Consider the following 51,583-nt stretch of genomic DNA (forward strand, 5'->3'; position numbering starts at 1 on the left):
ACGCTGGGGGCATTGCGCTGGCGTTGCCAGCCGCAGAAGGCGCTGCCGTCGTACTGGAGGCAGAGGGCGATCCGGCGCAGGGAACGGTTGGGGGGGAGGGCAGAGTCCATTAAAAAACCGCGGTGGATGGTCTCCACCGCGGCGCTGTCAACGAGCCCTGGAGGGACTCAGACCAGCTCGATGATGGCCATCTCGGCATTGTCGCCACGGCGGGGCACGGTGCGGATGATCCGGGTGTAACCGCCCTGGCGCTCGCCATAGCGTTCCTGGGCCTTGTCAAACAGGGCGTGGACCAGCTGCTTGTCATAGATGTAGCCAATGGCGCGGCGTCGGGCCGCCAGGCTGCCGTCCTTGGCGAGGCTGATCATGCGCTCGGCCTCATCGCGGAGGGCCTTCGCCCGAGCCTTGGTGGTGGTGACCCGGCCTTCGCGAATCAACTGGGTGGTGAGACCACGCAGCATGGCTTTGCGTTGGTCGGCGGGGCGTCCCAACATGGGGACTCGGCACTGGTGTCGCATGGGACTGGGGCTGGTGAGATGGCGTGTCGGGAAACGGGGCCGCCGGTCAGGCGCTGGTGCGGCTCTGGGGCAGGGTGATGCCGATGCGCTCCAGCGCTTCGATCACCTCATCGGCTGACTTGGAGCCGAAGTTCTTGATCTCCAGGAGATCTTCGTAGCTGAAGCCCATCAGGTCGGACACGGAGTTGACCTGGGCGCGCTTCAGGCAGTTGTAGGCCCGCACGGAGAGGTTGAGCTCTTCGAGGGGAATCTGCGCCTCGGCGGAGGGCTCCGGCTCGAGGCCAGGCTCCTCAACCATGGTGAGGCTTGCCAGGGGCTGGAACAGGGCGATCAGTTGGTTCGCGGCTTGGGCCATGGCGTCGTCGGGGGTGACGCTGCCATTGGTCTCAATTTCCAGGCGGAGCCGTTCGCGGGCGGAGCCGCCCTCACCCACGGCGGTTTCATCCACCGTGTAGTTGACCCGGCGCACGGGCTTGAACACCGCATCGATCTGGAGCAGGTCGATGGCACTGGTGTCTTCGCTGTGGCGATCGACGGGCCGATAGCCCACGCCGCGCTCCACATGCACTTCCATCTCCAGGCTGTGGCCGTCGGCCACGGTGGCGATCAGCCGGTCGCCGTCGATCACCTGCACCTGGGACGAGAACTGCAGATCGGCAGCGGTCACGGTGGCGGGACCGTTGACCACCAGGCGGCCGATCTCCAGCTCGCGGTTGCGGCTGTTGACGGAGATCTGCTTGCAGTTCAGCAGGATGTCGAGCACGTCTTCACGCACACCGGGCACGGTGGCGTATTCGTGGTTGACACCGGAAATGCGCACGGCGGTGATGGCGCTGCCTTCCAGGCTGCCGATCAGGACGCGCCGCAGGGCGTTACCGAGCGTGGTGGCCTGGCCGCGATCGAGCGGGCCGATCAGGAAGGTGCCGGTCTGGGACCGGTCTTCGGCGACCTGGTGCTCAATCCGATCAATTTGGTAGTGCAGCACGGTCTGAAGGGTCGAAAGGGTGAAGGAAGCCCCGGGGGCAAGCACGAGACGACGGGTCAGACGCGACGGCGCTTGGAGCGACGGCAGCCGTTGTGGGGCAGCGGCGTCACGTCGCGGATCAGGGTGATTTCCAGGCCGGCGACCTGCAGGGCGCGGATGGCGGTTTCGCGGCCGGAGCCGGGGCCACGCACCAGCACTTCGATCTGGCGCATGCCCTGCTCAAGGGCACGGCGGGCGGCGGCCTCGGCGGCGGTCTGGGCGGCGAAGGGGGTTCCCTTGCGGGCTCCCTTGAAGCCGCTGGCGCCAGCGGAGCTCCAGGAAATCACCTCACCGGCCGTATCGGTGATCGACACGATGGTGTTGTTGAAGGTGCTCTGGATGTGCGCCACGCCGTTGGGCACGTTGCGCTTCGTCTTCTTGGCGCCGGATTTCTTGGCTGGCTTTGCCATGGCGGAAAGGCCTGCTGGTGCAGGAGGTGATCAGAGAACGTGAAGGGGGGTCGCTCTGGTGACGCCGGTGGCTCGAACGGGTGGACTGACCGGAAGGGCAGAACCTGAACAGCGGTTGGCGGCAGGGCGAGGGGCAGTGAGAAGGGGGCGAAATGCCTTACTTCTTCTTGCCGGCCACGGTTTTACGGGCACCACGGCGGGTGCGGGCGTTGGTGCGGGTGCGCTGGCCACGCACGGGCAGGCCCATGCGGTGACGCCGGCCGCGGAGGCAGCCGATGTCCTGGAGGCGCTTGAGGGCCATGCCCTCCTGGCGGCGCAGGTCGCCTTCGAGCGTGAAGCTCTCGGCGGCGCCCCGCAGCTTCTGGACGTCGGCGTCGCTGAGGTCCTTCACCCGGATGTCCGGGTTGACCCCGGACTTGGCCAGGATCTTCTGGGCACGGGTGAGACCGATGCCATACACATAGGTGAGGGCGATCTCAACGCGCTTTTCGCGAGGGATATCAACGCCGGCAATCCGAGCCACGTGGGAAATCGATAAGGGGCAGGAGGCTCCGCCGAGGCGGAGCGGGAATGAAGTGTTGGGCAGCTGGCCCCCAGGCGGGGCTGGCCGGGGCTGGTCAGCCCTGGCGCTGCTTGTGCTTGGGGTTGGTGCAGATCACCATCACCCGGCCGTGGCGACGGATCACCCGGCACTTGTCGCACATCTTCTTGACTGAGGCACGCACCTTCATGGGCGTTGTGCTCTCCGAATTTGCAAACCGACAACCTACCACACGGGTCAACGCCCCAGGAGGCTCAGCCGAGCAGGCCGGTGATGCGCGCGGCGATCTCATCCACCAGGCCATTGGCCTCGACGGCCTGGAGCAGGCCCTGTTCCTCGTAGTAGCGGATCAGGGGGGCCGTCTGCTCGCGGTAGACCTCCAGGCGGTGGCGGATCACGGTTTCGTTGTCGTCGGCGCGGCCCCGGGCCAGCAGGCGCTGGATCAGCACAGCGTCATCGAGCTCCATCAGCACCACCAGTTCGATCGGTTGCTGCAGTTCGTCGAGCAGCGCGCCCAGGGCTTCGGCCTGGGCCCGGTTGCGCGGGAAGCCGTCGAGCAGCCAGCCGCCGCCGCCACTGGCCGCTTGCGCCTCCAGGCGGCTCCGCACGATCGCCAGCACCAGGGCATCGCTCACCAGTTCCCCGCGGGCCATCACCGCCTCGGCTTCCTGGCCGAGGGCGCTGCCGGCGGCCACTTCAGCCCGCAGCAGATCGCCGGTGGAGAGGTGCAGCAGGTTGTGGCCTGCGGCCAGTTGCTGGGCCTGGGTGCCCTTGCCGGCTCCGGGGGGGCCGAGGAACAGGAGACGTTGCTTCATGGCTGGAGAGGAAGCGGGGATGGAGACGGAGGAACGAGGACCGGTGCGCGGCGCATCACTGCCGCACCATGCCTTCGTAGCGCTGGGAGATGACGTAGGTCTGCACCTGCTTGGCGGTGTCGATCGCCACGCCCACCAGGATCAGCAGGGAGGTGGCGCCCAGGCCCTGGAAGGTGCGCACCTGGGTGGCTCCCTCCACGGCGGAGGGAATGATCGCCACGGCACCGAGAAACACGCCGCCTAGCAAGGTGAGCCTGTTCTGCACGCCGCTGAGATAGTTCGCCGTAGCCGAGCCCGGGCGCACTCCGGGGATCGCCACGCCACTCCGCTTGAGGTTGGTGGCGATGTCCACCGGATTGACGGTGAGCGAGGCGTAGAAGAAGCCGAAGCCGCAGATCAGGGCAAAGAACACCAGGGCGTAGAGCCAGGGGGTGCTGCTGTTGGGGTTGAGGTAGCCCGCCAGCTGGATCAGCCAGGGGCTGCGGGTGAGGTTGGCGATGGTGAGGGGCAGGAACACCACGGCCGAGGCGAAGATGATCGGCATGACGCCGCCGGCATTGAGCTTGAGCGGCAGGTAGCTCTGGCGTGCGGAGAGCATGCCCGCCCCGCCCACCTGGCGCTTGGCACTCACGATCGGGATGCGGCGGTTGCCCTCCTGAACGAAGATGATCCCCACGATCGTCAGCAGGAACACCAGCACCAGCACCACGATGCCGCCGACGGTGCTGCGGTCTCCGCTCTGGGCCAGCTCGATGGTGGAGCCCAGCGCTTTGGGCAGGGTGGCCACGATGTTCACGAAGATCACCAGGGAGGCCCCTTGGCCGATGCCCCGCTCGGTGATCACCTCGCTGATCCACATCACCACCATGGAGCCTGTGACCAGGGCCAGGGCCGTCTGGATCACGAACACCGGTTCGGAGAGGCCTTCGGTGGCGTACTGCCGCAGGATCAGGGCAAACACCAGGCTCTGCAGAATGCCCCAGCCCAGGGCGACATAGCGGGTGATCTGGGCGATCTTGCGGCGGCCGGCCTCGCCCTCGTTCTTCTGGAGGTCTTCCAGCTGGGGCAGGGCTGCGGTGAGCAGCTGGATGATGATCGAGGCGTTGATGAAGGGCAGGATCCCCAGGGCGAAGATGCCCAGGGTGGAGAGGCCGCCCCCGGTGAAGATGTCGAGGAAGCCGATCAGCTGGCCGCCGCGGGAGAGGAACTCCTGGAAGGCCACCCGGTCGATGCCCGGCATCGGGATGTAGATGCCAAGCCGCACCAGCAGCAGCAGGCCGAGGGTGGTGAGCACCCGGTCGCGCAGGCCCTTCGACTGGATCAGTTGGCTGAGAATTTCCCCAGCACTGGGGTTGCGACCCCGGCTAACAAGCATGGCGGCGTGTGGTGGGCATGAAAAAACCGCCCGCAAGACTCTGGGAACGATCCCCGAATCCGCTGGACGGCTCAGACCTTAGGGCGGAGGGCCCCAAGGGGATCAGATGACTTCGCAGCTGCCACCGGCAGCTTCGATCTTGGTGCGGGCGCTGGCGGTGAAGGCGGCAGCCTGCACGGTCAGCTTGACCTTGAGGTCGCCATTGCCCAGCACCTTCAGGGGGTGCTTGGGGCTCGTGACCAGGCCGTCCTTGACCAGGGAATCGAGGCTCACGGTGCTGCCGGCTTTGCAGTCGGCCAGCTTGGCCACGTTGATGATCGTGAATTCCTTCTGGTTGACCAGCTCAAAGTGCTTGAGCTTGGGGATGCGCCGGTAGAGGGGCATCTGGCCGCCCTCGAAGCCCGGCCTGGTGGGGCGACCGGAACGGGACTTCTGGCCGCGCATGCCGAAACCGCAGCTGGCGCCCTGGCCGGCGGCGATGCCGCGGCCCTTGCGGAGCTTGCGACGACGGGCGCCGGCGTTGGGTTTCAGCGACTGGAGATTGATGCTCATGGCGAGGCCTCAGGAGTAGATCTGCTCAAGGGAGATGCCCCGCTCCTTGGCGGTCTCCTTGTGGGTGCGCAGGGCGGCCAGGGCCTCCATCGCAGCGCGGGCGTTGTTCAGGGGGGTCTTGGAGCCGAGGCGCTTGGCCAGGACGTTCTTGATGCCGGCCAGTTCGAGCACCGTGCGGATCGAGCCCCCCGCGATCACACCGGTACCAGGGGCGGCCGGGCGGATCAGCACGCTGGCGGCGCCATCGCGGCCGTTGCTGAGGGTCGGGATGGAGCTGTGGCGGGTGAGGGGCACCTTCACCAGATGCTTCTTGCCATCGGCCACGCCCTTGCGGACGGCTCCGATCACATCGCCGGCCTTGCCGACGCCCACGCCCACCTGGCCTTTCTCGTTGCCGACGACAACGATGGCCCGGAAGCTCATCTTCTTGCCGCCCTTCACGGTCTTGGACACGCGGCGGATTTGGACCACCCGCTCCTGCCATTCGGAGTCGCGCTCCTGACCGCCGCGACGGTTGTCGCGTCCGCGGCCACCACCGCGGCGGCTGTCGCCACCTCGGCCCTCACCGCGGCCACCCCGGCGCTCCTGCTGGCCTTCGGCCGCTGCAGGCACATCCGATGCGGCCGGAATGTCGTTGGACTGAACTTGATCGTTGGTTTCGGTCATGGTGAGAGCAGGGATCAGAACTGAAGGCCCGCTTCCCGGGCGGCGTCAGCCAGGGCCTTGACCCGGCCGTGGTACAGGTTGCCGCCGCGATCGAAGACCACCTGCTGGATGCCCTTGGCGAGGGCCCGTTTGGCAACCAGCTCACCCACGGCCACGGAGGCATCGCAGGTGGCGCTGGTGGTGAGGCTGGTGCGCAGGTCCTTGTCGAGGGTCGAAGCCGCACAGAGGGTGTTCTGGGCGTCGTCGTCGATGACCTGGGCGTAGATGTGGTTGTTGGAGCGGAACACGGCCAGCCGGGGACGGGCAGCCGTGCCAGTGAGCTGGCGACGCAGGCGGCGGTGACGCTTCTGGGTCTGCTGTTTGCGGGAGATGGAAGACATGGCGATACAGGGTAACGACGCTCAGGCAGACCTCATTTCTTACCGGTCTTACCGGCCTTGCGCAGGATGCGCTCACCCTCGTACTTGATGCCCTTGCCCTTGTAGGGCTCGGGAGGACGAATGGCGCGCACCTTGGCAGCTTCGTTGCCCACCAGTTCCTTGTTGGCCCCGGAGACCAGCACGGTGGTGTTGCCCTCGACGGCGAAGGTGACGCCCTCGGGGGGCACCATCTCCACCTGGTGGCTGTAGCCGGCAGAAACCACCAGCTTTGTGCCCTGCAAGGCGGCGCGGTAGCCCACGCCGACGATTTCCAGCTTGCGGGTGTAGCCCTGGCTGACGCCTTCCACCATGTTGGCGACGAGCGTTCGGCAGAGACCATGGCGCTCACGGGAGCGTCGGGTTTCGCTGCTGGGGCTCACCACCAGGGTGTTGCCGTCCTGGGAGATCTGCACCCCATCGGGCAGGGTGCGGCTGAGTTCGCCCTTCGGACCCTTCACGGTGACGGCCAGGCCATTGAGGCTGACGCTCACCTTGTCGGGGAGGGGAATCGGCGCTTTACCAATACGAGACATGGATCAACCTCCCAGGATCAGTAGACGTAGCAGAGCACTTCGCCACCGACGCCCTGCTTGCGGGCGTCGCGGTCGCTCATCACTCCCTTGGAGGTGGAGATGATGGCCACTCCCAGGCCGCCCAAGACTTTGGGCAGCTGGCGATTGTTCTTGTAGATGCGCAGGCCTGGCTTGCTGACCCGCTGCACGGAGCGGATCGTTGGCTGGCGGTGCTTGCCGCTGTACTTGAGCTCGACAACCAAGTGCTTCTGCACGCCTTCACCTTCTTCGGTGATGGCGGCAATGAAGCCCTCCTGCTGCAACACGTTGGCGATGTTGCGCACCAGACGGGAAGCAGGGATTTTGGTGGTCTCGTGACGCTTCTCACTCGCATTGCGGATGCGGGTGAGCATGTCGGAAATCGGGTCGTGATTGGCCATGGTCGGGTCCGAAGAGGGCTCAGTTGCTGCGGAACGGCATTCCCATCTCGCGGAGGAGGGCCCGGCCCTCTTCGTCGTTACGGGCGTTGGTCACGATCGTGACGTCCATACCCCGGATCGCATCGATTTTGTCGAAGGAGATCTCGGGGAAGATGATCTGCTCGCGGATTCCCAGGGTGTAGTTGCCCCGACCGTCAAAGCTCTTGGGGCTCACGCCGCGGAAGTCGCGGATGCGCGGTAGAGCCAGATTGATCAAGCGCTCCAGGAAGGCGTACATCCGCTCGCCCCGGAGGGTGACGGCCACGCCGATCGGCATGCCCTGGCGGATCTTGAAGCCGGCGATGGCCTTTTTGGCCCGGGTCACCACCACCTTCTGGCCGGTGATCGTGGCCAGCTCGGTGATCGAGGCCTCAAGGGCCTTGGCGTTCTGGGCGGCCTCGCCGAGGCCCCGGTTGACGGTGACTTTCATCACCTTCGGGACTTCGTGGATGTTGGAGAGATTCAGCTCCTTGAGGAGTTTCGGTTGAATCGTCTCCCGGTAGCGCTGTTTCAGTGACATGACGGGGGAGGGGTTGCGCTTCTGGTCGGGGTCAGAAGGCGGACAGGGAACGGGAGAAAGGGGAAGGCAGGAGGATGGAGGGGATCAATCCAGAACTTCGCCGGTTTTTTTGAGCCGACGCTTCTTGGTGCCATCCTTTTCCACCACGATCTCCACCCGGCTGGCCACCTGTTTGGTGGTGGAGTAGAGCATCACGTTGGAGGCATGCACGGAGGCCTCCTCCGTGACGATCCGGCCGGTTTCGCCTTCCTGGGTGGGTTTGACGTGGCGGGTGCGGAGGTTGATGCCCTGCACCACTACCCGGTTGTCGTAGGGCAGGGTGCGGAGCACTTCGCCGGTCTTGCCCTTGTCCTTGCCAGCGATCACCTGAACGGTGTCGCCTTTCTTGAGACGCATTTTGATGCGCTCAGGGGACTTGGCTTTGGGGGTTGCGGTGGCCATCTCAGATCACCTCCGGGGCGAGGGACACAATCTTGGTGAAGTTGCGCTCGCGCAGCTCCCGGGCGACGGGTCCGAAGACGCGGGTGCCCTTGGGGTTGTTGTCGTTGCCCAGGATCACGGCGGCGTTGTCGTCGAACCGGATCGAGTTGCCCGTGTCGCGGCGCAGGGTGGCCTTGGTGCGGACCACCACGGCCTTGACCACGTCGGACTTCTTGACGCCCATGTTGGGCATGGCGTCTTTCACGGCAGCCACGATCACATCGCCCACGTGGGCGTAGCGACGGTTGGTGCCGAGCACCCGGATGCACTGGATGCGCTTGGCGCCGCTGTTGTCAGCGACGTTCAGAAAGGTTTCCTGTTGGATCATTGGGGGTTCTCCTCAACCGACGGTGCTGTTGGTGAGAACTTCAGCCACGGTCCAGCGCTTGGTGCGGCTGAGCGGGCGGGTCTCGGTGATGCGAACCCGGTCGCCCACTTTGCAGCTGTTCGCTTCGTCGTGGGCTTTGTAACGGGTGGTACGGCTGACCGTCTTTTGATAGATGGGGTGGGGGAAGCGGTTTTCCACCGCCACCACCACCGTTTTGTCCATCTTGTCGCTGACGACGGTGCCGACCCTTTCCTTGAGTGCCATGGGATCGAGGGGGGTATCAGGAGGCTGAATCAGCCGTGGCGGCGGAGCGCAGTTGCTCCTTCTGCACCGTCAGCAGGTGGGCCAGCTTGATGCGGGCTTCCTTGAAACGGTGCGGATTTTCCAGGCGGCGGGTGGCCTGCTGGAAGCGCAGCTCGAACAGCTCACGCCGGGTGGCGTTGACCTGTTCGTTGATTTGGTCACCGCTGAGCTTGCGCACGTCGGCGATGTTGGGTCGTGCCATTGGATCAGGCCTCCACAGGGGCTGCAGTGTCCTGATCCGCCAGGCTCAGGAATTTGGTCTTCAGAGGGAGCTTGTATTGCGCCAGGCGCATGGCTTCCTTGGCGATCTCGGGGGTGATTTCGGCACCCCCCATCTCGAACAGAATCCGACCCGGCTTGATCACAGCCACCCAGAATTCCGGGTTGCCCTTACCGGAACCCATACGGGTTTCGGCGGGGCGCATGGTGACGGGCTTGTCGGGGAAGATCCGGATCCAGATCTTGCCGCCCCGCTTGACGTGGCGGGTCATGGCTCGGCGGCTGGCCTCAATCTGGCGGGAGGTGATCCAGCCACATTCCTGGGCCTGCAGGGCAAACTCACCGAAGGCAATGGTGTTGCCCCGGGTGGCGACGCCGCGCATGCGGCCTCGCTGTTGCTTGCGGAATTTGACGCGTCGTGGACTCAGCATGGTTCAGGGCTCCTGATCACTCTTTGTTAGAGCGGTCTTCAAACTGTTGCGGCTGCCGGCTGGTCCGGCGGCGGGGTGCAGCACCCACGGGCAGCTGCTCTTTCTGGCCAGGCAGCACCTCGCCCTTGAACACCCACACCTTGATGCCGAGCACCCCATAGGTGGTGCTGGCCAGCTTGGTGGCGTAGTCGATGTCAGCGCGCAGGGTGTGCAGGGGCACACGACCTTCGCGGGTCCATTCGGTACGGGCGATTTCGGCGCCGTTGAGGCGGCCGGCCACCATGATCTTCAGACCGAGCACGCCAGCCCGCTGGGCCCGTTGCACGGCCATGCGCATCACCCGGCGAAAGGCCACGCGCTTTTCCAGCTGCTGGGCGATGTATTCGGCCAGCAGGAAGGCGTCGGCGTCGACCCGCTCGACTTCCACCACGTTGATGCGCACCTGACGGTTGGCATCGCCGAGGGTTTTTTGGATGCCGGCACGCAGCTCTTCAATGCCGCTGCCCTGGCGGCCGACGAGAACGCCCGGACGGGCGGTCTTGAGTTCGACTTCCAGTTGGTCGGCCTTGCGGGCGATCAGCACATCGCTGATGCCGGCAGCGCCGTACTTCTTGTGCACGAACTTGCGGATCCGATCGTCCTCCTGGAGGAGGGTTGGATAGGTCTTGCTGGGGGCGTACCAACGCGAGCGGTGATCCTGGGTAATCCCCAGGCGCAGGCCGGTTGGATGGATCTTGTGTCCCATCGGTCGGTGTCCTCGGGGTCAGGCGGAAGGAGCCACAGCAATGCTGATGTGGCAGGTCTGTTTTTTGATCGCGTAGGCACGACCCTGGGCGCGGGGGCGGAACCGCTTCAGGGAGGGGCCCATGTCGGCGTTCGCCGCAGCGATCACCAGGGTGGAGGGGTCCAGGCCGAGGTTGTGCTCGGCGTTGGCCACCGCCGACCGCAGCACCTTGGTGATGGGGCCGGTGGAGCGGTAGGGCATGAACTCGAGCATGATCAGGGCCTCGCGATAGCTGCGGCCACGGATCTGATCGAGAACCCGCCGCACCTTGGACACGGAGCCGCGGATGTAGCGACCGTGGGCGAGGGCCTGGTTGGAAGGGGTGTTTGCCATGGTTTTAGCGGCCTCCTTTCTTGTCCTTGATGTGGCCCCGGAAGGTGCGGGTGGGGGCGAATTCCCCGAGTTTGTGGCCCACCATCTGTTCCGTCACGTAGACGGGAACATGGGATTTGCCGTTGTGAACGGCAATGGTGTGGCCAATCATCATCGGCAGGATGGTGGAAGCCCGTGACCAGGTCTTGATCACAGACTTGTCATCGGCGACGTTTTGCTTTTCAACCTTCCGCAGAAGGCTGTCGGCAACAAACGGTCCTTTTTTGAGTGAACGTCCCATGGCGGATTAAGCGAACAGCAAAGCGGTGTGGATCATCAGGAATCGCGTCCGCCACGGCTCCGTTTGGAGGTCCGGCGACGTTTCCGGAGCACAAACCGATTGCTGGGTTTGTTCCGCTTACGGGTTTTGAGGCCCAGGGCCGGTTTACCCCAGGGGGTGACCGGGCCGGAGCGACCGATCGGGGCACGGCCCTCGCCACCACCGTGGGGGTGGTCGCAGGGGTTCATCACCGAACCGCGCACTTCGGGTCGGCGACCCAGCCAGCGCTTGCGTCCAGCCTTGCCAAGGCTGGTGTTACGCACCTCGGAGTTGCCCACTTCGCCGAGGGTGGCGTAGCACTCGCGGCGGACCAGGCGCACCTCGGTGGAGGGCAGCTTGAGGGCGACGTAGTCGCCTTCTTTGGCGACGACCTGGGCACTGGCGCCAGCGGTGCGCACCATCTGGCCGCCTCGTCCGGCGTAGAGCTCCACGTTGTGGACGCTGGAGCCGAGGGGAACGGCCGAGAGGGGCAGGGCGTTGCCGGTTTCGATCGGGGATTCGGGGCCGGAGACCACCTGTTGACCGATCTCAATGCCAGCCGGAGCCAGGATGTAGCGCTTCTCGCCATCGGCGTAGAAGAGCAGGGCCAGGCGGGCGTTGCGATGGGGGTCGTAGTGAATGGCCGCCACCTTGGCGACGATGCCGTGCTTGTCGCGGCGGAAGTCGACGATGCGGTAGAGGCGCTTGTGGCCGCCGCCGCGGTGGCGACAGGTGATCACACCGCGGTTGTTGCGGCCCTTGCGGCGGTGTTTGGCGACCACCAGGCCCCGTTCCCGTCCGCGGCCGGTGACTTCAGAGAAGTCGCTGGCGACGCGGGTGCGGGTGCCGGGGGTGATGGGTCGGTAGTTGCGAATAGCCATGACGTTTCAGACCCCTCAGGACTCAGGGAACAGCTGGATGGCGTTGCCCTCGGCCAGGCGCACCACGGCTTTCTTCACTTGGGCACGTTTGCCGGCGAAGCGGCCCACACGCCGGGAACGGCGCGGGGGATTCATGGTGCTGATGCCGATGACCTTCACGTCGAACAGCTGTTCAACGGCAGCCTTGATGTCGGGCTTGGCGGCCCGGTGATCCACCTCGAAGGTGTACTGGTTCTGCTCGAGGGCCCGGGTGGCCTTCTCGGTGATCAGGGGCCGACGGATCACATCCGCAAGCCGACTTGAAAAACGCTCAGCCATCGCCGTAGACCTCCTGAATCTTCGCGAGTGCTTCCTCGCTCACCACCAACTTGTTGGCGTGGAGCAGATCGAACACGTTGAGCTGATCGGCGGCGATCAGCTTGACCTTCTCGAGGTTGCGGACGGAGCGCCGCACCGCCTCGGAGGCATCGTCGAGCACCACCAGAACCTTGGCGCCGGCCTCGATGCCGAAGCGGGCCAGGGCGGCGGTGATCTCCTTGGTTTTGGGGGTGTCCAGCCCTGTTCCGAAACCCTTCACGACCGTGATGTCGTCGATGCGGCTCATCAGGGCGGTGCGCAGAGCCAGGCGACGTTCCTTGCGGTTCATCGCCACCGCGTAGCTGCGGGGTTTCGGACCGAACACCACGCCACCACCGGGGCGGAGCGGGGTGCGGATCGAACCCTGGCGAGCCCGACCGGTGCCCTTCTGCTTGTAGGGCTTGCGACCACCACCGGCCACTTCGGCCCGGGTGAGCGTGCTGGCTGTGCCCTGACGGGCGTTGGCCAGTTGACGCACCACGGCGCGATGCACCAGGTCGGAGGCGGACGATTCTTTGGCGACCTTGAGGTCGAGGGCAGCCTTGCCGGCTTCTTTGCCCTGCCAGTCGCGGATTACACAGTTAGCCATCGGTGTTCTCCTCAGTTCCCGGCTTTGGCGCCCACCCGGTTCGCCGGGCGGATGTTCAGCAGGGCGCCGGGCTTGCCGGGCACTGAACCTTTCACCACCAGCAGGTTGCGCTCGACATCCACTTTCAGGATCACGAGGCCACGGGTGGTGGTCTGCTTGCCGCCGTAGCGACCGGCCATGCGCTTGCCGGGGTAGACGCGGCCCGGGGTGGTGCCGGCGCCGATCGATCCGGGCTCGCGGTGGTTCTTGGAACCGTGGGTCATGGGGCCGCGGCTGAAGCCGTGGCGCTTTTGGAAGCCGGAGAAGCCCCGGCCCATGGTGTCGCCACTCACATCGACCTTCTGGCCTGCTTCGAAGGCCGTGACGGTGATGGAGCCACCCAGCTCAAGGCCGTCCACGCTGTCGACCCGATATTCCTTCAGGTGACGCAGGACGTCTTCACCGGACTTGGCCAGGTGCCCCTTGGCCGGCTTGTTCACGAGTTTTTCGCGAATGTCGCCAAAGCCAAGCTGCACGGCGTTGTAGCCGTCCGTGCTGGTGCTTTTGAGTTGGGTGATGCGGCAGGGACCAGCTTCGATCACGGTGACCGGAATGGACCTGCCCTCTTCATCGAAGAACTGGGACATGCCCAGTTTCTTCCCAAGAATGCCGATAGACATAGGAGGGGAAACAACGCCAGCTGGACCACCGGGGCCAGGGGCACGGGGCCCATGGACAACGGTGAAGCTGAACGATCGAAGAGCTGCCTGGCTCGGCCATGGGGGCCGCTTGGCGCCGTCCGAGTAGGCACTCGGTTCGGGGCTGTTGCGAAGTCCAAGGGCTAGCGAGGCTGATCAGGATCGGATCAGCGCGGCTGGGACTTATCAGAACCGGACCGGGATGTCTCCGAAGAGAGCCGGCGCGTTCAGGCAGTTTCCCGACGGATCGCCCAACCTGTGAGGGATGGTTGGTCCGTACTGGCCGAGGACGGTCACCACCACTGGAGACCGTGTGCCGCGAACTGGAGGCCCGGCTAGCGGACGGGCACAGTTCAATGGCACAGTCATCCACCCTACCCCACAGCTCGACCCCCCTTCTCACGGTCCGAGCTGGCAGACTGGGGTTCAGCCCCGCGATCCTCTGCGATGCCCCTGCTGCTCTCTGGTCGCGGTTTCCGGCAGGACCTCGAGCGCGCCGGGGCCTTGGCCCTCTTTGCTCCCCTCGAGGGCGGGGCCGAAACCCGGTTGATGCGCCGCCTGCGGGCTGCGGGTTACCGCGCCCAGCTCACGTCGGCCCGGGGACTGGGGGATCCGGAGGCGTTTTTGCTGCAGCTTCACGGTGTGCGTCCGCCCCATTTGGGGCATCAGAGCGTCGGCCGGGGGGCCGCCGTCGGTGAGGTCCAGCGGGTCATGCCCCAGTTGGGGGCGCTGCTGGAGGGCACCCAGCCGATCCTGCTCTGGTTACTCGAGGGGCAGGTGCTCTCCCAGGCCGAACTGGGATCCCTGGTGGCGCTCTGTCGCCGGGAGCCCCGGCTGAAGCTGGTGGTGGAGATGGGTGGTGCCCGGTCCCTGCGCTGGCAGCCCCTTGAACAGCTGCTTGCGGCCTGACCTTGCCCTGGCCCGGGGACACTGGGTCAAGCTCATCTGCGGCGCCAGCAACCAGGATCTGGCCGCCATCGAAGATCTCTGCGGCATCTTCAGCCTGGCGGGGGTGCATTGCATTGATGCCGCTGCCGATCCCGCCGTGGTCGCGGCCATTCGTCGTGGCATGGCCTGGGCCGTGGCCCGGGGGGCGGATCAGCCCTGGCTGATGCTCAGCCTCAGTGACGGCGTCGATCCCCATTTCCGCAAGGCCTGGTTTGACCCCGCCCGCTGCCCGGCCGGCTGTGCCCGCCCCTGCGAACGGGTTTGCCCGGCCCTCGCCATCGGCGTGGCCGCCACCGGGGCTGCCGGGGTGCTGTCCGAGCGCTGCTATGGCTGTGGCCGTTGCCTGCCCGTTTGTCCCCATGGTTTGATCGAGGAGCGGGGCCAGGTGCTGGAGGGGGAGGCTGTGGCGCCCCTGCTGGCCCAGCTCCGTCCCGATGCGGTGGAGCTCCATACCCAGCCCGGTCGGGGGCAGGCCTTTGCGGAGCGAATCGCCCAGTTGGTCGCCAGTGGCGTTCCCCTGCAACGGGTGTCGGTGAGCGCGGGCCTGGAGGGCACGGTCCAGTCGCCCGCGGCCCTGGCGGCGGAACTCTGGCAGCGTTCGGCCCTGCTTCGTGGCGCTGGTTTCCGTCCGCTCTGGCAGCTCGATGGCCGCCCGATGAGTGGTGATGTGGGGGCCGGAACAGCCCATGCCGCTGTGGGCTTGGCCATGGCTGTGGGCCCAGCCTGCCCGCCCGGCCCCCTGCAGCTGGCGGGGGGGACGAATGCCCACACCCTGTCCCTGCTGCAGGCCGGGGGGCCCCTGCAGCCCCCGATTGGCGGGGTGGGCTTTGGTGGGGTGGCCCGCCGCCTGTTGCAGCCCCTCTGGCTTGAAGCCCAGGCCCGGGGGCGGGCGCTCCTGGCCGATGGGGAGCTGTGGCCCCAGGCCCTGGCGCTGGCGCAGGACCTGGTGATTCCCTGGCTAGAACGGGCCTAGTGCTCCGCGAGCCGGTGTCCAGCCCTGAGCCCCAGCGCATCACCGACGATCTCGATCGCCTGCTGGAGGTGTTGCCCGACGTGGTGCAGGCGTCGTTGGCGTCGGAGGCGTCGCGGGAGCAGCTGCTCGAGGTGGTGCTGGATCTGGGGAGGGTGCCGGAGGCGCGTTATCCCGGCCGCGTGCGGGCCCTGGGCGAAGAGCCGCTGCAGCGGGGCGATCTGGCTGCCGTGGTGGAACGCCTCGGCCGCTTCGGGGGGGACAACCGCGCCGGGATTGAGCGCACCCTGCACCGCATCAGTGCTATTCGCAATCGCACCGGTGAGGTGGTGGGGCTCACCTGCCGGGTGGGCCGGGCGGTGTTCGGCACCGTGGCCATGGTGCGCGACCTGCTCGACTCCGGCGAGTCCCTGCTGCTGATGGGCCGCCCTGGCGTGGGCAAGACGACGGCCCTGCGGGAGATCGCTCGGGTGCTGGCCGACGATCTGGGCAAGCGGGTGGTGGTGATCGACACCAGCAATGAGATTGCCGGCGATGGCGATATCCCCCACCCCGCCATCGGCCGTGCCCGCCGCATGCAGGTGGCCCGGCCTGAGCTGCAGCACCAGGTGATGATCGAAGCGGTGGAAAACCACATGCCCGAGGTCATCGTCATCGATGAGATCGGCACTGAGCTCGAGGCCCAGGCGGCCCGCACCATCGCCGAACGGGGCGTGATGCTGGTGGCCACGGCCCACGGCAACGAGCTGGCCAACCTGATCAAGAACCCCACCCTCTCCGACCTGGTGGGTGGTATCCAATCCGTGACCCTGGGCGATGAGGAAGCTCGGCGGCGACGCACCCAGAAGACGGTGCTCGAGCGGGCCGCCGATCCCACGTTCCCCCTGGCGGTGGAGATGCATAGCCGTCACCGCTGGCTCGTGCACCGCGATGTGGCCCGCACCGTCGACCTCCTGCTGCGCGGGCAGAGTGCCCGGCCCCAGATTCGTGAGCTCGGGGTCGATGGCCGTCTGCAGATCCAGGACCTGGTCCCGATCGCTCCAGCCCAGATCGGGGGATCCCCGGCCGCGCCCCCACCGCTGTCCTCCCTCTCGGTCCGCCCGCGGATCGCGCCCAGGCCCCTACCGGCTCCCGACGCGCCCGCTGGCCGTGCCGTCGACATGGAGCAGGGGCCTGCTGCTGCTCCCTTGCCCGTGTTGCGGGTGTATGGGGCCGGCATCAGTCGGGCCCAGCTCGAGCAGGTGGTGCGGGCCCGCCAGTTGGCGCTGGAGGTGGTGGGCAGCGTGGAGTTGGCCGATGCGGTGCTCAGCCTGCGTCACCAGCTTGGCCGGGATCCCCATGTGCGTCGCCAGGCCCAGGACCTGGGGCTGCCGATCCTGGTGCTGAAATCGGCGGCCCAGCCCCAGCTCCAACGGGCCCTGGAGCGGCTGCTCGAGCGCCATCGCCAGACCCAGGTCGACCGCGATCCGGCCGCGGCGGCTTCGGCTTCGGTTCAGGGCGACGATGCCCTGGCCGGCTTGGAGGAATGCAGGCTGGCTGTGGAACAGGTGGTGCTTCCCCATGGCCAGCCCGTGGAGCTGTTGCCCCGCAGTGATCGGGTGCGCCTGATGCAGGCGGAACTGGCCAGCCGCTACCGCTTGCGCACCGCGGTGTTTGGCCGTGGAGCGGACCAACGGTTGCGGGTCTTCCCGGCCTAAAGCAGCGGCCCCGACAGGACGCGGTTGACGAAGGACGGGGCGCTATGGGTAACTATCTAGGCACCGGTGAAACCCGGCTGCTTTGGGTCGTCGCCAAGTGGTAAGGCAGCGGGTTTTGGTCCCGCCATTCCTAGGTTCGAATCCTAGCGACCCAGTTTCTAGCCCCCTCGGCGTTTGCTCGGCGCCCCCGTTCCCCTCGCCATGTCTGCCGGCCCGGCCCCCCTGCTGGTTTTCGACTTCGATGGTGTGCTGGTGGATGGAATGCCGGAGTACTGGTGGTCGGCCCGGGAGGCCGCCCTGCAGCTCGCCCCCGCGTTGCAGCTCCCGGAGGAGGCCCCTGCCGGCTTTGCCCAGCTGCGGCCCCTGATTCACAAGGGTTGGGAGATGGTGTTGATGGCGGCGGAGCTGGGGCGAGCCGACCTCGATTTGGAGGCCCTGCTGGCTGATTACGACGGGGCCCTGCCCAGGGCGCTGGCGCGCTGGGGTTGGGCGGCCGATTCGCTGCAGCGGCAGTTGGAGCAGGTGCGCTCCACGGCCCTTGCCACCGATCCGGCGGCCTGGTTGGCCCGGCACCGGCTGTATCCGGGGGTGAAGGAACGCTTGGACCGGTTGGCCCGTGAAGGGGCTGACTGGGCCGTGCTCACCACCAAGGGCGCCGCGTTCGCCTCCCGGCTCCTGGCGGCGGCGGGGCTGGAGCCGAGGGCCCTGTTCGGCCACGAGCAGGGCAGCAAGCCCGAGGTGTTGCGAACGTTGTTGGCGGAGGATCGGCCGCTCTGGTTCATCGAAGATCGTCGTCCCACGCTGGAGACGGTGCGGGCGGATCCTCGCCTGGCGGCGGTGCGCTGCTTCCTGGTGAGCTGGGGATATCTGGGGCCCCGTGATGGCGAAGGCCTGCCGCCCACCATCGCCTGGCTCACCCCGGAGCGCTTTGCAGCCCCCCTGGCGCAATGGCCTTAGTCGGGTAGAGTACGCCCGTACTACGCGCAATTGGTACGCCGGCCCCGTTTGGTGGCACTTGCTGCTCAGAGGTCGCAGGATGGCTCCCCAGCGGGGCCCGCACCACGGCCTGTCCCATTGCTTCTGATCGCTGCCATGCCTGCCGATCCCGCTACCCCGTCAACGAAACCGCCAGCGAAACCGTCCGCGACCTCGTCCGCAGCCGCAACCGCTTCCACGTCCACCGCGTCCACCACTTCCACCGCCCGTTCTTCCGTGTCTCCTTCTCCTTCCGCTCCCCGCACCCCCGCCGCCGGTTCGTCTGCGGCGGCGGATGCTCGGGCCTCCGCCGAGCGTGACAAGGCGCTGGGGCTGGTGCTCAACCAGATCGAGCGCAACTTCGGCAAGGGATCGATCATGCGCCTGGGGGATGCCTCCCGCATGCGGGTGGAAACCGTGTCCACCGGTGCCCTCACCCTCGACCTGGCGCTCGGTGGCGGCTACCCCAAGGGGCGCGTGGTGGAGGTCTACGGCCCGGAGAGCTCTGGTAAGACCACCCTCACCCTGCACGCCATTGCCGAGGTGCAAAAGCGCGGTGGCGTGGCGGCTTTTGTCGATGCCGAGCATGCCCTGGATCCCGTCTATGCGGCCTCCCTCGGCGTCGACATCGAAAATCTGCTGGTGTCCCAGCCCGACACCGGGGAGATGGCCCTGGAGATCGTGGACCAGTTGGTGCGTTCCGCCGCTGTCGACATCGTCGTGGTCGACTCGGTGGCAGCCCTGACGCCCCGGGCCGAGATCGAGGGTGAGATGGGCGACCTGGCGGTGGGGAGCCAGGCCCGGCTGATGAGCCAGGCGATGCGGAAGATCACCGGCAACATCGGCAAGTCCGGCTGCACTGTGATCTTCCTGAACCAGCTGCGGCAGAAGATCGGCGTCGTCTACGGCAACCCGGAAACCACCACCGGTGGCAACGCCCTCAAGTTCTATGCCTCGGTGCGTCTCGACATTCGCCGGATCCAGACCCTCAAGCGCGGTACGGAGGAATACGGCATCCGGGCCAAGGTGAAAGTGGCCAAGAACAAGGTGGCCCCACCCTTCCGCATCGCGGAGTTCGACATCCTGTTCGGCCGTGGCATCAGCACCCTGGGCTGTCTGCTCGACCTGGCCGAGGAAACCGGCGTGGTGGTCCGCAAGGGCGCCTGGTACAGCTACGAGGGCGACAACATCGGTCAGGGCCGGGACAACACGATCGTCTGGTTGGAGCAGAACCCGGAGCAGGCGGAGGTGATTGAGCAACTCACGCGCCAGAAGCTCAAGGAGGGCTCCGAGGTGACGGCCAACTCGATGAAGCCGCTGGCCGCGGCGGCCAAGGCCGCTGTCAGTACGGCTGCGCTGGCTGACTCGGCCGCTGATGCGGTGGAGGATCTGCCGGTGGCGAGCTGAATCGGCAGCCGCCAGCGAGGCCCGGGCTCAGGGCCGGGTGAAGGCTCCCTTGGGCCGGGCCGTCGGGGAGAGGGATGCCTCGCCCCGGGGCTTGGGGGAGGCGGCTGGGCTCTGGAGCACCTGGGCCACCCGCTGCAGTTCCTGGATGGCTTCGGCTCCCTCCAGTTTCACCAGTTCATGGCCGTCCCGGGACTCCACCCAGCTGATGCCGAAATCAGACACCAGAAACCGAACCATGTGGTTGGCATCCAGGTTGGCCACGAAGGAGGCGCCGTGACCGTCGCGGCCGTCGCCGCAGATGTAGCAGGTGGCGGCGATGTTCCGGTCTTGCAGGCTTTTGGCCAGGGCCTGGAGGCTCATCACCAGGTCGTGAACCACCGATCGGTATTGCTCGGCAAGACGCGGAAACACGGCGGCACCCCGGAATCCCGCCGATCATAATATTTTCTTCAGGTTTCGGCGACTCAACCGTCGGACAGGGTCCACCAGCCGGCGGCGGGTCCGATAAAGCGCACCGTGAGCCAGAAGAGCACCAGGGCGCCAATGCCCACCCAGGCCCCTTTGGTGGTGAGGGCGACAAAGCGATCCGCCTGGTTGCGGGTCAGAGGCAGCCAGGGGGCGATGCGCGGAGAGGTGTCGGCCTTGTCGCGGCGCTCTGGCTTGATCGCTTTGGGCGGCAGTCCCTGAATGCTGCGTCGCTTGGCTTCCCCCATCTCCTCGGTGGCTCGTGTGGTGCGTGAGAACCCCACGCTAATGAGGCAGCAAGCGGCTGAGGCTCACCCAGGGTTCGAGGGCATGGAGCACCTGCTGACCCCAGCTCCGGCCCCGCAGACGACCGTCCAGGACCGCGAGCCGTCCCCCCTGGCGCCTCAGGCCAGCCACCCCCAGTTGTAGGCGAGTCAGCCCATCGGGAAGGAGGCACTCCCGAAACCAGTCACGCCCCCCTTGGCGGAGGGCCAGAACCCTGGCCGCCGTGAGGGGATCCTCCAGGCTGGCGATCGGCAGCAGGCCCACCACGATCTGGCTGGGCAAGGGGAGCCGCTGCTGCTGGGTGAGCCACCAATCCCAGCGTGCGCAAATGACGCCATTGCCCTCCGGCGCGGTGCTCTCGTGCACCACCCGGCTGCCAAATTCCGCTGCCAGCGCGCTGGTGAGTCCCAGGCGCAATCCATCGTCATCGAGCAGCACCACCGTGAGCCCGGTCTGGCCCAGCACCAGTCGCCTGCCCTGCTCCAGGAGGTGTTGGCCGTAGTGGGGGCTGTTCGGCAGCGGTTGGCGCAGCGGGGCATAGAGCGGCAGGGGATCGGCCAGGGGGGGATCCCCCAGGGCCACGCTCACATCCGGCTCGAAGCCCAGCTCCAGGGCGGGTTGGGGCTGGCCGGCGGCGGCCCGGGCACTGGCCAGCTGGCCCAGGACCACGGCCCCCCGCTGCTCCAGCAGGCCGCGCAACACCCCCAGCGGCTCCAGGGGTTGGCGGTGCAGTTGCCACTGCAGCATCTCGGCATTCACCCGGGCCCAGCTGGTCCAGCCGTCTCCCTGGGCGGCCAGCCAGGCCGGCCAGGGGGCGGGCAGGGGGCTCAGCAGCTGGAGCAGGTGCCGCAGGGGCGCCTCGTCTTCCGGGGCGAGGCCGACCAGGTGGTTGGGGTTGCGGGGATGGCTCAGCACCTGGCGGCTGAGCCGCTCGTGCAACGCCAGCAGGCTGGCCTCCGCCGCGGGCTGGGCCCGGCGCAACTGGTCCCAGTGCTGGGGCGTGACCACCACCTCCAGCGCCTGGCGCAGCAGGGCATCGAGGTGTTCCGCTTCCGGGATCACCAGCTGCCGCTCCCCCAGGGTTCTCTGCTGCCAGGCCCCCACCAGCTGGCGATGGTTGAGCAGCCAGACGCGGGCATTGCTCGGCGGATGGTCACCTTCGAAGCAGGGCAAGGCCAGGCTCGGGTCGGCCCGTCCCAGCCGGGGGAGTTCCACCTGCAGCAGCCGTTGCCGCTGGGCTTCGCTCACCACCAAAGCCAGCGGGCATTCGCTCAGGGCCAGGGGCACCAGCAGGCTGATCCACCAGCTCGGTTCACAGCCCGGTGCCAGCCGTACCAGGGTGTGGTCGCTGCGGCGCAGGCTGCGGGCCACCAGCCGGCTGAGGCTCAGGTGGTGGGGCCAGGGTTCGCCGCCTTCGCGCTCCAGCAGGGCCTTGAGTTGCTGGTGGGCGCGGGCTTCGAGCATTCCCAGGCCTCCAACGGACCCAAATCGTAGGAAGCTGGCTGCATGGCTCCTTTGCCCCGATGACGTCCGTGCCCGTGCCCTCGCCCCCGGCGTCTGATGGTCCTGTGCCTGGCTTCGACCCGACGGCCCCGTGGTGCCAGCGGCCCGTGGGGATCGTGGGTCTTGGCCTGATCGGGGGCTCCCTGGGCCTGGATCTGCAGCACCTCGGCGTGGAGGTGCGCGCCCTGGTGCACCGCGAGGCCACCGCCGAGCGGGCCCGCCAGCGGGGACTGGCCAGTGCAGTCAGCACCGACCCCGGTGTGCTGGCCCCCTGTGGATTGGTGGTGTTGGCCCTGCCCCTCGATCGTTTGCTGGCCCCAGCTGCCGAGTTGGTGGCGGCCCTGCCGCCGCAGGCGGTGGTGACGGACGTGGGTTCGGTGAAGGCCCCGGTGCTGGCCTGCTGGTCGGGCCTGGTGCCGCGCTTTGTGGCCAGCCATCCGATGGCTGGCACCGCCCAGGCCGGGGTGGATGCCGGCCAGCGGGGGCTGTTTCTAGGCAGGCCCTGGGTGGCGACTCCCGACTCCGGGACCGATCCTGGGGCCCTGCAGGCGGTGCGGGGTCTGGCCGAGGCCGTGGGCGCCGCCTGGCTCTGCTGCGAGCCGCAGGCCCATGACCAGGCCGTGGCGCTGATCTCCCATTTGCCGGTGCTGGTGGGTGCGGCCCTGGTGCAGGCTGCCGCCGGGGCCGAAGGCGATCCCGCCCTGAGGCGTCGGCTGGCCTCGAGTGGCTTTGCCGACACCACCCGGGTCGGTGGGGGCAATCCGGAGCTCGGCACCCTGATGGCCCGCTGCAACCGTTCCGCCGTGCTGGCGGCAGTGGCCGAGTACCGCCGGGCCCTCGACCAGCTCGAGGTCCAGATTCAGCACTCGGACTGGGCTGCTCTCCAGCAGACCCTCCAGGCTTGCCAGGAGCTGAGGCCCGAGTTCCTCTAGGCCAGCTCCAGGGCCCGTCCGCGGGCAGCCAGCACCTGACGGCTGGCCATCAGGGCCGAGAGGCTGACCCCGGCGGTGCCCTCCCCGGGGTAGATCCCATCACCGCAGATCCACAGCCCAGGGATGGGAGTGCGGCTGGCCAGGCCGAAGGGGCCGAACCGGCTCGGGTGTTGTCCCTGGCCGCCCACGTAGCCGAAGGGCCGGCCGGTCCAGCGTTCAAACCCCCGGGGGGTGGCGGTTTCGCAATGGAGCCAGGGGTGCTCTGGCAGCTGCAGCATGGTGCGCAGCCCCCGTTCCATGCCGGCCTGCACGCTGGCCTTGCGGGAGGCATAGGCCTCCGGGCTGAGACCGAACCAGGGCTTGGCCTCGGTGAACACACTGGCGATCACGGTGGCTTCGCCGTGGGGTGCCCGGCCATCCCCGTCCCGGCTCACGGACACGAACAGGGAACCCGGTTCGTCCCAGGCCCGTTGCAGGTGGGCGGGGCATTGGGGCGGCAGGTCGCGGCGGGCCACGGCCCCGTACAGCACCAGGGCGCCGGAGGGTTCGTTCAAGGCGTTCAGCCGCCGCCGGTAGCGCTTGGGCATGGCGGGCCCCAGCAGGCTGGGCAGGCTCTGGGGGGGCAGGGCCAGCACCACGTCGCGGCCGTGCACGGCAAAGGCCCGATCACCGGGGCCGATGCCCTCCACCCGCCAGCCAGGAGCTCCCGCTCCAGCGGGTCCAGGCTCCCGATGCAGGGCGGTGACCCGGTGGCGGGTTAGCAACTGGCCGCCGGCCTGGTGCAGCCCTCGCTCGAGCGCACTGGCCAGGCTCTGCATCGAGCCCTGCAGATGAAACAGCCCCAGGGGCTCCTGGGCCATGGCCAGCACGGTGGCGCCGTAGAGGGCGGCGGTGCGGTCGGCGGGTTCCTGGGAGTACAGCTTCAGCTGAAGGTCGAGGAAGCGCCGCAGTCGGGGATCGCCCGCGGCGCCGCAGAGTTGCAACAGATCGGCGATGGTGGAGCCCACCAACACCCCGCTGACCAGGTTGGCCGGGCCCAGGGCCCCGATCAGCTGGGCCAGATCCCAGGGATGGCGGGGGGGCAGCACCGGATCCCTGGCGGCGAAGGCCCAGTTGGCCCGGTGCAGGGCTGCACACAGCTGCCAGAAGCGTTCACTGCCGGGGAACTGGGCGCGCCGTTCCGCCTGCCAGCGCTGGGGGTCGCGCCAGAGTTGCACCGGAGGGCTGCCATCGCCCAGATCCACCACGCAGCCTGGATCGAGCGGGCTGGCCAGGGGTGCCTCCACCCCCAGATGGTGGAAGATCCGGGCATGGATGCCGCCGGGCTCCAGCCCCGCCACCTGGGTGGCTCCCACATCAAAGGTGTAAGGCCCGCGGCGGAAGGTGCCGGCGCAGCCGCCGCTCTGGTGGTGGGCTTCCAGCAGCTGCACCTGCAGGCCTGCTTTGGCGAGCAGGGCCGCGGCGGTGAGGCCGGCGATGCCCGCTCCCACCACCACCACATCGCCGTGTTCCTCCATCCCGGCATGCTGGCAGGCGCCTGAGCGGCCCGCGCCATGGCTCCTGACCCTCCCGAGTGCCTCGTCCACTGGTTGCAACACCATCTGGGCCAGGGCCTGGTGGGCTGGTCGCCGGTGGGCGGGGGCTGCATCCATCGGGCCTGGCGCCTCGAGCTCGCCGGCGGTGGACTGGCCTTTGCCAAGACCAACACCGCCGCCCAACTCCCCTTGCTGGAGGCGGAGGTGCTGGGGCTGCGGGCCCTGGCGTCCCATGCCCCTCCGGGTCTGGTGATTCCCGAGCCCCTGGCCTGGGGCGTGGCGGGTGAGCAGGCCGTGCTGGTGCTGGGCTGGCTCAACTTGGGTGGCCGGCTTGGGGGTGTCGCTGCTCGGCAGGCCTGGTTCCGGCTCGGTCAAGGACTGGCCGCGTTGCACCGCTCCAGCGCCGTCCATGCCCCGACCGAGGGCTATGGCTGGGCGGCCGACAACTTTCTCGGCTCCGCCCCCCAGACCAACAGCTGGCGCCAGGACTGGGCGCCGTTCTTCGCCGACTGCCGCCTGGCCCCCCAGCTGGCTTGGGCGGCCAGGCGGGGCCAGCCCCTGCGAGGGGGGCAGGCTCTGCTGGAGCGGCTGCCCCACTGGTTGGCTGGCCACCGCTGCCAGCCGGCGCTCGTTCACGGGGATCTCTGGAGCGGCAATGCCGGCCTATTGGCAGACGGAGCCACTGCGATCTTTGATCCCGCTTGCTACTGGGGGGATCGGGAGGTGGATCTGGCGATGGCCCAGCTGTTCGGCGGATTCCCACCGGCCTTTTTTGAGGGCTATGCCGCGGCATGGCCCTTGGAGCCCGGGGCAGCGGAGCGGGTTGCCCTCTACAACCTGTATCACCTGCTCAACCACGCCAACCTGTTCGGAGGCGACTACCACCGTCAGGCCCAGGCCTCGATCAACGCGCTGCTGGCCTAGCCCAGGTATTCCTTGCGCAGGTTTTGGACCTTCGCCACCACGGCACCGCGCTTCTCACTGGTGGTGAGGTTCTGCCAGCTCCACTGGCCCACAACCACCAGACCCAGCAGTTCCAGCAGGCCGGGGACCACGGGCAGCAGGTTGATGGTGTCCAGAACGCCCTTGATCAGGATCTGGGCCACGATCACGGCCACGATTACGCCGGTGGCCTTGCCGATCCGGCCCATCTGGCTCCAATCCACCTGGTCGAGGGTGGAGTTCACCTTGGCGAGAATGTCGCTGTAGCGCTCGCTGAAGCTGACGTCGGCTTGCCCGGAGGTCGCACCGGCTTCCACTCCAGTGGCAGGTTCAGTGGCAGTGCCCTGCTCAGCCGTGTCGGTGGTGGTATCGCTCATGGACCGGATTGAGGGCGGGGGCTTGGATTGCTTCATAAGGTATCGGTGTGTCCCGCCAACCGCCAGTGCAGCTCAGGGCAGGTCACCGCCTGCTCACCGTTCTGCGCCAGATCCTCGAGTGTGCTGGGCCCCGAGAAGGCTGTGCCCTGGTGCTCGGTGAGCGGCTCGGGGATGTCTGGCGTCTGGATTGGGTTTGGCCCTGCTGCAACGTCTGGCCGGTGCCGGATGAACGCTGCCGGCACTTCGCCATTGATCCCCGTGAGCAGTTGCTGGCTCAGAAGTGGGGGCGTCAGCGGGGGATGGAGCTGTTGGGCTCGGCCCACAGCCACCCCACCAGCGGGGCCGTGCCCTCCGCCAGCGACCGCCATCTCACTGTGTCGCCGGCGTTAATGGTGATCCTCGGCGCTGGCCGTCAAGACCAGGAGCCGGATCCGGCCCCGCCCCTGGTTGGCTGGTGGATCCCGGAGTCGCCCGCCCGGCCGCAGCGCCTGCCATGGACAATGGAGAGCTGATCCCAGCGGCCATGCTTCCTCCCGATACCAGCGGCGTTCAGCTCAGCCCCGATGAGGTGGCCCGTTTTGCCAGGCACCTGATCCTGCCCGAGGTGGGCATGGAGGGGCAGAAGCGGCTCAAGGCGGCCTCCGTGCTGTGTGTGGGCACGGGCGGTCTGGGTTCGCCCCTGCTGCTGTATCTCGCCGCCGCCGGCGTGGGCCGCATCGGCATCGTCGATTTCGATGTGGTGGACCACTCCAACCTGCAGCGGCAGGTGATCCACGGCACCAGCTGGGTGGGCAAGCCCAAGATCGAATCGGCTAAGGCGCGCATCCTCGAGATCAACCCCCACTGTCAGGTGGATCTCTATGAAACGGCGCTCACCAGTGACAACGCCCTGGAGATCATCCGGCCGTACGACCTCGTCTGCGACGGCACGGACAACTTCCCCACCCGCTACCTGGTGAACGACGCCTGCGTGCTGCTGGGCAAGCCCAATGTGTACGGCTCGATCTTCCGGTTTGAGGGCCAGGCCACCGTCTTCAACCTGGATGCCGAAAGCCCCAACTACCGCGACCTGTTCCCCGAGCCCCCGCCGCCGGGCATGGTGCCCTCCTGCGCCGAGGGCGGCGTGGTGGGCGTGCTGCCCGGGATCATCGGGGTGATCCAGGCCACCGAGGCGGTGAAGATCATCACCGGCATCGGCACCACCCTCAGCGGCCGCCTGCTGTTGTTCGATGCTCTGGGCATGAAGTTCCGGGAGCTCAAGCTGCGGCCCAATCCCGAGCGGCCCGTGATCGACAAACTGATTGACTATCAAGAGTTTTGCGGCGTCGGCGGTAGCGCCCCTGGCCAGGAGGAGGCCGGCGCGGTGGAGAGCATCAGCGTGCGCGAGCTCAAGGTGCTGCTCGATGGCGACACCAGTGGCCTGGTGCTGATCGATGTGCGCAACCCCCCCGAAGCCGAGATTGGCGTGATCCCGGGTGCCGAGCTGATCCCCCTCGACCAGATTGAGAACGGCACGGCCGTGGAACGCATCCAGCAGCTGGCGGCCGGCAAGACGCTCTACGTGCACTGCAAGCTGGGCGGCCGCAGCGCCAAGGCCCTGATCGCCCTCAAGCGGGCCGGAATCGAGGGCATCAACGTGGCCGGCGGCATCGATGCCTGGAGCCAGGAGGTGGATCCGAGCGTGCCGCGTTACTGAGCCAGACCCTCCCCAGGGGCCTCCAGCTTTGGCCCCGCTTCAGTAATCGACGCCGCGTTTGAGGTCCACACCCCGCTCGGCGTAGTGCTTGTGGCACACCATCTCGGAGTGCACTGAGGCCAGGTCGAAGTAGGCGGGTCGGTTCTTGCAGCGGCCGGTGAGGATCACCTCGGTTTCGGCCGGCTTGCGCAGCAGGGTCTGCACGATCGGCTCCACCGGCAGCAGTTCCAGATCCACTGTGGGGTTGATCTCGTCGAGGATCACGGTTTTGTAGAGGCCGCTGGAGATGGCCGCCCGGGCGATTTCCCAGGCCCGTTCCGCCTCCACGTAGTCGATGGGCTGCTGCTGGCCGCGCCAGACGATCGCATCGCGGCCGGAACGCAGGTGATCCACCAGGTGGGGATAGCTCTCGCGCAGCGCCGCGATCGCCGCGTCTTCGGTGTAGCCCGCTCCGCCTTTCAGCCATTGCAGGATCAGCACCCGGTGGCTTTTGTCCTGGGAGATGCCCCTGCCGATGGCCTGCAGACCCTTGCCCAGGGCGCTGGTGGATTTGCCCTTGCCCTCCCCCGTGTAAATCTCCACGCCCTCGAGACCGCCGGGGCCCTGGTGGGCCCGCATCTCCGAGTGCAGGTCGGCCAATTGCACCAGCTGGCGGGGGGCCCCTCGGCCCGTGCAGATCACTTCCATACCGGCCGGCTTGGCCGCCAGGGTGCGCGCCACGTCCTCGATGTCCAGCAGGCCTAGGTCCAGCACGGGATTGAGTTCGTCGAGCACCACCACCGAATAGAGGTCGCTGGCGATGGCCCCCTTGGCGATGTCCCAGCCCCGCTGGGCTTCCTGCCGGTCGAAGCGGGTGGCTTCTTCGGCGCTGAAGAACTCCCCGCGGCCCGTGCGCACCTGGTCGATCAGATGGGGGAAGCCCTGCTGAAGGGCCTCAATGGCCGCATCCTCGTCGTAGGCCCGGCCCGGTCCTTTGAGGAAGCGCAACAGCAGCACCCGGGTGCGTTTCTGCTCGCAGATGCCCAAGCCGATGGTGCGCAACACCACCCCCAGGGCGGCCTGGCTCTTGCCCTTGCCATCCCCGTCATAGACGTGAAGTTGGCCATGGGCCCGCTCGTCGCTGCCCGCTGCCGTGCGAATGCCGATGCCCCGGCCCGTGCCCCGCTGCGGCGTCTGGGTGCTGCTCATGGGGCGATGTTACCGGCGCTTCCCGGTTGGGAGTTGCCAGGATCGGGGCAGGATTCGGGGCCTGATCCAGTTCGCCTGATGCGCTTCTCCCTGCTGGAACCGTTGCCGCCGTCGCTGGCCGCGCCCCTGGCGGCGCTGCGTCAGCAGCTGGCGGCCCTCGACCAGGTGGTGGTGGCCTATTCGGGTGGCGTCGACAGCGCCCTGGTGGCGGCCCTGGCCGTGGAGCAACGGGGTGCGGCGGCCCTGGCGATCACCGGGGTGTCGCCGGCCCTGGCCCCCCACTTGCGCCAGGAGGCCTCCGTCCAGGCCGGTTGGCTGCGGATCCGTCACCAGGAGATCGCCACGGCGGAGCTGGCCGATCCGGCCTATGCCAGCAACCCCGAGGAGCGGTGCTACGCCTGCAAACGGGAACTGCACCGGCTGCTCGCGCCGATCGCGGCGGCGGCAGGGAGCGCCACGGTGCTCGATGGTGTCAATGCGGACGACCTCGGCGATCACCGGCCCGGGATCCGGGCGGCCCGGGAATTCGGTGTGCGCTCTCCCCTGGCCGAGGTGGGCCTCGACAAGGCCGGTGTGCGCCAGTTGTCGCGGGCTCTGGGGTTGCCGTGGTGGGACAAGCCCGCCCAGCCCTGCCTGGCCTCGCGCTTCCCCTACGGCGAACCGATCACGGCCGAACGGCTGCAGCGGGTGGCCGCGGCTGAGGCCTGGCTGTTGGCCGCCGGCTGGCCCCAGCTGAGGGTGCGCTCGCAAGGCCAGACGGCCCGGATTGAATTGCCCGCCGACCAACTCGACCGGGCCCTGCGCCTTTGGGCCGATCCCACACCCAGAGGCGAGCTGGTGGCCGCCTTCCTGGAGCTGGGGTTCACGGCCGTGGGCGTGGATCTCGAGGGGCTCGTGAGCGGCAAGCTCAACCGGGAGCTGGCCGCCCAACGGGCACTGGGGTTTAGAGCGTCACCGCTGCCGTGAACGGCTGCTCCTGCAGGGGCTCCCGCTGGCTTTCGGCGATGCACGACGGCGTTTCGCGCCGAAAGCTGGTGAGCTTGTGGGTGCCGGCGGCGAGCTCTTCGGCGAGCACGGCACAGGCCCTCTCCGGCATGGTGTGGTCACCACAGGTGAACACGTCCACAGCCGCGTAGCCCGATTCGGGCCAGGTGTGAATCGAGATATGGGATTCGGCTAGCAAAGCCAGCCCCGTGACGCCCTGGGGCTCGAAACGGTGGGTAATCAAATTGAGCAGGGTGGCACCGGCACGCTTCGCTGCTGCGGTGATGGTGTCCCTCAGGAAAGCTTCGTCGTCGAGACGGGCGCTGTCGCAGCCGTAGAGCTCGAGGATGCAGTGTTTCCCGACCGTATCGGAGACCTGGTGGGGCAGGGGGGCAGCTGGGTTGGTGGCTGCAGGGGCCTCGGTCCATCCCGGGTTTGGGTGGAGGCAGGGCAGGGTCTGGGTCATTGATTCCGACCGCACAAGCTGACCACCATACGTGGTGGGGCCGGTGAAAGTGGCTACGTCACCACAACCGTTGGCGTGTCCCCATCCAGCTCGCCGGCGCGCATCTGCACCACCTGGCTCTCCGCCTGCCAGCCGTTGCTGAAAGCGCCGAGGTGGGTGGCGCTCACCAGGCACTGGTGGCCGTTGCCGACCGCCTCCAGCAGCAGCTGCTGCCGCACCGGATCGAGCTCGGCCAGCACGTCGTCGAGCAGCAGGAGCGGCGGTTCCCCCAGCACCGAGCCCACCAGCTCCAGTTCGGCCAGCTTGAGGGCCAGCACCAGGGTGCGTTGCTGCCCTGCCGAGCCGTAGCGGCGTGCCGGTTGGCCCGCCAGGCTCAGGCCCAGTTCGTCGCGGTGCGGCCCCACCGCGCATTGCCCCAGCCGCAGCTCCTCGCTGCGTTGTTGCTGCAATTGCTCGAGCAGGGCCTGGCGCCAGGGCTCCTCGGCCTCCTCTCCTGGCAGCACGGTGCCGCTTTGGTACTGCAGCTCCAGCCGTTCCCGTCCGCCACTGAGCCGCTCCTGCCAGGTGGCGGCCAGGGGCTCCAGGCGCTGGATCGCCCGCGAGCGGCGCCGGTGCAGCCGGGTGCCGATCACCGCCATCTGCAGATCGAAGGCGTCGAGCAGGGCCTGCAGCTCCCCGCCCCCGAGGCCGCGCCGCAGCAGTTGGCTGCGCTGGCGCAGCAGCCGTCCGTAGCGGCTGAGCAGATCGCCATAGACGGGCTCCAGCTGCAGCACCACCCGGTCGAGCCACTGGCGACGACCGGCCGGCTCGCCGCGCACCAGCTCCAGGTCGAGGGCGCTGAAGCCGACACAGCGCAGCGACCCCAGCAAATCGAGTTGCCGCTCCAGCGCCTTGCCGTTGCGTTGGGCCACCCGCCCGCCACTGCGGCGCAGGTCGAGCTGGAGCCGGTCGCCGCCGCCGGTGGCGGCCCGAATCTGGCTGCTGCTCTGGCCGTGCTGGATCAGGTCGCGGTCGCTGCCCGTGCGGTGGGAGCGCAGGCAACCGAGCAGTTCCACCGCTTCGAGCAGGTTGGATTTGCCTTCCCCATTGGCACCGATTACCAGCAGCCGGGGGGCCTCCAGGGCCAGCTCCAGCCGACTGATATTGCGAAAACGCAGCAGCTCCAGGCGGTGCAGCCGGATGGGTCTGAAGCGGCGAGCAGTTAAGGTAGGCCCACTGGGGTTCCAACCCCGGCCATGGGCCCTGTGCCATGGGCATGTAGCTCAGTTGGATAGAGCATCAGATTCCGGTTCTGAGGGTCGGGGGTTCGAGTCCCTCCATGCTCGTCACCCCATCAGCCCCCACCGCCTCCAGCAGCCCTGGTCTTGGCGCTGGGGGTTTTTTGTGCCCTAGGTCTCCAGCTGCAGCCCCATCGCCCGAATGCCTCCGGGATCCACGGCAAAGCCGTGGCGCTCCAGGGCCGCCAGGGCCTCCGGCGGCGCCGAGAGGGAGATGCTGCACCCTGCCAGCTCCCGACGCAGCCGTCCCAGGGCGCCGTGCACTAGCACCGCGAGGATCTCCCCTTGGCCGGGATCGGCGGGATCGGAACAGAGGTCCCAGAGGTTGGCGTTGAGGGCCAGATCACTGGTGGCCCGCACGAAGCCCACCAGCTCTCCTGTGGGGGACTCCACGGCCAGGTGCCAGATGCTGCGCTCCAGCACCCGTTGCCAGCGTTCGGCATCGCGGGCGCGATCCCCACTGGCCTGCAGCAGCCGATTGAGGGCGGCGGGGCTGGGCTGCCCATCTGCCACCAAGCGGTAGCCCTCCCGCAGGCGCGGGGCTGGGGGCTGGCTGCGGAAGGGGATCAAGAGGGAGTCCAGTGCTGGGCGAAGCGGGGCGGGTGGGTTGGGCGTGGCGAAAGGGGAATCAACCGGTGTTGCGCATGCCCGCGGCAATGCCGTTGATGGTGAGCAGGGCCCCCCGCAGCAGTTCACTCCGGCTGTAGGTGCGGCCGTCATCGCTGGGGTTGCTGGTTGCTTCGCTCATCGGCGGTTGGCGGTTCTGGTCGCGCAGGCGCCGCAGCAGGGCCACCTGCAGGAAGCCCAGCGGAATGATCGTGCGGTTGCGCAGGTCCACCGAGAGTTGCAGGGCTGGATCGCCATCGAGCAGGCGGCTGTGGCCGGTGATGGTCAGCACTAGGTCGCGGGTCAGGGCGAATTCGGCGGCAATGGTCTGGAAGATCTGCTCGAAGGCCTCCCGGTGTTCGCTGCGGCCCAGGGCCTGCACGTAGTGGTGGGCTAGATCCAGGTCCACCTTCGAGAGGGTCATCTCCACCTTGGAGATCAGCATCCGGAAGAAGGGCCAGCGCTGATACAGCAGGCGCAGCAGCTCCAGTTGGTCGGGGTCCTGGTCGAGTTCCTCCTGCAGCGCCGCCCCCACCCCAAACCAACTGGGCAGGAGGAACCGGCTCTGGGTCCAGCCGAACACCCAGGGGATGGCCCGCAGGCTGGAGAGATCCTTGGCGCCGCTCTTGCGCCGGGCCGGACGGCTGGAGATCTGCAGTTTGCTGATCTCTTCGATCGGGGTGACCTGCTGGAAAAAGGCCACCAGGTCGGGGTTGTCATGCACCAGGGCCCGGTAGTGGTCCCGGGAGCGGGCCGCCAGCCGGCCCATCAGGGTGTTCCAGCTCGGGGTGTCGTCCACGGGGGTGCTCACCAGGCTGTTTTGCAGCACGGCGGTGGTGACCGTCTCAAGGTTGTAGAGGGCCAGTTCCGGCAGGGAGTACTTGGAGGCCAGCACTTCGCCCTGCTCCGTGATCTTGATGCGGCCATTGAGGGTGCCGCTGGGTTGGGCCAGGATTGCCTGGTAGGCGGGGCCGCCACCGCGTCCTACGGAGCCGCCGCGGCCGTGGAAGATCCGCAGGGCCACCCCGTGCTCAATGGCCAAGCGCTGCAGGGCGATCTGGGCCTTGTGGATCTCCCAGTTGCTGGAGAGGAAGCCCGAATCCTTGTTGCTGTCGGAGTAGCCCAGCATCACTTCCTGCAGCGGCTGGCTGCCGTCGCTGGCCAGCAGGGCCCGATAGAAGGGGTGCCGGAACAGGGTGGCCATCACCGCCGGGGCCCCCTGGAGATCTTCCACCGTTTCGAACAGGGGCACCACCAGCAGCCCCGCCCGTTGGGCTAGGGGGTCGACCAGCCCGGCCTCCTTGGCGAGCAGCAGCACCTCCAGCAGGTCGGACACCGTGTGACTCATCGAGATCACATAGGTGCGGCAGATCCGGGAGCCGAATTCCTGCTGCAGCCGTTGCAGCATCCGGAACACGGCAAAGGTTTCGGCCGCTGGAGCACTCCAGCGTGCCGTTGCCGGCACCAGGGGCCGGCGGGTCTGCAGCTCAGCGAGCAACCAGGCGACCCGCTGCTCCTCGTCCATCTCCCCATAGGGAACGGGCAGCTGCAGGTAGCGGCTGAGCTCGTCGAGGGCGTCGCTGTGCCGGGTGCTCTCTTGGCGAATGTCGAGACTGGCCAGGCAGAAGGCGAAGATCTGGGCCTGGCTGATCAGGTGCTGCAGCGACTCGCAGCTGAGGCCCGTGCCCTTGAGGCTGTCCTGGATCAGTTCCAGGTCGTTGCGGAACTCATCCACCGTGCTGTAGTGCAGCTCCTGGGAGGGTGGCGCGGCCAGATTTCCCCCCATTGGGGGCGGTGGGGCGTTGCCATCACAGGGGGATTCCCAGCCGGCATCAGCCAGTTGCTGGTTGCGCTGGTGGGTGAGGCGCAGGCGCTCGAGGGTGTAACTGAGCTTGAGCCGGTAGGGCTCGAGCCGGTAACGGGCCGCCCGTTCCTCATAGATCTCCGGGAAGCGCAGCCGGTCCATTTCCAGCGACTCGAGCAGGGCCGGGCTCACCTGGCTCCATTGCATCGAGATGCTCAGCTGGTCCCGCAGCTCGGCCACCGCCTTGATGTAGCGCTCCAGCATCAGCTGGCGTTGATAACAGGCGGTCCGCCAGGTGATGTCCGGGGTCACCGAGGGGTTGCCGTCCCGGTCTGAACCCACCCAGGAGCCGAAGGTGCAGAACGCATCCCGGGGTGGTTCCACATCGGGATAGCTCACCTGCAGGGCGCCGCGGATGCGATCCCGCAGTTGGGGCATGGCGTCGAAGAGCACCTGCTGGAAGTAGTGCAGGGCGTAGTCGACCTCGTCGAGCACCGTCGGTTTGAACTGGTGCAACTCATCGGTGCGCCACCAGAGCCGGATCTCTTCCTCCAGCTGCAGACGCAGGCTCTGGCGCTCGAGGCCGTTGAGGCCGCTGCCCTGCTCCAGCTGTTGGATCAAGGTGGCCACCCGCCGCTGTTTGTGCCGCACGGTGTGGCGCACGATTTCGGTGGGATGGGCCGTGAAAACCAGGCGCAGATCGAGGGTGCGCAGCAGGTTTTCCAGCTGGGCCGGGGGCACGTTCAGATTCCGCAGTCGCGCGAACAACTGACGGAAGGTGGCCGGGTCGGTCTGGTTGGCCAACGCCGGCAGGAAGGGATCGCTGGGGCAGCTGTCCTGGTTTTTGAGGCTGTCGAGGTAGCTGTCCTCCTCGATGTGCTGCTCGAGGATGTTGACCAGCTGGAAATAGAGAGAGAAGGCCCGGGCCGCGGCAATGGCTTCGGCCAGATCCATCTCGCGGATCAGCTGCACAATCGCCGCCGTCGCGTCACCCCCACTGGCGTCGCCTGTGCCGCCGGCCTCGCCCTCGGTGGGGTCGCTCAGACGCTTCAGCCGCAGCAGCCGCTCCGCCTGCTCGGGGGGGCATTCGCTGCGCAGCACGGTTTCCCAAAGGTCTTCGACCAGCTCCAACCGTTCGCCGAGTAGGCGGGTGACCCGTTGTGCCGTCGGCAGGCCAGCGCTGCTGGCGTCCGTCGCGGGGTTGGGCGTGGGCATGGACTGCCGCATGGGAGCCGGATGGGCAGCACGAGAATCCATGATCATCCCAAAGAACCTGGCGGCCCGACTGTGCCGAATGCCTCCAGCAGGTCCCTTTCCTGGTTGGCCATCGCCTGAATCTCCTGGCTCAGCAGGGTGCTGATCGAGAGACCGGCCCGTTCGCCAGCCAGCCAGCGCATGGCCTGATTGCCGTGGTCCAGCACGGTGTGCAGGGGAGCCAGCACGGTCGCTAGCCCCAACTCGACGGCCAGGGGGGCCAGGGCGGCCAGCTCTGCCCGCAGCCAGTCTTGGGCGGACACCGCCGCACCGTCGCGCCAGTGATGCAGCGTGGCCTCCAGGCTGGAGCGGGCTGCAGCCCGGTCGTTCGCATCGGCGAGGGCGGCCAGTTCCGCCGGCGTCAGTTGACTGGCCTTGAGGGGATCACCGTGTGCCGGCTGGCGCAGCAACTGGTGGATCCGGAGCTCGGCAAAGGCCGTGATCGCCAGCAGCACGAGGGGATCGGTCACCAGATCACAGATGCGGATTTCCAGCCGATTGAGGTCATGGGGGCGGTGGTCCCCGTTGGGCCGCACCGAGGTCCAGAGGTGCCGCACGTTTTGCATGGTGCCGAGGGCCAGTTGCTGATCCATCCAGTCGATGTAGTGCTGGTGGCTGAGGAACAGCGGCACCTCGGCCGGAGTGAGCGGGAACTGCAGCCAGCGCTGGGAGTGGGCTCCGGTGACCGCACCGTCCAGGAATGGGGAGCTGGCGCTCAGGGCCAGCAGCAAGGCCGCTTCACAGCGCATCAGGCGCAGCGCGGCAAACAGGCGGTCCATCTGCTCGGGGCCCTGGCCGCCGATCAGCCCCAGGTTGATGTGCACGCTGGCGGTGACCACCTGGGTGCCGTAGGTGGCTTCGATGTAGCCGTGGTAGGGGTTTTGGGGGTCCGAACGCTCAAAGCGGTGGCTGTCCCCCAGGCTCAGGGTGCTGCCGGGTAGCAGGGTGAGCTGGCGGCTGGCCAGCCAGCGGCGCAGACGCTGGCGTGGCTCCACCAGAAGCCGCAGCTGGTTGTCGTAGCTGGCATCCGGGGGCGTGATGTATTCGAGGTTGCGGTGGTCGGGTTCGGTCACGAAGCCCTCCAGGGCCGCAGCCGCCTCAGCCGAGCAGCCCACCACGGTGCCGTCCTCCCGGCCGGTGTACAGCTCCACCTCAAAACCCTTCAGCAGCAGGGGCGTGGTCATGGCTGGGCCGGCAGGAGGCAGGCCAGGGCCTTCAGCATGCCGCGGGCCTTGTTGAGAGTTTCCTGGTATTCCGCTTCAGGCCTGGAGTCGGCCACCACCCCGGCGCCGGCCTGCACCTGCACCCGCCAGCCCCCCTCGGGATGGGGCAGCACCACCATGGTGCGAATGGTGATGGCTGTGTTGAGGGCGCCGGCCAGGTCAACGCCGCCGTAGACCCCCGAATAGGGGCCGCGGGCGTCGGGCTCCAGGGCGTGAATCAGCTGCATGGCGCGGATCTTGGGGGCACCGCTCACCGTGCCGGCAGGGAAGGAGGCCATCAGCAGGTCCCACACGGTTTGCCCCTCGGCCAGCAGGCCCTCCACCTGGCTCACGATGTGCATCACATGGGAATAGCGCTCGATCACCATCAGGTCGCTCACCTTGACGGTGCCGGGCTGGCAGACGCGGCCCAGGTCGTTGCGGCCCAAGTCCACCAGCATCACGTGCTCGGCCCGTTCCTTGGGATCGGCCAGCAGGTCGGCCTCTAGGGCGAGGTCTTCGGCCTCATCGGCGCCCCGGGGGCGGGTACCGGCGATCGGCCGCAGGGAGGCCTTCACCGTCCCTTCCGGTGTGGGTTCGGCCTTCACCATCACCTCGGGGCTCGAGCCGATCAGGTACCAGCCGCCGAAGTTGAAGAACGCCATGTACGGCGACGGGTTCACCATCCGCAGGCTGCGGTAGAGCTCGAAGGGATCGCGATCAATGCGCGTTTCCAGCCGCTGGCTGAGCACCAGTTGGAACACGTCGCCCGCCTCGATGTGCTCCTCGCCTCGGAGCACCGCGGCCTCAAACGCCTCCCGGCCCACATTGCTGGTGGTCGCCAGGGTCTGGGCCATGTCGGTGGCGCTGGCGTCGTGCCAGCGCAGGGGGGTGACATGGCCCGGCAAGGGTGCCTGCATGCGCTCCTCGAGGGCGGCGATGCGGGCCGCGGCGGCGGCGTAGGCATCGTGTGGGTCCTGGCCATCGCTCAGGTCGGCATAGGCCACGGCGGTGATCTGCCGCTTCACCTGGTCGAACACCAACAGGCTGTCGGCGAGCATCCAGCAGCCATCGGGCGGGGCGCCCTCCCCTGGCGGGTGCACCGGCACGCTCGGCTCGATCCAACGGATCAGCTCATAGCCCCAGAAGCCGAACAGCTGCCCCACCGGCGGCAGGCCGGGGATTGGCGTGCTGCTCAGGGGCTCCAGGCACGCGCGCAGCAGCGTGAAGGGGTTGCCCTCCAGGAGCTCACAACGGCCATCGCGCCAGCGGCGCTCGGACTGCTCGCCGCGGCTGGTGAGGGTCCAGAGCGGGTCGCTGACCACAAAGCTCCAGCGCCCGATCCGCTCGCCACCTTCCACCGACTCCAGCAGGACCCCGTGATCACTGCTGGCCCCCACCTTCAGCCAGGTGGTGAGTGGTGTCTCCAGGTCGGCGGGCCAGCGCTTCCAGAGGGGAACGAAGCTGTTGCCGGCCGCCACCGCCTGAAGGAACGCCTGCTCGGCTAAGCCATCGCGATCGGGGCTGGGCATGGGCAAGCGGGCAGGCAAAAAAAACGGGGCGCCTGGCCCCGCCTTTATAGGAGTTGGTCGGCGCCGTTCAGGCGTCGAAGGTGTTCTTGCCGGTGAACTTGAGGTTGGCCGGGTTGGGGTTGGCGCCGATCCGACGGGGGTTGTGGCCCACCATGGCGCGGCCTTCGTTCACCTTCTCGGGGAAGACGCCGTCTTTGGGGTGCAGGAACTCGGTGTCACCGCCGGGGAAGATCCGGTAGATCTTGTAGTCCTCGATCCGGGGCTTGAACTTGGTGCGCAGCTGGGTACCGAGCGCGAGGCACTGCTCCTTGCGGGCGAAGTACATCAGGTTTTCGCCCTCGTTCATGTGGGCGGCGCCGCCGGTGGGCAGCTCAAACACCTGCTCCTTGGGGCTGGACCAGGTGATGGCGTATTTCTCCTCGGTCTCAGCGGAGTTCAGCAGGCCGCCGGTGCTGCCGATGTACTTCGGGAGTTGACCGCTGAGCGCCGTAGCTGCCATGGCTTTGGATCGTTTCAGGCGGAAGCTAGCACCGTGTTTTTGCCCGAATCCCGCCTGGCGCCGCACTCTTCACACCCGTCAACAAACCACGCCTCCGGGCGCATCCTCAGCACAGCGGGAAGAACACCGTGAGGCCGCTGCCACTGCGTTCGGTGAGCCGGCCGCCCAGGCGATGGAACAGCCGCTGGGTGGCCTGTCGGCTCAGCTGCAGGCTGCCGGTGGCTGGGTTCCAGCTGAGCACCGGTCCCACCAGCTCCCGCTGTTCCCCTTCGTGCTCCCGGGCGGCGGTGGAGTCCTCGTTGCGCTGGCCTGCGCTGCTGAGCTGGAGTTTCAGCCTGGAGCCGGCGGGGGACAGGCTGAGGGTCACCGTGCTGCCGGAAGGCAGGGTGCGGCTGAACCGGTCGATCAGGCCGCCGAGCATTGTTTCCAGGCGGGCCGGATCGCTCAGCACCTGGGGCAGGCCCTCGTCGATCACCAGCTCCAGAGCCAGGTCGCGGCGGGCCAGTTGCCGTTGCCAGAGCTCGTGCTGTTGCTGCAGCACCGCGCTGAGGTCGGTGCGGGCCAGGGCGTGGCGCTCGAGGGGCTGTTCGCTCCCCGGTTCGCGCTGCAGCTCGGCGGCCAGGAAGATCAGGCCAAACCGATCGATCTGCTCGCTGCACTCACCATCAATCTGCTCCAGGCGCTGGCGCACCACCTCGGGCAGATCGCTGCGCCGCAGCAGGGAGCGGATCAGGGTGCGGATCGTGGCCAGCGGGGTGCGCACTTCGTGGGTGAGGGCCTCCAGCAGGGCCAGCTCGCTGCTCACGGCCCGGGACGCGTCGCCCTGGAGGCGTTCACGGGTCGTGCCGCCGTGGACCAGGGGTTGCAGGGTCAGGCTGGGGGCCATGGCGGCCAGCCGTTCCCCCATCCGCGGCCAGAAGCGCATCCCCAGCTGGTCGTCGCTGCGCAGGGGGCCCAGCCGCTGGAGGGCGGTGCGCAGGGCGCCGGACGCGTCCGGGTTGCCCGCCAACAGACGGCCGTCGATCAGGCCCAAAGCCCCGGACAGGGCCTCCGGATCGAATCGCACGATCAGGCGCCGGGCCTCGGCCGGTCCATCGAGGCAGAGGGCCACCTGCAACTGGGGCGTGATCACCAGCAGCAGCGGATCGGTGCCATCGCCTTCTTCGAGGGTCATCCGATGGAAGCTCCCTCCCGTACCGGTTGGGGCGCTCCCTGGGAGCAGGGCGGCGGAGCCGGGCAGCAGATCCTGCAGTTCCCGTGGGGCCCACACCCAGCCCTGGAGCTGTTGGAGCAGTTCGGGTTCGTAGAGGGCGGGCAGGGGGGCTGCCAGCCACAGCCCCTGCAGTGGTTGCCGGGGCAGCAGAAAATCCTCCTGCAGGGTGGCCAGCGCCGCCCACCACTGGCGTCGCACGCTGTCCTCGTTGCCGACGCCGGCGGGGACGCCCTCGGCCAGGCAGCGGCGCAGGTCGGACAGGCTCACCAGCGTCCTTGGGCCGAGCGACCCCGGCGGGCCACGGAGGCGCACAGCCCGAGGGCGATGAAGTTCACGAGCATGGCGGACCGTCCATAGCTGAGCCAGGGAAGGGGAATTCCGGTGATCGGCCCCAGGCCGATGGTCATGTTGATGTTCACCACCACCTGGAACATCAGCATCGCGCCGATCCCCACCACCACCAGGGCTTCGTAGTCGGTGCGGGCCCGTCCGGCGATCTGGAGCAGCCGCCACATCAGCAGGGCGAAGCCGGCCACCACCAGCACCGAGCCCAGAAATCCGGTCTCTTCCCCCAGGGCGCTGAAGATGAAATCGGTGTGCTGCTCTGGGATGAAGCGCAGTTTGGTGAGGGATCCATTCATCAGGCCCGTTCCCCAGAGCTGGCCGGACCCGATGCCCACCGTGCTCTGCAGCAGGTGGTAGCCGCCGCCGAGTGGGTCCTGGGCGGGGTCGAGAAACAGGGTGAGTCGGGCCCGCTGGTGGGGGCGCAGGCCGTGTTCCCACAACAGGGGGGTGGCCACGGCGAACAGCCCCTGCACCGCCAGGCTGATGCTCAGAGCAACCCGTTTCCAGGGCAGGCTCTTCCAGGCCAGCCAGCCCATCAGGGGAATCCAGCCGAGGAGCAGCCAGGGAAGGGTGCCAGCCACGATGGCCGCCACCAGTGGAGAGAGCAGCAACACCACCCAGGCCCCGGGCATGCCGGCCCAGAACAGCATCACCAGAAGAACGGCCCCGAAGACCAGGGAGCTGCCCAGATCAGGCTGCACGAACACCAGAAGCCAGGGAAGGGCAATCAGGCCCACAGGACGCACCAGATCGACGGGGCGATCCACCGGGTGCCGCGCCAGCACTCCGGCCAGCAGCAAAATCGCTCCCACCTTGGCGAATTCCGAGGGCTGCACGTAGAAGCCGCCGATGTTGATCCAGCTCTGGGCCCCCAGGGCGCTGGTGCCCACGATCCGAACGGCGATCAGGCTCGCCACCATGGCGCCATAGATCGGCCATTTGAGCGGAATCAGCCGCTCCAGGGGCATCCTGGCCAGCAGCAGGGCCACCACCATGCCCACCGCTGCGGTGATCCAGTGCTGATACCAGTCGGCGTAATCGGCCTGGCGCTGGGTGCTGGCGATCAGGATGCCGGCGATCGCCACCATGGCCAGGGGGACCCCCCAGAGGATCAGGTCCACATCGGCCAGGGGGCTGCGCCGGCCGCTGCGGCCGCTGAAGAATCGGGAGTTGCGCCGCCCCAGCTGGCTCAGCATGGTGGTCAGGCCGGCACCAGGTGGGCCGCCCCGATCCGCTCGGCCAGAGCCCGGAAGGCCTGGGCACTGACGGAGTCGGGGTGGGAGAGCACCACGGGCCGGCCGGCATCGCCGCCTTCCCGCACCGGCATTTCCAGCGGCAGCTCCGCCAGCAAGGGCACCCCGGCCTCCTCGGCCAGGCGGGCGCCCCCCCCACTGCCGAAGAGGGCGTAGCGCTTCTCCGGAGCATCCGGCGGGATGAAGGCGCTCATGTTCTCCACCACGCCCAGCACGGTGACGCCCATCTGCAGGAACATCGCCAGCCCGCGCCGGGCATCCTGCAGGGAGACCTGCTGGGGTGTGGTGACGATGATCACGCCTGCCATGGGAACGGCCTGGGCCACGGTGAGTTGGGCGTCGCCGGTGCCGGGGGGTAGGTCGACGATGACCACATCCCGCTCGCCCCAATCCACCTGATAGAGGAACTGGCGGATGATGCCGTTGAGCATGGGGCCCCGCCAGATCACCGGTTGGTTCTCCTGGATCAGCAACCCCATCGAAACCATGGCGATTCCGCAGGTCTCGATGGGCGTGAGCACCTGCTGGGCGCCTTCACCGCGCACCTCTGGCGTGCGGTCGGCCACGCCCAGCATGGTGGGGGCGTTGGGCCCATAAATGTCGGCATCCAGCAGGCCCACCTTGAGGCCGGAGGCCGCCAGGGCACAGGCCAGATTCACCGCCACCGTGCTCTTGCCCACGCCCCCTTTGCCGCTGCTCACCGCGATCACCTGACGGACGCCGGGGATGGCCTGACGATCCGGCAGCTGACCGGGTGCCGCGCCCGGGGCCCCATGGCCGGCGGCTCCGATGGGAGCCCCTCCAGCGGGCTGGGCCACTTCGATCTGCACGTCGGCCACCCCATCGAGGGCGAGCAGGGCTGCACGGGCTTCGGCGGCGATGCGATCGCGCTGAGCCTGGGCAAAACCTGGCAAGGCCAAGCGAAACACGGCCCGATCGCCCACCAGTCGGGGGGCCTGGATCCAGCCCAGCTCGATCAGGCTGCGCCCGCTGCCAGCATCCTGGACGGCGTTGAGGGCGGCTTGGGCCTGCTCCACTGAGGCCATCGGCAATCCAAACAGGGCCTGCGATCCTAGGTGGCCTGCCCCGCGAGGAGGGGGGCGCCCTGGCCGTGACAGACCCTCTCGAACACTTGTCTGAGGGGAGGCTGGCCTGAAAAGGTGAGACCTTTCCGGCGTCTTTCCGGCGCACCGTCGATGCTCAAGGCCTTGCTGGCGCGTGGCAAAAACAAGCTGGGTGGAGGGGCCTCGAGTCCGGTCGGCAATGACGGAGCCCTGGAGGCGCCGCCCGCCGACTCGCGCGCCCGGGCCAAGGCCCTGCTGATGGGCCTGCAGGACTCCATCTGTGCGGGGCTGGAGCAGCTCGATGGTGAGGCCCCCTTCGCAGAGGAGAGCTGGGTGCGTCCTGAGGGCGGCGGCGGTCGCTCCCGGGTGATGACCGGCGGCCGTGTGTTTGAGCAGGGCGGCGTGAATTTCTCCGAGGTGGAGGGTTCGGAACTGCCCCCCTCGATCCTCAGCCAGCGTCCGGAAGCCAAGGGCCACCGCTGGTTTGCCACCGGCACCTCGATGGTGCTGCACCCCCGCAATCCCTACATCCCCACCGTTCACCTCAACTACCGCTACTTCGAAGCGGGTCCGGTGTGGTGGTTTGGCGGCGGCGCTGACCTCACCCCCTACTACCCCTTCCTGGAGGACGCCCAGCACTTCCACCGCACCCTCAAGGGCGCTTGCGACAGCGTGAACCCCGCCTACTACGAGGTGTTCAAGCCCTGGTGCGATGAGTATTTCTTCCTCAAGCACCGCCAGGAAACCCGCGGGGTGGGCGGCATCTTCTACGACTACCAGGATCCCCGCGGCGTGCTCTACAAGGGGCAGGACCCCAAGGGCCCGGCCGCTGCGGAGAGCAACCGCATTGGCCCGGTGCAGCAGAGCTGGGAGCAGCTGTTCGCCCTGGCCAGTGCCTGTGGCAACGCCTTCCTGCCCAGCTACGTGCCGATCGCCGAGAAGCGCCACAACACCCCCTACGGCGAGCGGGAGCGCCAGTTCCAGCTCTATCGCCGCGGCCGCTATGTGGAGTTCAACCTGGTGTTCGACCGGGGCACGATCTTCGGCCTGCAGACCAACGGCCGCACCGAGTCGATCCTGATGTCGTTGCCGCCCCTGGTGCGCTGGGAGTACGGCTACCAGCCCGAGGCGGGCAGCCGCGAAGCCCTGCTCACGGATCTGTTCACCAAGCCCCAGGCCTGGTTGACCGACGCCTCTCTGGCCGCCCGGTGCGCTCCCCATCAGGCGGTGGGGTGAGCGCTGCAGGATTGGCCGCGGCCATGGGGGCGCCTGGGCTGCGGCCGAGGCCCTGTTCCAGGGCGTTCACCACCCGGACGGCAATGGCCTCCAGGGTGGCCTGCCGCCGGATCGGATCGCGCAGGGCCGCTTCCAGGGCCCCCTCCAGTTTGCCGATTTCCAGGATGGCAATCCCCCGCTTGGGGGCTCCCAGGCCTTCGCGGTACAGCAGGGGGTAGGGCCCGAAAGCGAGCGCCAAACTTTCATCGAGGCGGCTGGGTGGGCGATGCAGCGGGGGGATCAGCCCTGAGCCCACCCCGTCAGGCCCGTAGGCGTCGTAGTGGATTTCCAGGGCATAGCCACCGGCCTCGGCATGGGCCTTGCCCACACTCCAGTTGGTGCGCGGGTCGTCACCGTCGGCGATGGTGCGCAGCGGGGGGTCGTAGAAGCGGATCGCCAGCCCCCGCCGCTGGCCGAGGGCCACCACGGCCTGGGCCGTGAGTAGATTCCAGTGGAGTTCGTCGCGGAGACCGGGCTGCATCGGGGCGGCTCCGGTCAGGTCCACCGCAGCTCCCGCCGTGCCGGCCCCGCCGATCCCCTGGGAATCGGCATGGCCGGCGAGCACCAGGATTGGGGTGGTGTTGGGCAGGGGAGCCAGGCCCACCCAGTCCTTGGCCAGACGGCTGCGGGGCCCGGTCAGCGGATCCAGGTTGGCCACCAGGGGGGCCTGGGCCGCGGCGGTGCCGCCGAGGGTGAGAACCCCGATCAGGACGGCCACCATCCCTTGGCAATGCGGCCTGGCGTGGTGCGGCATGGCGGGCCTGGACGGAGAGCTAGATGGGGGAACTGAGCAGTTTGCCGTCGCTGAACAAGCCGAGCTGGGGCCCCAGTTCCAGTTCCAGCGCAATCAGTTCGTCCCGGTGGGCACGGAGGCGTAGGGCACTGCCGGTGGCGCTGTCGTGGCTGATCAGGCGCAGTTCCAGGGTTTCGGCGCGCATGGCCCGGTTGCGGTAGATCAGCCCCGCGGCCGGGCCCAGCAGGGCCAGCAGCAGGGGCCACCAGCCCAGTGGGGGGAGCAGCTGGCGCAGCACCAGGCCCAGGCAGGCGGCCCCCACGGCTCCCAGCACCGAGAGCAACACCGCCAGCCACGGGCTGGCGGCCACTTCAGCGCGAAAGCAGAGGTGGCGCCGTTCCGGATCACTCGACTCGGTCTGCCAACCGCGCTGCTGCAGCCAGTCACTGAGCTGACTCAGCACCTCCAGGGGGGGGCGGGAGGAGCGCACGTCCACCACGGTGGTGCGGTCCTTGCTGGCAGCCCGCAGAAAAAACACCAGGCCGATGGCCAGCAGCAGGGTGAGCAGCAGGGTGGAGCCGAGGTTGACCATGGGACCCATTGTGGCGTCGGCCGGCCGCGCCGTGGCTTGTCAGCATGGGGGCGATCTTCCGCCTCCTCGGCATGGCCGCCCCGTCCGCCCCCAGCAACCTGCCAGCTCCAGCCCGGTTTGCCGTGTTTGACGGCGATCTCGATGCGGAGTGGGCCGCCCTCTATGCCGGCGCCCGGGCCCTGGCGGTGGACACCGAGGCGATGGGTCTGATCCACGGCCGCGATCGGCTCTGCCTGGTTCAGCTCTGCGACGACCACGACAACGTCTGCTGTATCCGCCTCTCCCGCGGCCAGAGCGAGGCGCCCCGGTTGAAGGCGCTGATGGAAAACGGCGCCGTTGAAAAGGTGTTCCACTTCGCCCGGTTCGATGTGGCCGCCCTGGCCGAAAACCTCGGCATTGCCGTGGATCCGATTTTCTGCACCAAGATCGGCAGCCGCCTCGGCCGCACCTACAGCCCGCGGCACGGCCTCAAGGACGTGGTGCAGGAGCTGGTGGGGGTGGAGCTCGACAAGCAGGCCCAGAGCTCTGACTGGGGCAGGGTCGAAGACCTCTCCGAGGCCCAGTTGACCTATGCCGCCGGGGATGTGCGCTATCTGCTGCCCGCTCGGGATCGCCTGGAAACCATGTTGCGCCGCGAGGAGCGCTGGGAGCTGGCCCAGCGTTGCTTCAGCTGCCTGCCGGTGTTCGCCGACCTAGACCGCCAGCGCTTTCACCTGCTGTTTGAGCACTCCACCGGCGGCAACCGCTGAAGCCCCTGCCCTGGCCGATTCAGTCCTCCACCATGAAGTTGTCGTCGTTGCCCACCGCTTCCAACAGCGAGGTGAGCAGGGCGTGGTTGCTGGTGCTGTTGCCCTCGGCTTCGGTCAGCATCTGGGCGGCCAGTTCCACCCGGGAGGCGGTGTCCTTGAGGCCCGCCTGGGCGGCCTTGATGTCGACCTTGCGCCGGGCGGCCGCCAGGCTGATGCCCAATTGGCTGGCCAGTTTGCCGCAGGCGGCGTTGTAGGCCCGATCGGGAATGCCGGCCATGGGCGGCGTTGGGGCAGGGGATCAGCCCATCATCCCAGCAGACGTTGCTCCACCAGAGCGGCGATCTGGGCGCTGCCCCCGGCGGGTCCCATGCGCCGGCGGCCGATGGCTCCGAGCTGGTGGCAGGTGCTGGGGTCGTGGAGCAGCTGCTGCAGCCGCCGGGCCAGCTCGTCCGGCTGATGGCAAGGCAGCACGGCGCCCCCCAGCAGCCGGCTTTGGCGGCGGGCAAAGCCAGCCTTGAACTGGGGCCCCGGCCCCGGCAGGGACAGGCAGGGCACCCCCAGCCCCGCCAGCTGTTCGGTGGCGGTGCCGGCGGTGGCCAGGCCCAGCTCGGCCCAGCCGGCCCAGCGGCTGAAGGTGTGGCTGCCGAGCAGCACGGTCCAGCGGCCCAGGCGCCAGCGGCTGCTCGCGCCGATCGCGGTGGCGGCGGGATCGGCGGCCATGGCTTCGAAGCCGGCGCCGCCCAGCAGGGTGGCCCAGGCGTCGGGGCTGGGGGCGGAGCCGGAGGCGATCAGCACGGTGGTGGCTTCCGGCGGCTGGCTCCATCGGAGGCAGCTCAGCAGCCGCCGGGCATTGCCGAGGGCCTCCGGCAGACGGCTGCCGGCCAGCAGCATCAGGCGCCGTTGGCTGTCCAGCCAGGCCGGCAGCGGGGCCTGGGGGAAGCCGTCCATCATCGGGTTTCCCGGCGCCAGGGCCGCCACCCCGTGGCGATGCAGCCCCCGGGCGGTGAGAGGGTCACGCACGGCCACGAGCCGGCAGCGCCGGCTGCCCATCACGGCCCATTCCCAGGGGTCCCATTCACTGCCCTTGCAGCGGTGGTACCCATCGGCCAACGGCGTGGGCCCCCAGCCGGTGGGAGCCACTGAGGCCCAGGTGTAATCGCTCTTGGGCGTGCCGATGAAACCGAAACGGCCGCCGCCGCCCCAGGCCAGCAGCAGGGGCAGCAGGTCGCCCACGGCCAGCACGGGAGCCCCCTGTTGGGCCCAGTGGCGCACCAGTCGCATCTGGCGCCAGCTCAACAGCGGCAGACCGGCGGCCAGGTCGCGGGTTAGGCCCCGCAGGCTCTGGTTGCTGAAGCCGCCGCTGGGCAGCTGCAGCTGGGGGCCGAGCCGCTTGAGATGGCCCTCCGCTTCGTCGTTGGCGAACGCCTCGCCCAGGCCGACCAGGGGCAGCACCCGGATCACCAGCTGCGGTTGTCGGGTCTGCAGGGCCCGCAGGATGCGCTGGGCGATCAGATCCTCCCCGTGGCCATTGCTCAGAACGAGCAGACGGTTCAGCGGCAGGGAGGACATGCCATGGCTGATACGATCCGCTGCAGGGAGTTTGCTCCCTGGGCGGCGGCATGGCCAAGTGGTAAGGCAGAGGATTGCAAATCCTTTACCCCCAGTTCGAATCTGGGTGCCGCCTTTATTCAGCACCTTGGCAGTCGGGCCCCAGGCGAAGCCTGTCAGGAGGCTTGCTCTGCGCCGCTGGAGGGCCCAGCTCTCTCACAGATCCCACACCGTTGCGGCCGGCCGGGATATTTCTGCATAGGGTTTCTGGGTCTTCCCACCTTTCCCAGATGAAGCGCTCCTCCTCCGTTGCGCGCTGGTGCCTGCTCCTGGTTGCCCTGCCCCTGACGGCTGCTGGGCTTGGAGTGCTCCCTGCGCCTGCATCGGCCTGCGAGAAGCACCTCGATGGCCATCAGAACGGTTCCGAGACCCAGGGTGAGGTGCAGGGCGAGCGCCGCTGAGCCAGGCGCGAGCGGGGGCTGGACTCAGAGCCGGGCCTTCGCCTCCCAATACTGACCCTCCTGATCGCGGGCCTGGCACTGCAGGGACCGGCGCTCCAGCAGGCAGGTGCCCTTGGCCAGCCGGGCTAGGGGAATCGTGGGAGCCTGGCTCTCCTCCCCCGCCAGGCTGCTGGCCACGGTGGCCACCTCCAAACGCATCGGCCAGCGGGGTTTGCAGTGGCCATCGGTGCTGCAGCGCATCGGCCTTTGGCCAGGGGCGAGTTGGCCGCCGAACACCAGGTTCTGGCTGCCGAACCGCTGGCTGCCGGAGGGGGTGATCAGTCGCACCGTGAGCAGCCCTTCCAGGTTTTGCTCCAGTCGCAGCCGTCCACAGCTCTGGCGTTGGGCCTGCAGGGGCAATCCCACCAGACCCTGCAACAGAACACAGTCCTGCAGCTTGCTCTCCCAACGGCCAAATGCCTCGGCGTGGCTGGAGGGTGCCCAGCCCAGGAGCGCCAGGCTCAGGCTGAGGAGGGCGGGACGGATGGTCCAGCTCCAGGCCGGGTTGGGACTGGCCATGGGGTGCCTCAGTAGCCGGAGTCGGCCACGCAGCTGCCCTGGCAGCTGATGCCATTGCTCGCCGTGCGGCCGCAGTGCTGGCAGAGCACGGGCTCCTGCTGGGCGGCTGCGGGGCTGGCCGCGGGGAGGGGCCTGGCCACGGGTGCGGAGCTGCCAGGGGTGGGGAGGTCGGGCATTGTGGGACGCAGCACCGCTGGCACGGCCCCCCACGATGGCGCATCCACCGGCCCGTCCGCCTGGGATTGGCGTGGGCACCTGGGCTTGGGGGAATCAGTTGTTGTGGGGGTATGACCCCAGTCAGGATCCGGTGCTGGAAGCCACCTTCGCGGCGGCGGTGGAGGCTGGGCTGCACACCTTCGACACCGCCGATTCCTACGGCACGGGCCGCTTCAATGGCCGCAGTGAGGCCTTGCTGGGGCGTTTCGTGGCAGCCCTCCCCCCCGCCCGTCGGGAGTCGTTGTGCGTGGCCACCAAGTTGGCCCCCTTCCCCTGGCGGTTGGGGCGCCAGGGCTACCAGCGGGCGTTTGAGGCCTCAAAGCAGCGTCTGGGCGGACGGGTCGATCTGGTGCAGCTGCACTGGAGCACGGCCCGCTATGCGCCCTGGCAGGAGGGGCCCCTGCTCGATGGCCTGGCCGATCTGGTGCAGCGGGGTGAGGTGGGTGCCCTGGGTGTCTCGAACATGGGGCCGCGGCGGTTGCGGGCGGTGCATCGCCGACTGGCCGATCGGGGCGTGCGGCTCAGCAGCCTGCAGGTGCAGCTGTCGCTCCTGGCTTCAGAGCCGATTGGCTCCGGTGGCGTGGCGGATGTGTGCCGGGAGCTCGAGATCCACTTGATCGCCTACAGCCCACTGGCCCTTGGCTTGCTGGCCCGGCCTCTCGATCGTCAGACCTGGCCAGCGGGTCCGCGCGGAGCCCTGTTTCGGCGGTTGGCTCCGGCCCTGGTGGACCTTCAGGCGGAGATGGCCCGGATTGCCGTCGGCCAGGCTGGAGGTCTGGCGGCCGTGGCGCTCAACTGGTGCCGGGCCCATGGGGCCATGCCCATTCCGGGGCTGCGGCGGCCCGAGCAGGTGGAGCAGGCCGCGGCTGCCCTGAGCTGGACCCTCAACCTCGAGGATCGTGCCCGCCTGGATGGCCTGGCCCGGGCGCTGGAAGCCCGGATGCCCGCCAATCCGTTCCAGAGCGATTAGCCGGCCTGGGGTGTGGGATCCAGGGTGAGGACCACTGGGAGGGCCTGGGGCCGGACCAGGGGCACCACGGGGGTGGCGCCGGCATCCGGGTGGGTTTCTGCCTCGGCAGCGGCGGCTTCGGGTCCGCAGGCGGCCAGAGCTTCCTGCAGCAGGGAATCAAAGGTGGAGCCAGGCAGCCGGTGCCGGGCCAGTTCCAGAAACACCCGGGCCAGCGATTCTCCGGCGGCGGCCCGCAGGGCGGGGTTGTTGCGACGGAGCTGCAATTCGTCGTCAATCGAGCGGAGGAAGCGCTCGGTGACATCCCGCTTGGTCGAGGCCCGGATGCGGGTGTCCTGCTCGGCTTCGGAGAGGAAGGGCTGGGCCTCGAGTTCCTCCAGTCGGCGTCCCAGGCTTTCGAGCACCTCGCGGGCTTCCTTGGTCACATGGGCCAGCTGGCCATCGGACAGACGGGGCAGATCGGCGACGTAGACCTTGCCGTGATCCCGCAGGGTGAGGAAGGTGGGCCGCAAGCCTCCGCGCTGGGGAGGGGCCACCGGTTCGCGGGGGCGCTGGGGGCGACTGGGGGGAACGGGGCCGGCGGAGCTGCGGCGGCGGGTGATGCGCTGACCCGTAGCCCGATCCTGGGAAGCCCTGTCTTGGGAACCGCGTTGTTCTGAACCTAAGGATTGCGTCATTACGGTCGGCCTGATTTGTCTTCGTTCTTCTCGAGCACCACTGGGTCCACCGGAGTGTCCCTCTGTTTCCAGGGGGAGCGCTCTGGGGCCGGCGGGAAGGCCGACCAACTACAGCTCCGAGGCCAGCACCCTAATCAGCGGTGGGGCAGGCTCCCTGGCCAGAGCCCAAGGTGATGCAATTCGCCAGCCCCGGCTCCAGTAGGGATCAGGGGCGATAGGGGAGGCCCGCCAGCGGTTGATCGCCAGCGCTGCCGCTGGCCACGTGGCCAAGCTCCCAGGCTGGATGGCCCGCGGCGTGGCAGATCGCCAACGCGTCGGCGACGGCGGCGTCTGGCACCACCAGGCAGTAGCCCACCCCCAGGTTGAAGGTGTTCCAGAGATCGGCCTCGGGCACCTCCCCTGCCTGTTGCAACCAGTCGAACAGGGCGGGGCGCTGCCAGCTGGCGGGGTCGATCACGGCATGCACCCCGGCCGGGAGGCAGCGGGGCAGGTTTTCCGGCAGACCGCCGCCGGTGATGTGGGCCATGCCATGGATCGGCAGGCCGGCGGCCAGGAGGGCTTTCACCAGGCCGCCGTAGAGGCGGGTGGGGGTCAGCAGGGCCTCCAGCAGGGGTTGGTCACTCCCCGGCAAGCGGGTGAGGTCGTCGACCGCCTGGGTGTCGAGAATCCGGCGCACCAGGCTGAATCCGTTGCTGTGCACGCCGCTGCTGGCCACGGCCACGATGCGGTCGCCGGCAACCACGGTGCGGCCGTCGATCACCGCACTGGCCTCCACCACGGCGACGCAGAAGCCCGCCAGGTCGTAGCGGCCCGGGCCGTAGAACCCTGGCATTTCAGCGGTCTCGCCCCCCAGCAGGGCGCAGCCGCTCTGGCGGCAGCCGTCGGCAATACCCTCCACCACCTCGGCCATGGCCTCGGGGCTGAGCTTGCCCGTGGCGATGTAGTCGAGGAAGAACAGTGGTTCCGCTCCACTGGTGATGACGTCGTTGACGCACATCGCCACCAGATCAATCCCCACGCCGTGGTGCTGGCCATGGGCCTGGGCCAGTTCGAGCTTGGTGCCGACCCCGTCGGTGCCGGCCACCAGCAGGGGCTCCCGCAAGCCGGCGGGCAGGCGGCAGAAGCCGCCGAAGCCCCCCAAGCCACCCATCACTTCGGGGCGATGGGTGGCCTCCACGCTGGATCGGATCCGATCCACAAAGGCCCGGCCCGCGACCACGTCCACGCCCGCTGTGCGGTAGTCCATCCCGTTGCAGTCCATCAGGAGCAGTGCTCCGATCCTCCAACGCCAGCCGACCCGCCGCCAGGCCAGGGACAATCCGCCGATTGGCACACAAGACAATCAGCTGCGCTAATGCGAGGCATTTGGGTCGCTGATCAGTGGCGGACTTGTCGACCCCGGCTGAGCCCTGTTAGGGCCTGCGCTGTTGGATTTGATGACAAAAGCTGATCGATCTTCGGGGTGTCGTTTTTGACCAAAACCACCGTGCGAAGCCGTTAACTTTGCGGCGTCGTCAATTCCCGATAGGAACTCCGAACGCGAATTCGGATCTCATCTTCATTCAGATCGAGACCGGATCCAACGCTGACGAATCACTGATTGGCCTTTGGCTTTGGCTTCTGGCTGGTGATTGCTGCTTTTGCCGCGGGTTTCGTTTGTTATGCGCAGCACCTTCTCCCTGGGGGCCCTTGCCCTTCTTCTCTCTGGTAGCGCCCTGGTTCCCGCCATGGCCGATTCCAGCAGAGCTGCCACCGGTCACGAGGCTGTCGCCCTCGCTGCACCAGCACCGGAAGCCCAAGAACCCAGCACCAAGGTCGCCATCCGCGAAGCGGATGCCTTACCCAACCCCGAGGACAGCCTGATCAAGCAGGCCCCT

64 protein-coding genes, 3 tRNA genes and 1 pseudogene (1 of these 68 cut by a window edge) are annotated in these 51,583 nt (G+C 68.1%); 18 read left to right on the top strand and 50 right to left on the bottom strand.

The window, feature by feature from the left end; all coding sequences use genetic code 11:
- The 26 genes and pseudogenes from KBY71_RS03520 to rplC form a co-directional block, all read right to left on the bottom strand.
- Window positions 1-110, bottom strand: a pseudogene (locus KBY71_RS03520) (tRNA pseudouridine(38-40) synthase TruA); the annotation flags it as partial.
- Window positions 111-167: 57 nt separating this feature from the next.
- A complete protein-coding gene (rplQ, locus tag KBY71_RS03525) occupies window positions 168-518 on the bottom strand; it encodes a 50S ribosomal protein L17 (protein WP_094560065.1) in 351 nt (116 codons plus the stop codon).
- A gap of 46 nt (window positions 519-564) precedes the next feature.
- Window positions 565-1,503: a DNA-directed RNA polymerase subunit alpha gene (locus KBY71_RS03530; protein WP_254927654.1), complete on the bottom strand. Its 939-nt coding sequence runs from the start codon at window positions 1,501-1,503 to the stop codon at window positions 565-567.
- Between the two features lie 56 nt (window positions 1,504-1,559).
- Window positions 1,560-1,952, bottom strand: a complete 393-nt coding sequence (rpsK, locus tag KBY71_RS03535) for a 30S ribosomal protein S11 (RefSeq protein ID WP_010311626.1) — start codon at window positions 1,950-1,952, stop codon at window positions 1,560-1,562.
- Between the two features lie 157 nt (window positions 1,953-2,109).
- Window positions 2,110-2,475: a 30S ribosomal protein S13 gene (rpsM, locus tag KBY71_RS03540; protein ID WP_190388783.1), complete on the bottom strand. Its 366-nt coding sequence runs from the start codon at window positions 2,473-2,475 to the stop codon at window positions 2,110-2,112.
- Window positions 2,476-2,569: 94 nt separating this feature from the next.
- Window positions 2,570-2,683 (bottom strand): 50S ribosomal protein L36, encoded by a 114-nt coding sequence (gene rpmJ / locus KBY71_RS03545; RefSeq protein ID WP_006173336.1) that lies wholly within the window; start codon window positions 2,681-2,683, stop codon window positions 2,570-2,572.
- Between the two features lie 64 nt (window positions 2,684-2,747).
- Window positions 2,748-3,308 carry an adenylate kinase gene (locus tag KBY71_RS03550; RefSeq protein ID WP_254927603.1) on the bottom strand — a complete coding sequence of 187 codons (561 nt, stop codon included), beginning with the start codon at window positions 3,306-3,308 and terminating at the stop codon, window positions 2,748-2,750.
- Between the two features lie 55 nt (window positions 3,309-3,363).
- Window positions 3,364-4,683 carry a preprotein translocase subunit SecY gene (secY, locus tag KBY71_RS03555; protein ID WP_190388785.1) on the bottom strand — a complete coding sequence of 440 codons (1,320 nt, stop codon included), beginning with the start codon at window positions 4,681-4,683 and terminating at the stop codon, window positions 3,364-3,366.
- 102 nt (window positions 4,684-4,785) lie between these two features.
- Window positions 4,786-5,235, bottom strand: coding sequence for a 50S ribosomal protein L15 (rplO, locus tag KBY71_RS03560; RefSeq protein ID WP_254927604.1), 450 nt, complete (start codon window positions 5,233-5,235; stop codon window positions 4,786-4,788).
- Between the two features lie 9 nt (window positions 5,236-5,244).
- Window positions 5,245-5,901 carry a 30S ribosomal protein S5 gene (gene rpsE / locus KBY71_RS03565; protein WP_254927605.1) on the bottom strand — a complete coding sequence of 219 codons (657 nt, stop codon included), beginning with the start codon at window positions 5,899-5,901 and terminating at the stop codon, window positions 5,245-5,247.
- 14 nt (window positions 5,902-5,915) lie between these two features.
- Window positions 5,916-6,281, bottom strand: coding sequence for a 50S ribosomal protein L18 (rplR, locus tag KBY71_RS03570; protein WP_190388788.1), 366 nt, complete (start codon window positions 6,279-6,281; stop codon window positions 5,916-5,918).
- 32 nt (window positions 6,282-6,313) lie between these two features.
- A complete protein-coding gene (gene rplF, locus KBY71_RS03575; RefSeq protein WP_254927606.1) occupies window positions 6,314-6,853 on the bottom strand; it encodes a 50S ribosomal protein L6 in 540 nt (179 codons plus the stop codon).
- Between the two features lie 17 nt (window positions 6,854-6,870).
- Entirely contained in the window at window positions 6,871-7,272 is a 402-nt protein-coding gene (gene rpsH, locus KBY71_RS03580; protein WP_190388790.1) for a 30S ribosomal protein S8, read from the bottom strand.
- Window positions 7,273-7,291: 19 nt separating this feature from the next.
- Window positions 7,292-7,831: a 50S ribosomal protein L5 gene (gene rplE / locus KBY71_RS03585; RefSeq protein ID WP_254927607.1), complete on the bottom strand. Its 540-nt coding sequence runs from the start codon at window positions 7,829-7,831 to the stop codon at window positions 7,292-7,294.
- Window positions 7,832-7,915: 84 nt separating this feature from the next.
- Window positions 7,916-8,272: a 50S ribosomal protein L24 gene (gene rplX, locus KBY71_RS03590; RefSeq protein WP_254927608.1), complete on the bottom strand. Its 357-nt coding sequence runs from the start codon at window positions 8,270-8,272 to the stop codon at window positions 7,916-7,918.
- Between the two features lies 1 nt (window position 8,273).
- Entirely contained in the window at window positions 8,274-8,639 is a 366-nt protein-coding gene (gene rplN / locus KBY71_RS03595) for a 50S ribosomal protein L14 (RefSeq protein WP_048018117.1), read from the bottom strand.
- 12 nt (window positions 8,640-8,651) lie between these two features.
- A complete protein-coding gene (gene rpsQ / locus KBY71_RS03600) occupies window positions 8,652-8,903 on the bottom strand; it encodes a 30S ribosomal protein S17 (RefSeq protein WP_254927609.1) in 252 nt (83 codons plus the stop codon).
- A gap of 16 nt (window positions 8,904-8,919) precedes the next feature.
- A complete protein-coding gene (gene rpmC, locus KBY71_RS03605; protein ID WP_190388794.1) occupies window positions 8,920-9,144 on the bottom strand; it encodes a 50S ribosomal protein L29 in 225 nt (74 codons plus the stop codon).
- 4 nt (window positions 9,145-9,148) lie between these two features.
- Window positions 9,149-9,592: a 50S ribosomal protein L16 gene (rplP, locus tag KBY71_RS03610; RefSeq protein WP_254927610.1), complete on the bottom strand. Its 444-nt coding sequence runs from the start codon at window positions 9,590-9,592 to the stop codon at window positions 9,149-9,151.
- Between the two features lie 16 nt (window positions 9,593-9,608).
- Complete coding sequence (rpsC, locus tag KBY71_RS03615) at window positions 9,609-10,337, bottom strand: 30S ribosomal protein S3 (protein WP_190388796.1); 729 nt, start codon at window positions 10,335-10,337, stop codon at window positions 9,609-9,611.
- A gap of 18 nt (window positions 10,338-10,355) precedes the next feature.
- On the bottom strand, window positions 10,356-10,709 hold the full coding sequence (gene rplV / locus KBY71_RS03620) for a 50S ribosomal protein L22 (protein ID WP_190388797.1): 354 nt from the start codon (window positions 10,707-10,709) through the stop codon (window positions 10,356-10,358).
- 4 nt (window positions 10,710-10,713) lie between these two features.
- Entirely contained in the window at window positions 10,714-10,989 is a 276-nt protein-coding gene (gene rpsS / locus KBY71_RS03625) for a 30S ribosomal protein S19 (protein ID WP_094560047.1), read from the bottom strand.
- Window positions 10,990-11,024: 35 nt separating this feature from the next.
- Window positions 11,025-11,888, bottom strand: coding sequence for a 50S ribosomal protein L2 (rplB, locus tag KBY71_RS03630; RefSeq protein ID WP_190388798.1), 864 nt, complete (start codon window positions 11,886-11,888; stop codon window positions 11,025-11,027).
- Window positions 11,889-11,903: 15 nt separating this feature from the next.
- Window positions 11,904-12,206, bottom strand: a complete 303-nt coding sequence (locus KBY71_RS03635; protein ID WP_094560045.1) for a 50S ribosomal protein L23 — start codon at window positions 12,204-12,206, stop codon at window positions 11,904-11,906.
- Window positions 12,199-12,834, bottom strand: coding sequence for a 50S ribosomal protein L4 (gene rplD, locus KBY71_RS03640; RefSeq protein WP_254927611.1), 636 nt, complete (start codon window positions 12,832-12,834; stop codon window positions 12,199-12,201). Before rplD ends, KBY71_RS03635 begins: the two co-directional genes overlap by 8 nt.
- Before the next feature lie 11 nt (window positions 12,835-12,845).
- Window positions 12,846-13,493, bottom strand: a complete 648-nt coding sequence (rplC, locus tag KBY71_RS03645; RefSeq protein ID WP_254927612.1) for a 50S ribosomal protein L3 — start codon at window positions 13,491-13,493, stop codon at window positions 12,846-12,848.
- A gap of 465 nt (window positions 13,494-13,958) precedes the next feature.
- Here rplC and KBY71_RS03650 point away from each other — a divergent pair, with 465 nt between their 5' ends.
- From KBY71_RS03650 to recA, 6 genes are all read left to right on the top strand, one after another.
- Window positions 13,959-14,420 (top strand): NAD(P)H-quinone oxidoreductase subunit N, encoded by a 462-nt coding sequence (locus tag KBY71_RS03650; protein WP_254927613.1) that lies wholly within the window; start codon window positions 13,959-13,961, stop codon window positions 14,418-14,420.
- Window positions 14,410-15,432: an LdpA C-terminal domain-containing domain gene (locus KBY71_RS03655; protein ID WP_254927614.1), complete on the top strand. Its 1,023-nt coding sequence runs from the start codon at window positions 14,410-14,412 to the stop codon at window positions 15,430-15,432. Before KBY71_RS03650 ends, KBY71_RS03655 begins: the two co-directional genes overlap by 11 nt.
- 14 nt (window positions 15,433-15,446) lie before the next feature.
- Window positions 15,447-17,126, top strand: coding sequence for an AAA family ATPase (locus KBY71_RS03660; RefSeq protein ID WP_254927615.1), 1,680 nt, complete (start codon window positions 15,447-15,449; stop codon window positions 17,124-17,126).
- An 83-nt stretch (window positions 17,127-17,209) separates the two neighbouring features.
- Window positions 17,210-17,281, top strand: a tRNA-Gln gene (locus KBY71_RS03665).
- 46 nt (window positions 17,282-17,327) lie between these two features.
- Window positions 17,328-18,083, top strand: coding sequence for an HAD family hydrolase (locus tag KBY71_RS03670; protein ID WP_254927616.1), 756 nt, complete (start codon window positions 17,328-17,330; stop codon window positions 18,081-18,083).
- A 255-nt stretch (window positions 18,084-18,338) separates the two neighbouring features.
- Window positions 18,339-19,508, top strand: coding sequence for a recombinase RecA (gene recA, locus KBY71_RS03675; RefSeq protein WP_254927617.1), 1,170 nt, complete (start codon window positions 18,339-18,341; stop codon window positions 19,506-19,508).
- Window positions 19,509-19,535: 27 nt separating this feature from the next.
- Here the strand turns inward: recA and KBY71_RS03680 are convergent, their stop codons facing one another.
- The 3 genes from KBY71_RS03680 to KBY71_RS03690 are packed head-to-tail and all read right to left on the bottom strand — an operon-like array spanning window position 19,536 to window position 21,722.
- Window positions 19,536-19,919: a DUF1815 family protein gene (locus tag KBY71_RS03680; protein ID WP_254927618.1), complete on the bottom strand. Its 384-nt coding sequence runs from the start codon at window positions 19,917-19,919 to the stop codon at window positions 19,536-19,538.
- Between the two features lie 53 nt (window positions 19,920-19,972).
- Complete coding sequence (locus KBY71_RS03685) at window positions 19,973-20,221, bottom strand: DUF2839 domain-containing protein (RefSeq protein ID WP_254927655.1); 249 nt, start codon at window positions 20,219-20,221, stop codon at window positions 19,973-19,975.
- A 37-nt stretch (window positions 20,222-20,258) separates the two neighbouring features.
- Entirely contained in the window at window positions 20,259-21,722 is a 1,464-nt protein-coding gene (locus KBY71_RS03690) for a helicase (RefSeq protein ID WP_254927619.1), read from the bottom strand.
- A 59-nt stretch (window positions 21,723-21,781) separates the two neighbouring features.
- Here KBY71_RS03690 and KBY71_RS03695 point away from each other — a divergent pair, with 59 nt between their 5' ends.
- Window positions 21,782-22,693, top strand: a complete 912-nt coding sequence (locus tag KBY71_RS03695) for a prephenate/arogenate dehydrogenase (protein ID WP_254927620.1) — start codon at window positions 21,782-21,784, stop codon at window positions 22,691-22,693.
- On the opposite strand, the gene crtD is transcribed toward KBY71_RS03695, so the two are convergent.
- Window positions 22,690-24,210 (bottom strand): C-3',4' desaturase CrtD, encoded by a 1,521-nt coding sequence (gene crtD, locus KBY71_RS03700; protein WP_254927621.1) that lies wholly within the window; start codon window positions 24,208-24,210, stop codon window positions 22,690-22,692. The two genes, KBY71_RS03695 and crtD, sit on opposite strands and share 4 nt — an antisense overlap.
- A 36-nt stretch (window positions 24,211-24,246) precedes the next feature.
- On the opposite strand from crtD, the gene KBY71_RS03705 reads away from it, so the two are divergent.
- Window positions 24,247-25,152: a fructosamine kinase family protein gene (locus KBY71_RS03705; RefSeq protein ID WP_254927622.1), complete on the top strand. Its 906-nt coding sequence runs from the start codon at window positions 24,247-24,249 to the stop codon at window positions 25,150-25,152.
- Here the strand turns inward: KBY71_RS03705 and KBY71_RS03710 are convergent.
- Complete coding sequence (locus KBY71_RS03710) at window positions 25,149-25,547, bottom strand: CAAD domain-containing protein (protein WP_254927623.1); 399 nt, start codon at window positions 25,545-25,547, stop codon at window positions 25,149-25,151. The two genes, KBY71_RS03705 and KBY71_RS03710, sit on opposite strands and share 4 nt — an antisense overlap.
- A gap of 47 nt (window positions 25,548-25,594) precedes the next feature.
- Between KBY71_RS03710 and KBY71_RS03715 the strand changes: the two genes are divergently transcribed.
- Together KBY71_RS03715 and moeB are read left to right on the top strand one after the other, a co-directional pair.
- A complete protein-coding gene (locus KBY71_RS03715) occupies window positions 25,595-26,059 on the top strand; it encodes a M67 family metallopeptidase (protein WP_254927624.1) in 465 nt (154 codons plus the stop codon).
- An 11-nt stretch (window positions 26,060-26,070) separates the two neighbouring features.
- Window positions 26,071-27,243: a molybdopterin-synthase adenylyltransferase MoeB gene (gene moeB / locus KBY71_RS03720; RefSeq protein ID WP_254927625.1), complete on the top strand. Its 1,173-nt coding sequence runs from the start codon at window positions 26,071-26,073 to the stop codon at window positions 27,241-27,243.
- A 39-nt stretch (window positions 27,244-27,282) separates the two neighbouring features.
- Here moeB and KBY71_RS03725 read toward each other — a convergent pair whose 3' ends face one another.
- The gene (locus tag KBY71_RS03725) at window positions 27,283-28,431 is read right to left on the bottom strand and encodes a cob(I)yrinic acid a,c-diamide adenosyltransferase (protein ID WP_190388813.1); all 1,149 of its coding nucleotides are present in this window, start codon (window positions 28,429-28,431) and stop codon (window positions 27,283-27,285) included.
- A 78-nt stretch (window positions 28,432-28,509) separates the two neighbouring features.
- Here KBY71_RS03725 and larE point away from each other — a divergent pair, with 78 nt between their 5' ends.
- A complete protein-coding gene (gene larE, locus KBY71_RS03730; RefSeq protein ID WP_254927626.1) occupies window positions 28,510-29,397 on the top strand; it encodes an ATP-dependent sacrificial sulfur transferase LarE in 888 nt (295 codons plus the stop codon).
- On the opposite strand, the gene speD is transcribed toward larE, so the two are convergent.
- Both speD and recF read right to left on the bottom strand, forming a co-directional pair.
- Entirely contained in the window at window positions 29,375-29,881 is a 507-nt protein-coding gene (gene speD, locus KBY71_RS03735) for an adenosylmethionine decarboxylase (RefSeq protein ID WP_254927627.1), read from the bottom strand. The two genes, larE and speD, sit on opposite strands and share 23 nt — an antisense overlap.
- A gap of 53 nt (window positions 29,882-29,934) precedes the next feature.
- A complete protein-coding gene (recF, locus tag KBY71_RS03740; protein WP_396095066.1) occupies window positions 29,935-31,062 on the bottom strand; it encodes a DNA replication/repair protein RecF in 1,128 nt (375 codons plus the stop codon).
- Between the two features lie 70 nt (window positions 31,063-31,132).
- Here recF and KBY71_RS03745 point away from each other — a divergent pair.
- A tRNA-Arg gene (locus tag KBY71_RS03745) sits at window positions 31,133-31,206 on the top strand.
- Between the two features lie 63 nt (window positions 31,207-31,269).
- Here the strand turns inward: KBY71_RS03745 and KBY71_RS03750 are convergent.
- From KBY71_RS03750 to KBY71_RS03785, 8 genes are all read right to left on the bottom strand, one after another.
- On the bottom strand, window positions 31,270-31,728 hold the full coding sequence (locus tag KBY71_RS03750; protein ID WP_254927628.1) for an N-acetyltransferase: 459 nt from the start codon (window positions 31,726-31,728) through the stop codon (window positions 31,270-31,272).
- A 58-nt stretch (window positions 31,729-31,786) separates the two neighbouring features.
- Window positions 31,787-34,831, bottom strand: a complete 3,045-nt coding sequence (gene ppc, locus KBY71_RS03755) for a phosphoenolpyruvate carboxylase (RefSeq protein ID WP_396095065.1) — start codon at window positions 34,829-34,831, stop codon at window positions 31,787-31,789.
- Entirely contained in the window at window positions 34,828-36,006 is a 1,179-nt protein-coding gene (gshA, locus tag KBY71_RS03760; RefSeq protein ID WP_254927629.1) for a glutamate--cysteine ligase, read from the bottom strand. Before gshA ends, ppc begins: the two co-directional genes overlap by 4 nt.
- Window positions 36,003-37,556: an anthranilate synthase component I family protein gene (locus tag KBY71_RS03765; RefSeq protein ID WP_254927630.1), complete on the bottom strand. Its 1,554-nt coding sequence runs from the start codon at window positions 37,554-37,556 to the stop codon at window positions 36,003-36,005. The genes gshA and KBY71_RS03765 overlap by 4 nt, the downstream gene beginning before the upstream one ends.
- Before the next feature lie 67 nt (window positions 37,557-37,623).
- A complete protein-coding gene (locus tag KBY71_RS03770; RefSeq protein WP_254927631.1) occupies window positions 37,624-38,055 on the bottom strand; it encodes a photosystem I reaction center subunit II PsaD in 432 nt (143 codons plus the stop codon).
- A 106-nt stretch (window positions 38,056-38,161) separates the two neighbouring features.
- A complete protein-coding gene (locus tag KBY71_RS03775; RefSeq protein WP_254927632.1) occupies window positions 38,162-39,535 on the bottom strand; it encodes a histidine kinase dimerization/phospho-acceptor domain-containing protein in 1,374 nt (457 codons plus the stop codon).
- Complete coding sequence (gene rodA, locus KBY71_RS03780) at window positions 39,532-40,809, bottom strand: rod shape-determining protein RodA (protein ID WP_254927633.1); 1,278 nt, start codon at window positions 40,807-40,809, stop codon at window positions 39,532-39,534. Before rodA ends, KBY71_RS03775 begins: the two co-directional genes overlap by 4 nt.
- Before the next feature lie 5 nt (window positions 40,810-40,814).
- Window positions 40,815-41,912, bottom strand: coding sequence for an Mrp/NBP35 family ATP-binding protein (locus tag KBY71_RS03785; RefSeq protein WP_254927634.1), 1,098 nt, complete (start codon window positions 41,910-41,912; stop codon window positions 40,815-40,817).
- Window positions 41,913-42,062: 150 nt separating this feature from the next.
- Here KBY71_RS03785 and hemF point away from each other — a divergent pair, with 150 nt between their 5' ends.
- Complete coding sequence (gene hemF, locus KBY71_RS03790; RefSeq protein ID WP_315858513.1) at window positions 42,063-43,166, top strand: oxygen-dependent coproporphyrinogen oxidase; 1,104 nt, start codon at window positions 42,063-42,065, stop codon at window positions 43,164-43,166.
- Here hemF and KBY71_RS03795 read toward each other — a convergent pair.
- Complete coding sequence (locus tag KBY71_RS03795) at window positions 43,093-43,926, bottom strand: dehydrogenase (protein WP_254927635.1); 834 nt, start codon at window positions 43,924-43,926, stop codon at window positions 43,093-43,095. The two genes, hemF and KBY71_RS03795, sit on opposite strands and share 74 nt — an antisense overlap.
- A gap of 52 nt (window positions 43,927-43,978) precedes the next feature.
- Window positions 43,979-44,530 (bottom strand): cofactor assembly of complex C subunit B, encoded by a 552-nt coding sequence (locus KBY71_RS03800; RefSeq protein WP_254927636.1) that lies wholly within the window; start codon window positions 44,528-44,530, stop codon window positions 43,979-43,981.
- Window positions 44,531-44,601: 71 nt separating this feature from the next.
- Here KBY71_RS03800 and KBY71_RS03805 point away from each other — a divergent pair, with 71 nt between their 5' ends.
- On the top strand, window positions 44,602-45,279 hold the full coding sequence (locus KBY71_RS03805) for a ribonuclease D (protein ID WP_254927637.1): 678 nt from the start codon (window positions 44,602-44,604) through the stop codon (window positions 45,277-45,279).
- A 19-nt stretch (window positions 45,280-45,298) separates the two neighbouring features.
- Here KBY71_RS03805 and KBY71_RS03810 read toward each other — a convergent pair whose 3' ends face one another.
- Both KBY71_RS03810 and KBY71_RS03815 read right to left on the bottom strand, forming a co-directional pair.
- Window positions 45,299-45,556 carry a hypothetical protein gene (locus KBY71_RS03810; protein ID WP_254927638.1) on the bottom strand — a complete coding sequence of 86 codons (258 nt, stop codon included), beginning with the start codon at window positions 45,554-45,556 and terminating at the stop codon, window positions 45,299-45,301.
- Window positions 45,557-45,585: 29 nt separating this feature from the next.
- Window positions 45,586-46,848, bottom strand: coding sequence for a lipid-A-disaccharide synthase-related protein (locus KBY71_RS03815; RefSeq protein WP_254927639.1), 1,263 nt, complete (start codon window positions 46,846-46,848; stop codon window positions 45,586-45,588).
- A 44-nt stretch (window positions 46,849-46,892) separates the two neighbouring features.
- Here KBY71_RS03815 and KBY71_RS03820 point away from each other — a divergent pair.
- Together KBY71_RS03820 and KBY71_RS03825 are read left to right on the top strand one after the other, a co-directional pair.
- A tRNA-Cys gene (locus tag KBY71_RS03820) sits at window positions 46,893-46,963 on the top strand.
- Window positions 46,964-47,117: 154 nt separating this feature from the next.
- Window positions 47,118-47,288 (top strand): hypothetical protein, encoded by a 171-nt coding sequence (locus KBY71_RS03825; RefSeq protein ID WP_254927640.1) that lies wholly within the window; start codon window positions 47,118-47,120, stop codon window positions 47,286-47,288.
- 24 nt (window positions 47,289-47,312) lie between these two features.
- Here KBY71_RS03825 and KBY71_RS03830 read toward each other — a convergent pair whose 3' ends face one another.
- Both KBY71_RS03830 and KBY71_RS03835 read right to left on the bottom strand, forming a co-directional pair.
- Window positions 47,313-47,846 carry a hypothetical protein gene (locus KBY71_RS03830; RefSeq protein WP_254927641.1) on the bottom strand — a complete coding sequence of 178 codons (534 nt, stop codon included), beginning with the start codon at window positions 47,844-47,846 and terminating at the stop codon, window positions 47,313-47,315.
- A gap of 8 nt (window positions 47,847-47,854) precedes the next feature.
- A complete protein-coding gene (locus KBY71_RS03835; RefSeq protein ID WP_254927642.1) occupies window positions 47,855-48,022 on the bottom strand; it encodes a hypothetical protein in 168 nt (55 codons plus the stop codon).
- A 35-nt stretch (window positions 48,023-48,057) separates the two neighbouring features.
- Here KBY71_RS03835 and KBY71_RS03840 point away from each other — a divergent pair, with 35 nt between their 5' ends.
- Window positions 48,058-49,032 carry an aldo/keto reductase gene (locus KBY71_RS03840; protein ID WP_254927643.1) on the top strand — a complete coding sequence of 325 codons (975 nt, stop codon included), beginning with the start codon at window positions 48,058-48,060 and terminating at the stop codon, window positions 49,030-49,032.
- Here the strand turns inward: KBY71_RS03840 and KBY71_RS03845 are convergent.
- A complete protein-coding gene (locus KBY71_RS03845; protein WP_254927644.1) occupies window positions 49,029-49,706 on the bottom strand; it encodes a hypothetical protein in 678 nt (225 codons plus the stop codon). The genes KBY71_RS03840 and KBY71_RS03845 overlap by 4 nt on opposite strands.
- Before the next feature lie 205 nt (window positions 49,707-49,911).
- Complete coding sequence (gene purM / locus KBY71_RS03850; RefSeq protein ID WP_254927645.1) at window positions 49,912-50,952, bottom strand: phosphoribosylformylglycinamidine cyclo-ligase; 1,041 nt, start codon at window positions 50,950-50,952, stop codon at window positions 49,912-49,914.
- Window positions 50,953-51,367: 415 nt separating this feature from the next.
- Here purM and KBY71_RS03855 point away from each other — a divergent pair, with 415 nt between their 5' ends.
- On the top strand, window positions 51,368-51,583 hold the start of the coding sequence (locus tag KBY71_RS03855; RefSeq protein ID WP_254927646.1) for a septal ring lytic transglycosylase RlpA family protein. Its footprint extends 336 nt past the window's final position; the window shows 216 of its 552 coding nt (coding positions 1-216); its start codon is at window positions 51,368-51,370; its stop codon lies beyond the right edge, outside the window.

Source organism: Cyanobium sp. T1B-Tous (assembly GCF_024345475.1).
GTDB lineage: Bacteria > Cyanobacteriota > Cyanobacteriia > PCC-6307 > Cyanobiaceae > Cyanobium_A.

What these genes read in the sequence shown, in the direction of transcription:
- KBY71_RS03725 (WP_190388813.1), bottom strand. Translation starts at nt 28,431, where the DNA reads ATGAGCAGCACCCAGACGCCGCAGCGGGGCACGGGCCGGGGCATCGGC.
- rplX (WP_254927608.1), bottom strand. Translation starts at nt 8,272, where the DNA reads ATGGCCACCGCAACCCCCAAAGCCAAGTCCCCTGAGCGCATCAAAATG.
- purM (WP_254927645.1), bottom strand. Translation starts at nt 50,952, where the DNA reads ATGGACTACCGCACAGCGGGCGTGGACGTGGTCGCGGGCCGGGCCTTT.
- ppc (WP_396095065.1), bottom strand. Translation starts at nt 34,831, where the DNA reads ATGATCATGGATTCTCGTGCTGCCCATCCGGCTCCCATGCGGCAGTCC.
- rpsK (WP_010311626.1), bottom strand. Translation starts at nt 1,952, where the DNA reads ATGGCAAAGCCAGCCAAGAAATCCGGCGCCAAGAAGACGAAGCGCAAC.
- moeB (WP_254927625.1), top strand. Translation starts at nt 26,071, where the DNA reads ATGCTTCCTCCCGATACCAGCGGCGTTCAGCTCAGCCCCGATGAGGTG.
- KBY71_RS03685 (WP_254927655.1), bottom strand. Translation starts at nt 20,221, where the DNA reads ATGGGGGAAGCCAAGCGACGCAGCATTCAGGGACTGCCGCCCAAAGCG.
- rpsH (WP_190388790.1), bottom strand. Translation starts at nt 7,272, where the DNA reads ATGGCCAATCACGACCCGATTTCCGACATGCTCACCCGCATCCGCAAT.
- KBY71_RS03795 (WP_254927635.1), bottom strand. Translation starts at nt 43,926, where the DNA reads ATGGTGGCCGTCCTGATCGGGGTTCTCACCCTCGGCGGCACCGCCGCG.
- speD (WP_254927627.1), bottom strand. Translation starts at nt 29,881, where the DNA reads ATGACCCAGACCCTGCCCTGCCTCCACCCAAACCCGGGATGGACCGAG.
- KBY71_RS03830 (WP_254927641.1), bottom strand. Translation starts at nt 47,846, where the DNA reads ATGGCCAGTCCCAACCCGGCCTGGAGCTGGACCATCCGTCCCGCCCTC.
- larE (WP_254927626.1), top strand. Translation starts at nt 28,510, where the DNA reads ATGCGCTTCTCCCTGCTGGAACCGTTGCCGCCGTCGCTGGCCGCGCCC.
- KBY71_RS03635 (WP_094560045.1), bottom strand. Translation starts at nt 12,206, where the DNA reads ATGGCTGAGCGTTTTTCAAGTCGGCTTGCGGATGTGATCCGTCGGCCC.
- hemF (WP_315858513.1), top strand. Translation starts at nt 42,063, where the DNA reads ATGCTCAAGGCCTTGCTGGCGCGTGGCAAAAACAAGCTGGGTGGAGGG.
- rpsC (WP_190388796.1), bottom strand. Translation starts at nt 10,337, where the DNA reads ATGGGACACAAGATCCATCCAACCGGCCTGCGCCTGGGGATTACCCAG.
- KBY71_RS03770 (WP_254927631.1), bottom strand. Translation starts at nt 38,055, where the DNA reads ATGGCAGCTACGGCGCTCAGCGGTCAACTCCCGAAGTACATCGGCAGC.
- KBY71_RS03845 (WP_254927644.1), bottom strand. Translation starts at nt 49,706, where the DNA reads ATGACGCAATCCTTAGGTTCAGAACAACGCGGTTCCCAAGACAGGGCT.
- KBY71_RS03710 (WP_254927623.1), bottom strand. Translation starts at nt 25,547, where the DNA reads ATGAGCGATACCACCACCGACACGGCTGAGCAGGGCACTGCCACTGAA.
- rplD (WP_254927611.1), bottom strand. Translation starts at nt 12,834, where the DNA reads ATGGCTAACTGTGTAATCCGCGACTGGCAGGGCAAAGAAGCCGGCAAG.
- rpsQ (WP_254927609.1), bottom strand. Translation starts at nt 8,903, where the DNA reads ATGGCACTCAAGGAAAGGGTCGGCACCGTCGTCAGCGACAAGATGGAC.
- rplQ (WP_094560065.1), bottom strand. Translation starts at nt 518, where the DNA reads ATGCGACACCAGTGCCGAGTCCCCATGTTGGGACGCCCCGCCGACCAA.
- rplN (WP_048018117.1), bottom strand. Translation starts at nt 8,639, where the DNA reads ATGATCCAACAGGAAACCTTTCTGAACGTCGCTGACAACAGCGGCGCC.
- KBY71_RS03705 (WP_254927622.1), top strand. Translation starts at nt 24,247, where the DNA reads ATGGCTCCTGACCCTCCCGAGTGCCTCGTCCACTGGTTGCAACACCAT.
- KBY71_RS03805 (WP_254927637.1), top strand. Translation starts at nt 44,602, where the DNA reads ATGGCCGCCCCGTCCGCCCCCAGCAACCTGCCAGCTCCAGCCCGGTTT.
- rpmJ (WP_006173336.1), bottom strand. Translation starts at nt 2,683, where the DNA reads ATGAAGGTGCGTGCCTCAGTCAAGAAGATGTGCGACAAGTGCCGGGTG.
- rplO (WP_254927604.1), bottom strand. Translation starts at nt 5,235, where the DNA reads ATGAGCATCAATCTCCAGTCGCTGAAACCCAACGCCGGCGCCCGTCGT.
- KBY71_RS03815 (WP_254927639.1), bottom strand. Translation starts at nt 46,848, where the DNA reads ATGTCCTCCCTGCCGCTGAACCGTCTGCTCGTTCTGAGCAATGGCCAC.
- KBY71_RS03550 (WP_254927603.1), bottom strand. Translation starts at nt 3,308, where the DNA reads ATGAAGCAACGTCTCCTGTTCCTCGGCCCCCCCGGAGCCGGCAAGGGC.
- KBY71_RS03835 (WP_254927642.1), bottom strand. Translation starts at nt 48,022, where the DNA reads ATGCCCGACCTCCCCACCCCTGGCAGCTCCGCACCCGTGGCCAGGCCC.
- rplR (WP_190388788.1), bottom strand. Translation starts at nt 6,281, where the DNA reads ATGTCTTCCATCTCCCGCAAACAGCAGACCCAGAAGCGTCACCGCCGC.
- rplF (WP_254927606.1), bottom strand. Translation starts at nt 6,853, where the DNA reads ATGTCTCGTATTGGTAAAGCGCCGATTCCCCTCCCCGACAAGGTGAGC.
- KBY71_RS03825 (WP_254927640.1), top strand. Translation starts at nt 47,118, where the DNA reads ATGAAGCGCTCCTCCTCCGTTGCGCGCTGGTGCCTGCTCCTGGTTGCC.
- gshA (WP_254927629.1), bottom strand. Translation starts at nt 36,006, where the DNA reads ATGACCACGCCCCTGCTGCTGAAGGGTTTTGAGGTGGAGCTGTACACC.
- crtD (WP_254927621.1), bottom strand. Translation starts at nt 24,210, where the DNA reads ATGGAGGAACACGGCGATGTGGTGGTGGTGGGAGCGGGCATCGCCGGC.
- rodA (WP_254927633.1), bottom strand. Translation starts at nt 40,809, where the DNA reads ATGCTGAGCCAGCTGGGGCGGCGCAACTCCCGATTCTTCAGCGGCCGC.
- KBY71_RS03670 (WP_254927616.1), top strand. Translation starts at nt 17,328, where the DNA reads ATGTCTGCCGGCCCGGCCCCCCTGCTGGTTTTCGACTTCGATGGTGTG.
- KBY71_RS03765 (WP_254927630.1), bottom strand. Translation starts at nt 37,556, where the DNA reads ATGCCCAGCCCCGATCGCGATGGCTTAGCCGAGCAGGCGTTCCTTCAG.
- rplC (WP_254927612.1), bottom strand. Translation starts at nt 13,493, where the DNA reads ATGTCTATCGGCATTCTTGGGAAGAAACTGGGCATGTCCCAGTTCTTC.
- KBY71_RS03650 (WP_254927613.1), top strand. Translation starts at nt 13,959, where the DNA reads ATGCCCCTGCTGCTCTCTGGTCGCGGTTTCCGGCAGGACCTCGAGCGC.
- KBY71_RS03840 (WP_254927643.1), top strand. Translation starts at nt 48,058, where the DNA reads ATGGCGCATCCACCGGCCCGTCCGCCTGGGATTGGCGTGGGCACCTGG.
- rplV (WP_190388797.1), bottom strand. Translation starts at nt 10,709, where the DNA reads ATGGCAAACACCCCTTCCAACCAGGCCCTCGCCCACGGTCGCTACATC.
- rplE (WP_254927607.1), bottom strand. Translation starts at nt 7,831, where the DNA reads ATGTCACTGAAACAGCGCTACCGGGAGACGATTCAACCGAAACTCCTC.
- rpmC (WP_190388794.1), bottom strand. Translation starts at nt 9,144, where the DNA reads ATGGCACGACCCAACATCGCCGACGTGCGCAAGCTCAGCGGTGACCAA.
- KBY71_RS03800 (WP_254927636.1), bottom strand. Translation starts at nt 44,530, where the DNA reads ATGGTCAACCTCGGCTCCACCCTGCTGCTCACCCTGCTGCTGGCCATC.
- rpsS (WP_094560047.1), bottom strand. Translation starts at nt 10,989, where the DNA reads ATGGGACGTTCACTCAAAAAAGGACCGTTTGTTGCCGACAGCCTTCTG.
- rpsE (WP_254927605.1), bottom strand. Translation starts at nt 5,901, where the DNA reads ATGACCGAAACCAACGATCAAGTTCAGTCCAACGACATTCCGGCCGCA.
- secY (WP_190388785.1), bottom strand. Translation starts at nt 4,683, where the DNA reads ATGCTTGTTAGCCGGGGTCGCAACCCCAGTGCTGGGGAAATTCTCAGC.
- rplP (WP_254927610.1), bottom strand. Translation starts at nt 9,592, where the DNA reads ATGCTGAGTCCACGACGCGTCAAATTCCGCAAGCAACAGCGAGGCCGC.
- KBY71_RS03695 (WP_254927620.1), top strand. Translation starts at nt 21,782, where the DNA reads ATGACGTCCGTGCCCGTGCCCTCGCCCCCGGCGTCTGATGGTCCTGTG.
- KBY71_RS03810 (WP_254927638.1), bottom strand. Translation starts at nt 45,556, where the DNA reads ATGGCCGGCATTCCCGATCGGGCCTACAACGCCGCCTGCGGCAAACTG.
- rplB (WP_190388798.1), bottom strand. Translation starts at nt 11,888, where the DNA reads ATGGCTATTCGCAACTACCGACCCATCACCCCCGGCACCCGCACCCGC.
- KBY71_RS03785 (WP_254927634.1), bottom strand. Translation starts at nt 41,912, where the DNA reads ATGGCCTCAGTGGAGCAGGCCCAAGCCGCCCTCAACGCCGTCCAGGAT.
- KBY71_RS03690 (WP_254927619.1), bottom strand. Translation starts at nt 21,722, where the DNA reads ATGCTCGAAGCCCGCGCCCACCAGCAACTCAAGGCCCTGCTGGAGCGC.